A 56,551-nucleotide genomic window follows, 5' to 3' on the forward strand; every position below is an offset into this window, starting at 1 on the left:
CCCGATCTGCCGTCCTGGGCCATGGACGCGGGCGCCGACATCTGCGTGACCAGCATCCACAAGATGGGCAGCGGTCTCGAGCAGGGGTCCGTCTTCCATCTGCAGGGCGATCTCGTGCCGCCGGACCTGCTGAAGATGCGCGCCGACCTGCTGGGCACCACCAGCCCCTCGGTACTGCTGTACGCCGGTCTGGACGGCTGGCGGCGGCAGATGGCCCTGCGGGGCAAGGAGTTGATGGGCGGGGCGCTCGAACTCGCGACCCGGGTCCGTGCCGCGATCGAGGCGATCGACGGGATGCACGTCAACGGTCGCGACGACTTCTGCGGGCCCGGCCTGGCGGACGACCTCGACCCGCTGCCCGGCGTCATCGACCTGGACGGGCTCGGGATCACCGGGTTCCAGGCGGCGGACTGGCTGCGCGAGCACCGGCACATCGATGCCCACCTCACGGACCACCGTCGTATCGGGATGCAGATCACCCACGGCGACGACGAGGGGACGACCGGCGAGTTGCTCGCGGCACTCAGGGATCTCGCCCGGGCCGCACCGGAGTTGGACCCGGCCCCGCGGGTGGAGGTACCGCCGCCCGCCGAGCTGCGGATGGAGCAGGCGAGGCTTCCCCGGGACGCGTTCTTCGGTCCGGCGGAGAACGTGCCGGTCACCGAGGCGGCCGGGCGGATCGCGGCCGAGATGATCACGCCGTACCCGCCGGGGATCCCGGCCGTACTGCCCGGTGAGCTGCTGACCGAGTCCGTACTGGCGTATCTGCGGACCGGACTGGCCGCGGGCATGAACCTGCCCGACCCCGCCGACGCCGAGCTGCAGACGATCAGGGTGGTCAGCGCGTCCGCCGAGTGAAACGGGTCACGCACCCTGGATCCGATTGCGCGAAATCTCCCTGGATGGTTTACGGTTCATTCATACGTGGTGACGGGGTCGACCCACCGTCCTCCGCCACCACCTCTTACTGCCCTGGCTGGTCTCCCCCGTCCAGCCAGGGCTTTTCTCTGCCCGGCGCGGATCCTCGCCTCCGCCGAGGTGCCCCGGACGGCCGCAGCCGCTGAAATGGGCGTAGGCACAACACCGGAATCCATCGCCGGCGAGGAGCCCCGCGTCATGACCAAAGCGATAAAACTGCTGACCGCACTACCGCAGCCGCAGCGCCAGAGCCTGATGACGCTCGCCAAGGAGGTCTCCTTCGCCGAGGACTTCCACATCTTCGAGGCGGGCGGTACGGCCGACCGCTTCTGGGTCATCCGCTCCGGAGCGGTCTCGCTGACCCAGCAGGTGACCAGCCACCACCGGGTCACCGTCGCCACACTCGGCTCGGGCGACCTGCTCGGCTGGTCCTGGCTGTTCCCGCCGTACCGGTGGGACTTCGGCGCGGAGGCCTTCAGTCCCGTGCGGGCCCACGAGTTCGACGCGGCGGCGGTGCTCCGGCTGTGCGAGGAGGACCGGCAGCTCGGCATGATCCTGGTCCGCAGCGTCGCCGAGATCCTCGCCCACCGCCTGGAGACGACCCGGGGCAAGCTGATGGACCAGTACGGCTCCCACCGCAGGAGCGGTCTGTAGGCCTCAACCGCAGTAGCGCTCTCAGACGCGGTAGCGGCGCAGTGCCGGCACGGCGAAGGCAAGCAGCAGCATGACGGCGACGACCAGGACACCGCCGCCGACGACCGCGCCGCGGGCGCCGAAGACCGAGCCGGCACTGCCGTGCAGGACGTCCGCCAGGCGGGGGCCGCCCGCGACGACGACGGTGAAGACGCCCTGCATCCGGCCACGCATCTCGTCGGTGGCTGCGGAGAGCAGGATCGCCCCGCGGAAGACCATCGAGACCATGTCGGCGATTCCAGCCGCGGCCAGGAACACCACGGCGAGCCACAGACTCCCGCTCAGCCCGAACCCGGTGATGGCCACGCCCCAGGCGACGACCGCGCCGATGACCATCCAGCCGTGTCGGCGCACGCGCGAGAACGTGCCGGAGAACAGCCCGCCGACCACCGCGCCGATCGGGATCGCGGCGAACAGCAGACCCAGTGCGAGCCCTTCGCCGTACGGGGCGTAGGTCTCGGAGGCGAGCTGCGGGAACAGGGCCCGGGGCATGCCGAAGACCATGGCGATGATGTCGGCGAGAAAGGACAGCAGCAGCACCTTGTGCGCGGAGATGTAGCGGAAGCCCTCGGCGATCTCGCGTACACCCGCCCGGCGTACCGTCGAGCCGGCGAGCGGCGGTAGAGACGGCAGCCGGTACACCGCCCACACCGTGACGCACAGCGCCAGGGCGTCGAGGAGATACAGCTCCGGCAGGCCGATCACCGGGATCAGGACACCCGCGAGCAGCGGACCCATCACCTGGCCGGTCTGCATGACGGTCGAGCCGAGGGCGTTGGCCGCGGGGAGCTGGTCCTTGGGCACGAGACGGGCGATGGAGGCGTTGCGGGCAGGGGAGTTGAGGCCCCAGAACGCCTGCTGCACCGCGAGCAGGACCATCAGGGCCGCCACCGAGTCGAGCCCGCTGACGGCCTGGAGCCAGAACAGCACCGAGGTGACCGCGATGCCGCTGTTGGTGATCAGGAGGAGCTTGCGGCGGTCCATGGTGTCGGCGACCGCTCCGCCCCACAGCGCGAACACGATCAGGGGCAGCAGTCCGGCCATGCTGGCGGCGCCGACCCAGGCCGAGGAGCCGGTGATGTCGTAGATCTGCTTGGGCACCGCGACGGCGGTGAGCTGGCTGCCGACGGCCGTGACGATGGTCGAACTCCACAGTCGGCGATAGGCCGGGATGCGCAGCGGACGGGTGTCCATCGCCCAGCGACGCCAGCCCCGCCGGGGTGGCGGCGCCTCGTCCGGGGCCGGTGTCCTGGGTTCGGTGCTGCTCTCGCCGGTGTCCACGCGCTTCCTGGTTGCTCGTTACATCTAACGGGTCCGGGGTTCACTATCGCAGCACCCTCCAGGAGTCCGGGACGCGGTATCTCAGCTGGTGGACCCGGCCGTTGAGGACGTCACGCTCCGGCCACCAGCGTGGCGCCGAGGGCGATCATCGTCACGGCGACCAGTCCGTCGAGCATCCGCCAGGCGGTCGGCCTGGCGAGGAAGCGGCTGAGCAGCCGGGCCCCGAAACCGAGGGCGGCGAACCAGCACAGGCTGGCGAGTACGGCCCCGAGCCCGAAGGTCCAGCGCAGCGGGCCGCGGTCGGCGGCCACGGAACCGAGCAGGAACACGGTGTCGAGGTAGACGTGCGGGTTGAGCCAGGTCATTGCCAGACAGGTCAGCACCGCCCGCCGCCGTGAGCCCGTGGCCTCGCCCTCGGCCCGCAGTCCCGACTGGCCGGGCCTGAGGACCCGGCGGGCGGCGAGGGCGCCGTAGCAGAGCAGGAATCCGCCGCCGATCCAGCCGACCAGGCTCAGCGCGCCCGGCCAGGCGACCACGACGGCACCGACACCGCCGACGCCGAGAGCGATGAGGAGGGCGTCGGACAGGGCGCAGATGCCGACGACGGCGAGGACCGCGTCGCGGCGGATCCCCTGGCGCAGCACGAAGGCGTTCTGGGCGCCGATGGCGACGATGAGCGAGAGGCCGGTGCCGAAACCTGCGGCAGCGGCGGACAGAGAAGCGGGCATGACTTCGACGGTACGGAGACGATCACTGCACGTACAGCTAAAGATTCTTACGTATCATTAGTTGTCGTGATGATGCCATGATGATGACCGAGCTTCCTCTGGATCAGGTGCGGACGCTGCTCGCGGTGGTCGACGAGGGCACGTTCGACGCGGCGGCGGCCGCTCTGCATGTGACGCCTTCGGCGGTGAGCCAGCGGGTGAAGGCGCTGGAGCAGCGCACGGGGCGGGTGCTGCTGGTACGCACCAAACCGGTGCGGCCGACCGAGTCGGGCGAGGTCGTGGTGCGGTTCGCCCGCCAGCTGGCCCGCCTCGAGCGGGACGCGCTCGCCGAGCTGGGCCTGCCGGGCGAGGGGGAGGTGACCCGGGTGTCGGTCGCGGTGAACGCGGACTCCCTGGCGACCTGGTTCCTGGGCGCGCTCGCGCGGGTTCCGGAACGGGAGCGGCTGTGTTTCGAGCTCCGGCGCGAGGACGAGACCCGTACGGCGGAGTTGCTGCGCGAGGGGCTGGTGATGGCGGCGGTGACGTCTTCTCCCGAGGCCGTGGCGGGATGTTCCGTGCGGGCCCTGGGACGGATGCGGTACCTGGCGGCGGCGAGTCCTGGATTCGTGTCGCGACATCTCGAGGGGTCCCCGCTGGAGGGGCTCACGGGGGCGCCGGTGGTGACGTTCGACCGCAGTGACGACATCCAGGACGGGTTCCTGCGGGAGCTGGGCCGGGGCGGGGCGAGCCGGGTGCGGCACGCGGTGCCCACCTCGGAGGGGTTCGTGGAGGCCGTCACGCTGGGACTGGGGTGGGGGATGGTGCCCGAGGTACAGGCGGGTCCGCTGCTGCGCGCCGGGCGGTTGGTCTCACTGGCGCCGGACCGGCCGGTCGACGTTCCGCTGTACTGGCAGCAGTGGAAGCTGGACTCGCCGGCCCTGGCCGCGGTGGCCGAGGCCGTGACGGCGGCCGCCTCAGAAACCCTTCGATGAGCCTGCCACCCCTTGACGGGTACTGCCCGCCTGCCTCTCCACACTGTCCAGGAGCATGTCCAGCGCCGTCGGGTACGCGCTGGTGACCATGCGGGTGGCCAGGAGAGGTGCCGCCTCCGCGAGGCGGGGGTAACGGTCGCCGGGCAAGTGGGCGTACGTCGAGCGCCACTTGTCCTCGTCGGCGTCCAGCGCCGCGCTCGGGAGGGCCAGGGACGCCGCGTCCAGGGCCGCGAAGGCCAGCGTCTGGTCGATGAAGGCGTGGTAGATCCGCACGGTGTCCGCGAGAGGGAGGCCCGCTCCGCGCAGGATGTCCAGGACCGCCTCGTCCGCGGCCAGTTCGTTGGGCCGGCCGGTGACCCTGCTGGTCGTCAGCACGGCGGCCTGGGGATGGGCGACGTACGCCCCGTGGATGCGCAGGCCCACCTCGCGCAGATCGTGCCGCCACTCCCCCGTCGGCGCCCAGCCCTCCAGCGCCTGACCGATCAGGGCGTCACCGATCGCCAGCGTCAGGTCGTCCATGCCGCGGAAGTAGCGGTAGAGCGTGCTCGGGTCGGCGTCCAGGGCCAGGCCCAGGCGGCGGGCGGTGAGGCCGGCGCTGCCGTGTTCGCGGAGCATGCGCAGGGCCGTCTCGACGATCAGCCGCTCGGACAGGACGGTCCCGCTCCTGGTGGGCCTGCGCCGACGGCGTCTGTCCTCGGGGACCACGGGCTTCGGCACGGCGACCTCCTGACACTTCACGCCTTATGCCAACGCCATTGACCTTATGCGAGCGCACGGCGTTGTATCTCCGCCAGGGCCCCTGTATCTGCGACCTCGACCCGTCAGGGAGTGTTTGTCATGCGTGTACTGCTCGTGGGCGCCGGGGGCGTCGGCACCGCCATCACCCGGATCGCCGCCCGGCGGCCCTTCTTCGACGCCATGGTCGTCGCCGACTACGACCCGGCCCGTGCCGAGGCCGCGGTGACCGCGCTCGGCGACCGGTCCGGCCGGTTCCGTGCCGAGCGCGTGGACGCGAGCGACGAGTCGGCCGTGGCCGCCCTGCTGGAACAGCACGCCTGCGACGTCCTCCTCAACGCCACCGACCCGCGGTTCGTGATGTCCCTGTTCCGGGCGGCGCGCTCCGCCGGGGCAACCTATGTCGACATGGCGATGTCCCTGTCCCGTCCGCATCCCGAGCGGCCGTACGAGGAGTGCGGGGTCAAGCTCGGCGACGAGCAGTTCGCGCAGGCCGAGGAGTGGGAGAAGGCGGGTGCGCTGGCCCTGGTCGGCATGGGCGTGGAGCCCGGCCTGTCGGACGTCTTCGCCCGGTACGCGGCCGACGAGCTCTTCGACGAGATCGAGGAGATCGGTGTCCGCGACGGTGCGAACCTCACCGTCGACGGCTACGACTTCGCCCCTTCCTTCAGCATCTGGACCACCATCGAGGAGTGCCTCAACCCTCCCGTCGTCTACGAGGCCGAGCGCGGCTGGTTCACGACGGAGCCCTTCAGCGAGCCGGAGGTCTTCGACTTCCCCGAGGGCATCGGTCCGGTCGAGTGCGTGAACGTGGAGCACGAGGAGGTGCTGCTCGTCCCCCGCTGGGTCGGCGCCCGCCGCGTGACCTTCAAGTACGGCCTGGGCCGCGAGTTCATCGAGACGCTGAGGACACTGCACCTGCTGGGCCTGGACCGCACCGAGCCGGTGACCGTGCCCAGTCCGGCGGGCCCGGTCGCGGTCTCGCCACGGGACGTCGTGGCCGCGTGTCTGCCCGACCCGGCGACCCTGGGCGACCGGATGCACGGCAAGACCTGTGCGGGCACCTGGGTGAAGGGCGTCAAGGACGGGGCGCCGCGGGAGGTGTACGTCTACCACGTGGTCGACAACCAGTGGTCCATGGCGGAGTACGGCTGTCAGGCCGTGGTGTGGCAGACCGCCGTGAACCCGGTCGTCGCCCTCGAACTCCTCGCCACCGGCGCCTGGACGGGCGCGGGTGTCCTGGGTCCCGAGGCGTTCGCGGCCCGTCCCTTCCTGGATCTGCTGACCGCGTACGGCTCTCCGTGGGGCGTCCGGGAGCAGTGACCGGACGCGTCCCAGGAGACCTGGTTGTTTCACCGCGCATCGACAGGTCACCCGAAAGCGAGTAAATGCATGCACGAGGGCACGTACGACTTCGATCGCAGGTGACTTTTGATGGACAACTGGCGAACCCATGCCGCGTGCCGCCGCGAGGACCCGGACCTCTTCTTCCCGATCGGCACCACGGGCCCCGCGCTGGTCCAGACGGAACAGGCCAAGTCGGTCTGCCGGCGCTGCCCCGTCCAGGAGCAGTGTCTGCAGTGGGCCCTGGACACGGGGCAGAGCATCGGTGTCTGGGGCGGCACCAGCGAGACGGAACGCCGGTCGCTCGCCCGGCGCGCGGCCGCGCGGAGAAGGGCGAGCTGACCGGGGTCCGTTCAGCGCGGGTCCGCCGACCAGCCCGGGCCGGCACAAGAACGGACGCACCGGGCCCGGTGGACGCCACAGGCCGACCACCGGACCCGGTCAACCCACAGACCCACCACCGAACCCGGCCAACGCACAAGCCACGACCGTGTCTGGCCTGCGCAGGGGCTGGCGACTGGGCCAGGTCAGCACCGAGCCGACCACTGGCCTCGACCGACACAGAGGTCGGCGACGCGGCCCGGTCAACGCCACGGGCCGACCACCGGGGCGGGGTCAACACACGGGCCCACCACCAGGCCCGACCGGCACACATGCCACCACCGCGTCTGGTCGGCACAAGGGCTGGAGACCGAGTCATGGCCGACCATCGGACTCGGCCGGCACAGAGGCCGACGACCGGGCCCGGTCAACGCCTGGGCCCACTACCGGACCCAGCCAACCCACAAGCCCCCCACCCCGTCTGGCCGACCCAAGGGCCAGCGACCGGGCCGGTCAAAACCGGGCCGACCACCGGACTCGGCCGGCACAGAGGCCGACGACCGAGTCCGGTCAAACGCGAAAGGCCGACCACCGGGCCCCGTCAACGCCAGGGCCCAGCACCGGACCCAGCCAACCCACACACCGACCACCCTGTCTGGCCGACCCAAAGGCCGGCGACCGGGGCCAGGACAACACCGGCGCCGACCGCCCGACTCGGCGGACACAGAGGCCGGCAACCAGGTCCGGTTAACAAAAAGGCCGACCACCGGGCCCGGTCAGCGGCCCGTGCGGCGCAGTGGGCCCCAAGGGTTCTCCTGCCCGTCCACCGCGGTCCGTGCCTCGTCGATCACCTGGTCGTCGATCCAGCACATCGCGCGCACGTCCGCGACGAGCGGCTCGTTGTCCGGCCCCCGGCCACGCTCTCGCCCCTGGAGGACCCAGGGGCGTACGCCGGGGCCTTTCTCGTGCGGCAGATGGGAGTAGTCGTACAGCCGCCGAGCCACCCACAGCTGCACGGGCCGGCCCTGCCACCAGTCCTCGACGTCGAGCGGGTTCGCCGACAGTCCCGGCAGGGACAGACCCGTGAGTTCGTCGGTGCTGGACGCACGGGTCATATCCACCTCGGGACCGCGCGACCAGCGGACGTACAGCCGCTCATGCCGTTCGGTCAGGGCCGCGAGTTCAGCGAGTGTCCGCACCACCGGCATCCCGTCCGCCACGGTCATGACCCGACCTCCCTTTCTCTCCGCGGGCATACGGGGTACCCGCACGCCACGTGGGGAATCAGCCGTCCGGCGAGGGCGCCGGACCGCCGGGCATCCGCAGGGTGAAGACGCTGCCGGTGCCGGGCTCGCTCGCCGCCCCGACCGTTCCGCCGTGGGCCGCGACCAGGTGGCGGACGATGGGCAGGCCCAGGCCCGAGCCGCCGGTACGACGGCTGCGGGACTTCTCCGCGCGCCAGAACCGGTCGAAGACGTGCGGCAGGTCCTCGGGCGCGATGCCGGTACCGGTGTCGGCGACCTCCAGGACGATGGCGTCGCCGTCCCGGCGCCCGGTCAGGGTGACCGTCCCGCCGGCCGGGGTGTGGCGCAGCGCGTTGGAGACCAGGTTGCCGAGTGCCTGCCGCATCCGGACCGGATCGGCGTCCAGCCAGGGCTCACCCTCGACGTCGGTGCGCAGTGCGACCCGGGCCGCGTCGGCGGCGACGCGGTGGGCCGCGGCGACCTGCTGGAGGAGTTCGTCGCAGCGCACCGGCTCCCGGTGCAGGCGCAGGGTGCCGGCGTCGGCGTCCGCGAGGTCCTGGAGGTCGTCGATGACGCGCTGGAGGACGAGGGCCTCGTCGTGCAGGGAGGCGAGCAGGACGGGGTCGGGGTCGACGACACCGTCCCGGGTGACCTCCAGCCAGCCCCGGATGTTGGTGAGCGGGCTGCGCAGTTCGTGGGCGATGTCGCTGACCATCGCCTTGCGCTGGGCCTCCAGGCGCTCGCGGCGCTCGGTCAGGTCGTTGAAGGCGACGGCGAGGATGCCGGTCTCGTCCCGGGTGGTGACGGGAACGCGCACATGGAGTTCGGGCGGCTGCTGGGCGGCTGCGGTGAGCGCCCGCAGCGGCCGTACCAGCCGGGTGGCGACCAGGGCGGTCGCGGCGACGGTGACGGCGAGCACGAGACCCGCGGTGCCGACGACCTTGGCCTTGTTGGCCGGGGACATGTCGAACAGCACGGCGGGGGTGTCCCCGGTGCCGAGGAAGAGTTCCGCCGCCGGTGCCACATAGGGGTCGAGCTGGGTACGGCGGGCCTCGTCGAGGCAGGGCTGGACCGCACGCGCCTCCTTCGTGCCGAGCTTGCTGCCCAGGGGGTCGCGCGAGTCCAGCCCGACCGGTGCGCCCCCCATCAGCACGGCCATCGCCGGGTCCAGCCCGGCCTTGGTCAGGCAGGCGCGGGCCAGCGCCGTCACCGCCTTCAGCGCCTTGTCCTCCGTCGGGGTGGGTGTGTTGAGCAGTCCGTCGGCGCAGGCGTCGGGCACATGGTCGGGATCGGAGCCGGAGTCCGCGTCGGTGAGGACCGTCCGCCCGCTCGGCGTACGGCTCAGGCGGGTCTGCACACCGGACCGGGAGAAGCAGAGCTGCCGCTTGCGGGCGAGGGCGTCGACCTTGACGCGTTCCGCCTCGGTGAGCCGGTAGGGGCCCACCGCTCGCGGGTCGATGCCGGGGATCTGGGCACCGCGCTCGCTGTAGGTGTCGGTGTGCAGGGGGTCGACGGCGGCGGCCGCGCTCGGGGGCAGGGAGGTGCCGGGCGGCGCGGAGTCGGCGATGACCCGGCGGTCCGAGGCGGTCAGGGCGATACGACGGCCGGTCCTCGCCGACAGCTCCCGCACGGTGGCGGCCGCTTTCGTCCAGTCGGGGTGGGTCGCCGCGTATCCGCTGAGCTCGGCGAGGACGTCCATGTCGTCGGCGAGCGCCTGCCCCTGTTCCTCGCGCAGGGCCTGGGTGGTGGTGGCCACGGCCAGCCAGGCCGTCGCGGCCACCGAGCACACGGCGATGAGCCCGGACGTGATGAGTAGGCGGACCAGCAGCCGCTTGTGCAGCGGTATGCGAGGGCGCAGAGGTGTCTGCCCCGGTGTCGTCCGGGCACTCATCCGCGGCCGCCGCTGAGCTTGTAGCCCACGCCGAACACCGTCAGCAGTCGCACCGGACGGCGCGGATCGGCCTCGATCTTGCGGCGCAGGTTCATGATGTGCACGTCCACGGCTCGTTCGGTGGAGGCCCGGTCGGTGCCCCGGGTGACCTCCAGCAACTGGCGCCGTGAGAAGACCCGTTCGGGTTCGGCGGCCATGGCCAGCAGGATCTCGAACTCGGCCGGGGTGCACTCCACCGGCGTCCCGTCGCACCGCACTTCGTGCCGTACGGGATCGACGGCGAGGCCCGCGGCGCGGACGGCCGGATCCTCGCGCCGGTCGGACACGGCACCCCGTCCGCTGCGTCTGAGGACGGTCCGGATGCGGGCCATCAGCTCGCGCGGGCTGTACGGCTTGGTGATGTAGTCGTCGGCGCCCAGTTCCAGGCCCAGCAGGACGTCGTCCTCGTCGGACCGTGCGGTGAGCATCACGACGGGGATGTCCGCGTCGCGGCGCAGCACCCGGCACACCCCGAAACCGTCGATCACCGGCAGCATCAGGTCCAGGACGACGAGGTCGGGGGCGACCCGCCGGGCCGCGTCCAGGGCGGCCCGCCCGTCGTGGACCACGGTGGCGGTGTGGCCCTCCGCGAGCAGGGACCGCCGTATGAGTTCGGCCTGCATCTCGTCGTCCTCGGCGACCAGCACATGTGCGCACACCTGGCGGATCCTAAGCGCTCAGCGGTTCAGGGACTCGGCGTCGCCCATGACGACGACAGGGTGGCGATCCGGGTCCAGGGCGAGGAGCAGCTCCTTCATGTGTTCCTCGGCGATGCTGACGCAGCCGTGCGTGGGCCCGCCGTGGTCGACGTGCAGCCATATCCCGCCGCCGCGGCCGGCGCCCAGCGGCCGTGTCCAGTCCAGGGGTGAAGTGCCGGGCTGCCGGTTGTAGTTGATGGCGATCACGTAGTCGAAGGACCCGGCCAGCGGCTCGCCCTCGAAGCCCGTGCCGGGCGAGGTGAAGCCGACGCCGCGGTCGTACGTCAGCTTGGTGCCGGGGTCCTTCAGCAGTCCTCCGGCGTCCGTGAGGGTGTACACGCCGATCGGTGAGCGCAGGTCGCCGGCCAGGTGGTGGTCGGTCCAGCCCTTGAGGGCGTTGTGCGCGGGCCAGTCGGCGCCGGCCTGCCAGCCGGCCGCGGTGCGCTCGTAGAGCACCACGGTGGAGGCCGAGGAGTCTCGGCCCCGCCCGGTGACCACGACGGCCTGCCGGGCGGCGGCCGGTACCTTCGCCCACGTCTTCGGGCCGAGCCCGGGTATCTGCTGGGGAGCGACCTCGACGGAGATCTCCGGCGCGGGAGCGGTCCTCGACGGCTCCCCGAACGGCGTGGGCGTGCCGTCCGTACTGGCCACGGCACCGCCGCCGCATCCGGTGAGAAGCACGGATGCGGCCAGCAGTGCGACATGGGTTCTGCGTGTGATCATGGAATGACTCTGGCCGACACTTGTAAGGAACTGGTCAGGTTCTAGGGCTGGTTCGGCTTGCCCGGCGTGGAGAGCCAGGTGTGGAACAGACCGTCCAGGTCTTTGCCCGACACCCGCTCCACGAGGCGCACGAACTGCGCGGTGGTGCCATGGCCGGCGCGGTGTCCGGTCGCCCAGGCGCGCAGGATCAGGAAGAACTCCCGGTCGCCGACGGCCGTGCGCAGGGCCTGCAGGGTCATGGCACCGCGGGCGTAGACGGGGGTGCCGAAGATGTTGGCGCCGCTGCCGGGGTCGGCGGGCGGGAACTCCCACAGGTCGTCGCTCGCGGGCTTGGCGTAGAGGTCGTCGAAGGTCTTCTGCGCACTGTCGCCGCCGTGCTGCTCGGCGTACAGCCACTCCGCGTAGGTCGCGAAGCCCTCGTTGAGCCAGATGTCCTTCCAGGAGGTGAGCGAGACGGAGTCGCCGAACCACTGGTGGGCGTTCTCATGGACGAGGGTGCTCAGGTCGGGCGCGCGGTCGTAGACGGGACGGGACTGGGTCTCCAGCGCGTAGCCCACGTTCGGGGCGTGGTCGACGATCGAGCCGGCGGCCCGGAACGGGTAGGGCCCGAACAGCTTGCTCTCCCACTCCAGGACGGAGGGCAGCTTCTTGAGCACGGGTGCCGCGGCGGCGGCCTCGCGCGGGTCGACGGCGTTGTAGACGCGGATGCCGTTCCTGGTGGTGAACTGCTCCACCTTGAACTTCCCGACGGTGGCGGTGGCCAGGTAGGCGGCCATGGGCTCGCTCTGGCGCCAGCGGAACGTGGTCTTCCCGTGCGTGGTCCGCCGGGAGACAAGCACGCCGTTGGCGACCGCGGTGCGCCCCTGGGGGACGGTGATCGTGAAGTCGTACGACGACTTGTCGGTGGGGTGGTTGTTCGCCGGGAACCAGGTCATCGCGCCCTGCGGTTCGCCTGCGACGAAAGCTCCGTCGTCGGTCGGTATCCAGCCGTCGAGCGAGCCGTCCGGATCGGTGACGGGGCCGGGCTTCCCCTTGTAGGTCACGGTGATGGTGAAGCGTTCCCCCTTGCGCAGGGCGCGCTGCGGGGTCACGACGAGTTCCTGTCCGGAGCGGCGGAAGTCCGCTTTTGCGCGGCCGACGGTCAGGCCGGTGACGGTCAGTCCCTTGAAGTCGAGGTCGAGCCGGGTCAGACGCTGGGTGGCGCGGGCGGTGAGGACCGCCTTGCCGTCGAGGTGACGGCCGACGGGGTCGTAACGGAGTGTCAGGTCGTAGTGGCCGACGTGGTATCCGCCGTTTCCGGCGAGCGGGAAGTACGGGTCGCCGGCCCCGGACGAGCCCGTCGGCGAAGGCGCGGCGGCCCCCAGCAGAGCGGTGAGGGCGAGGGGGGTGGTGGCGAGGACGAAGGTGCGTCTGACGGCCTTCGGCACGTGCTCTCCTACAGGTCGGGGGGTGGACAAAGCTTCACCCTAAAGGCCCTCTCCCCCGCAACTCTCCCCTGATCAGGTCAAGTCGCGCCGGACTGCGCAGTACGCTCCCGACGCCGCCACCCCTTCGTCGAGAGGCCGCCCGTGAGCGTGCGCATCCGCCGTGTCTACGAACCCCCCGAGCCCGGGGACGGCGTCCGCGTCCTGGTCGACCGGCTGTGGCCGCGCGGTCTGTCCAAGGAGGCGGCCCGCGTCGACGAGTGGCCGAAGGCGCTCACCCCGTCGACCGAACTGCGCCGCTGGTACCACGCGGGCGAGGGCTCGTACGAGGAGTTCGCCGAGCGGTTCGAGGCGGAGCTGGCCGATCCCGAGGCGGCCGGGCTTCTCGACCGGGTCCGGGAGTTGGCGGGCCGGGGCGACGTGACCCTGCTGACCGCGTCGAAGACGCCGGAGCAGAGCCACGCCACCGTGCTGGTACGGCTGTTGGAGTCCTGAGAGCCGGCTGCAGGGGCTCCCTAGCCGACCTGTTCGGCCGCCGCCCGCCCCGCCGCGCGCCCCGAGAAGAGGCAGCCGCCGAGGAAGGTGCCCTCCAGCGCGTTGTAGCCGTGGACGCCGCCGCCGCCGAAGCCGGCGACCTCGCCCGCCGCGTACAGCCCTTCGAGGGGCTTGCCGTCGGTGCCCAGGGCGCGGGAGTCGAGGTCGGTCTGGATGCCGCCGAGGGTCTTGCGGGTCAGGATGTGCAGCTTGACGCCGATCAGGGGTCCGGCGGCCGGGTCAAGAATGCGGTGCGGGGTGGCGACCCGGCCCAGGCGGTCGCCGATGTAGCGGCGGGCGTTGCGGATGCCCTGCACCTGGGCGTCCTTGCTGTAGGAGTTGGCGATCTGGAGGTCGCGGGCCTCGATCTGGCGGCGGAGCGAGGCGGCGTCCAGGAGGGCCTTGTCGGTCAGCGCGTTCATCTTCTCGACGAGCTGTTCCAGGTTCGGGGCGGTCACGAAGTCCGCGCCCTTGCGCAGGAACGCGTCCACCGGTCCGGGCGCGCCCTTGCCGAGGATGCGCTCCTTGAGGAAGCCCGCGCGGTCCTTGGCGGTGATGTCGGGGTTCTGCTCGGAGCCCGAGAGCGCGAACTCCTTCTCGATGATCTTCTGGGTGAGGATGAACCAGGAGTGGTCGTGCTCCGCGATGTCCTCGGTGGTGCGCAGGTGCCGGAGGGTGCCGAGGGTGTCGTAGCCGGGCAGGTACGGCTCGGGCAGCCGGCGGCCGAGGGCGTCGAACCACATCGAGGACGGGCCGGGCAGGATGCGGATGCCGTGGCCGGGCCAGATCGGGTCCCAGTTCTGGATGCCCTCGGTGTAGTGCCACATGCGGTCGCGGTTGACCAGGCGGACACCCGCGCCCGCGCTGATGTCGAGCATCCGGCCGTCGACGTAGGCGGGCACTCCGGTGACCATCTCGGCGGGCGGGGTGCCGAGCCGTTCGGGCCAGTAGCGGCGGACGATGTCGTGGTTGGCGCCGATGCCGCCGGTGGTGACGACGACGGCCCGGGCGGTGAGCTCGAAGTCGCCGATCCGGTCCCGGTTGGAGGCGACACCGCGCGCGGAGTTGTCCTCGGCCAGGACCGTGCCGCGCACCCCGCGGGCGGCCCCCTCCTCGACGACCAGCTCGTCGACCTGGTGGCGGTGGTAGAAGGTCAGCAGTCCGTCCCGTGCGGCCTGCTTGGCGTACCCCACGAAGGGCTCGACCACCCCGGTGCCGGTGCCCCAGGCGACATGGAAGCGGGGCACGGAGTTGCCGTGTCCGTGGGCGGTGAGGTCTCCGCGCTCGGCCCAGCCCACGGTGGGCAGGAACTTGATGCCGTGCCCCTCCAGCCAGGACCGCTTCTCGCCCGCCGCGAACTCGACGTAGGCGCGCGCCCAGCGCACCGCCCAGGAGTCCTCGTCCTCGACGCGGTCGAACTTCGCGCTGCCCTGCCAGTCGCTCCAGGCGAGGTCGAAGGAGTCCTTGATGCCGAGGCGGCGCTGCTCCGGGGAGTCGACCAGGAAGAGTCCGCCGAAGGACCAGAAGGCCTGGCCGCCGAGGTTGGCGGCGTTCTCCTGGTCGACCAGCGCGACCCTCCTGCCGCGGCTGGTGAGCTCGTGCGCGGCGACCAGGCCCGCGAGCCCCGCTCCGACGACGATGACGTCTGCATCCATGGCGACCGTCTCTTCCCTCATGCGGTGGTGTCGCTGCCGTCGGTGAGCAGCGCGGTGAGCAGTTGCTTGAGCCAGACGCGGGCGCGCTCGACGTCCGCGTCCAGCAGCAGTTGGACGGTGACCCCGTCGTAGGCCGCGACCACGGCGTGGGCGGCGCCCTCGACGTCGACCAGCACTGCGGGCAGTTCGGCGTGTCCACGCGCGCGTGCCAGCCGGTCGGCGACGGCGCGCCGGAGCCGGGCCCGATGTTCGAGCAGGGTCCGGGCGACCTCGGGCGTACGGGCGGCGTACACCAGGAAGTCGGTCTTGACGAGCAGCCAGTCCCGGTCCAGGAGCAACACCTCGGTGACGCGGTCGACGGCGGCCGGTACGTCGAGGCCGGGTCCGTCGAGGGCGAGGGCCCCGGCGACCTGCTCCGCGATCAGGTCGGCGCGCTGCCGGTAGAGCGCGAAGAAGAGCTCGTCGAGGCTGTCGAAGTTCGAGTAGAAGGCGCCGCGGCTGTATCCGGCGGCCTCGCAGACCTCCTCGATCGACACCCGTCCGAAGCCCTTGGCGGCGAACACCGCGAAGGCCGCGTCCAGGAGGTTGGCACGCGTGCGGACCCGGCGCCTGGTCACGCGCCTGGTCGTCTCCTCCACCGCCATGTCGGCCCTCCGTTCGATACAGGAATGTATCCGATACAGCGATGTATCGAAAGGTCGAGCCTTTCGACAGATCCCTCTTCATAATGGAACAGAGTTTCGATTAAGGAGTACGCTGGATCCATGACCGCGCACCTCCAGGGCTCCCTCTTCGACCAGACCGACCAGCTCCGGCTCGGCCCGCTCGACGGAATCCGCCGTACCGAGCTGGCCTTCGGCGCCTGGATCGACGTACTGCCCGGATGGCTCGGCGGCTCGGACGCCCTGTTCGAACAGCTGTCCACCGAGGTTCCCTGGCGTGCCGAGCGCCGCAAGATGTACGACCACGTCGTCGACGTCCCGCGCCTGCTCGCCTTCTACGGCCTGGACGACGCGCTGCCGCACCCCGTGCTCACCGAGGCCCGCGAGGCGCTCACCGCGCACTACGCCGACGAGCTCGGCGAACCGTTCACCACGGCTGGGCTCTGCTACTACCGCGACGGCCGGGACAGCGTCGCCTGGCACGGCGACCGGGGCGGGCGAGGGGGCAGCCACGACACCATGGTCGCGATCCTCTCCGTGGGCGCCCCGCGCGACCTCGTACTGCGGCCGGCGCACGGCCACGCGGAGACGGTCCGGCGGCCGCTGGGCCACGGCGACCTGATCGTGATGGGCGGCTCCTGTCAGCGCACCTGGGAGCACGCCGTACCGAAGTCCACGCGCGCGACGGGACCACGCATCAGCATCCAGTTCCGCCCGCACGGCGTGCACTGAGGCAGAGAGGCGGCTGCCCCGGCTGCACGCGGGGGCTGCCTCCGGCGGACGGTGCCGGAGGCAGCCTCGTCCCTCCGGGGGACCCCGACGCGCACCCCGGGCCGGGCACGCCGCCGACCCCTCCGTCCGGCGCCGCACCCCGGGCGCGGCAGCCACGCGGACGGTGCCGGAGGCAGCCTGTCACCACGGAAGTTGACCGCTGGAGGACCGGTACCCGCCGCTCCGGATCGCCTGAGCGTCTGCTTTGCTGTGTGCCGTCGGGCAGGGACTCACCGGGTGGGGCGATCATGAGCGCAGGCGTGCAGCAAGTCGCGGACGGCACCTACCTGGTGCACGGCAGCAACACCAACTGGGTGATCCTGACCGAGGGGAGCTCGGCGACGCTCGTGGACACCGGCTACCCCGGGGACCGGGAACAGGTGCTCGCCTCCCTCGCCGAGGTGGGCAGCGCACCGGAGGCGGTGACCGCCGTGCTCATCACGCACGCCCACAACGACCACCTCGGGTCCGCCGAGTACCTGCGCTCCGCCTACGGCACGCCGGTCTACCTGCACGAGGCCGAAGTGCCGCACGCGCGGCGGGAGTTCCTACACCAGGTCTCCGTCGGCACGGTCCTGAAGAACGGCTGGCGCCCCGGTGTGCTGCCGTGGGCGGTGCACGCGATCCGGGTGGGCGGCACGGCCCATGTGCCGGTCGCCTCCCCGCAGCCGTTCCCGGCCGAGGGCGCCCTCGACCTGCCGGGCCGTCCGGTGCCCGTGTTCACCCCAGGCCACACCGACGGGCACTGCGCCTTTCACCTCCCCGAGCGCGGTGTGGTGATCTCGGGCGACGGCCTGGTGAGCGGTCACCCCACCTCACGGGTGACGGGGCCCCAGCTGCTGCCGGACATGTTCCATCACGACCGCGCGCGTGCCGTGGCGTCGCTGGACGTGTTCGCGGAGCTGGAGGGCGAGGTACTGCTCCCGGGGCACGGGCCGGTGCACCGCGGTCCGGTCCGTGAAGCGGCACTTCAGGCCAGGGACCGCGCGCTCTAAGGTGAGGTGACGATCACCGACCAGGCGAGGACAGAGCACGATGGCACTGCAGATCAGCGCGACGAACCCGGAGCACCCCGCGCTCCTGCTCGAACTGCCGTGGCACCTGCCGCTCGAGCAGTGGCCGGAGGAGGTCCTGGTCCCGCTGCCGCGCGGCATATCCCGCCACGTGGTCCGCTACGCCCGCGCCGGTGACGAGGTCATCGCCGTGAAGGAGCTCGCCGAGCGCCCGGCACTGCGCGAGTACGAACTGCTGCGCGACCTGGACCGGCTCGGCATCCCCGCCGTCGACCCGCTCGCCGTCGTCACCGGGCGCACCGACGCCGAGGAGGCGCCGCTGGAGCCGGTGCTGGTCACCCGGCATCTGGGCGGCTCGATGCCATACCGCTCGATGTTCGAGACCACCATGCGGCCCGCCACCATGCACCGCCTGATGGACGCCCTGGCCGTCCTCCTGGTCCGGCTGCACCTTGCCGGGTTCGCCTGGGGCGACTGCTCCCTGTCCAACACCCTGTTCCGCCGGGACGCGGGCGCCTACGCCGCCTACCTCGTCGACGCCGAGACCGGCGACCTGCATCCGCAGCTCAGCCCCGGGCAGCGGGACTACGACCTCGACCTCGCCCGCGTGAACATCAGCGGCGAACTGCTCGACCTGGATGCCTCCGGGGCGCTGCACCCCTCGGTGGACGCGATCGAGTTCGGCATGGAGATCTGCTCGCGCTACGGCAGCCTGTGGGAGGAACTGACCCGCAGGTCCGTCTACCCGGCGGGCAAGTACCACTACATCGAGCGCCGGATACGCCGACTCAACGACCTCGGTTTCGACGTGGCCGAGATGCAGATCGAGCACGCGCCGAACGGCGACGAGGTCACGTTCGTGCCGAAGGTCGTGGACGCCGGTCACCACCAGCGCCAGCTCCTGCGCCTGACGGGCCTGGACGCCGAGGAGAACCAGGCCCGGCGGCTGCTGAACGACCTCGAGAGCTGGATGGCCACCCAGGAGGACTACGCTCCGGGCGACCCGCTCGGCGCCCGCCCGGAGGTGCTCGCCCACCGCTGGGTGCGGGACGTCTTCCGGCCCACGGTGCGGGCCGTGCCGCTGGAGATGCGCGGGTCGATGGACCCGGCCGAGATCTACCACGAGCTCCTCGAGCACCGCTGGTACCTGTCCGAGCGGGCCCAGCACGACATCGGGCTCGACACGGCGGTGGACGACTACATCACGAACATCCTCCCCAAGGCCCGGGAGACGCTCCAGCCCACTCCGGCCACCGCGGACTGACCTCAGGCGTGCGGCACCACGGCCACCGGGCAGTCCGCGTGGTGCAGCACACCATGGGCGACCGAGCCGATCCGGGCACCCACGGCGGTACGACGGGCCCGACGGCCCACGACCATCAGCTGAGCCCGGGCGGTCATCGACAGCAGCACCTCGCCCGCGCTGCCCATCTCCACGTGCTCGGCGACCGGCACGTCCGGGAAGCGCTCCCGCCACGGCTGGAGCGCCGAGGCCAGGGCCTTCTTCTCGTACGGCTCCAGCCCGCCGGCCTCGTCGAGGAGCTTCAGCGAACCCGGGCTGTACGCGAACACCGGCGGCAGCGTCCAGGCCCGTACGGCACGTACGGCCGCTCCCCGTGCCGCCGCCGTCTCGAAAGCGAACCTCAGGACCTCGGCGCTGTCCTCCGGGTCCCCCTCCTGGCCCACCACGACCTCGCGCCCGGAGACCTCCGCGGTGGCCTGGTCCCCGGCACGCACCAGGATCACCGGACGCGTCGCCTCCGCGATCACCTGCTGGCCCACCGAGCCCAGCAGGAAGCCGACCACCGGACCGTGCCCGCGGGAGCCCAGGACCAGCGACTCGGAGTCGGCGGCCGCCGCGATCAGCACGTCGACGCTGCCCCCCTCCACCAGGTCGGTGTCCACGTCGAGCCCGATGTGCCGCCCGGTGACGGTCCGGACGGCCTCGGCCATGGCCTCTCGCGCCCAGCCCGCCTGGGTGTCCCGGTCCCCCGCGTCGATCCCCTCGTACGGCTGGAACCGCCATGCGTGCACCACCCGGAGGGCCACGCCGCGCCGGACGGCCTCTCGCGCGGCCCAGCCCAGCGCGGCCAGGCTCTCCTCGGTTCCGTCGATCCCTGCGGTGATCGGGCGGGTCATGCGGGGGCCTCCCTCGAATTGCGGTGACGTCGGAGCCCAGTCTTCACTACGCTGCCGAAATGACCTTGGAATGGGAACAAGTCATCGTGGACGCCGCCGACCCCGCCGCCCTCGGGCGCTGGTGGGCCGAGGCGCTGGGCTGGGTGGTGGTCGAGGACTCCCCCGACGAGTTCGAGATCCGCCCCGAGAAGGACCGGTTGCCGGGGCTGCTCTTCGTGCCGGTGCCGGAGCCGAAGACCGTCAAGAACCGGCTGCATCTCGACTTCCGGCCGGACGACCGGGACGCCGAGGTCACCCGCCTCCTCGCCCTGGGCGCACGGCACACGGACATCGGGCAGGGCGAGCAGTCCTGGGTGACGCTCGTGGACCCCGAGGGCAACGAGTTCTGTGTGCTGGGGCAGCGCCGAGCCTGACACCGGCAGGGTCAGGCACGCCTGCGCGTAGCGGGGCGATCGAACATACGATGGGCGGGACCGGGCCGGTGACCACGGGGGGCGCCGTGCCCTGACCGACCGCTCGGGGTGGGAGACGTATGGCACAGGCCGCCGAATCGGCGCGGACCGTCATCCTGACCGTGGACGACGACCCGGGGGTCTCCCGTGCCGTCGCCCGTGATCTGCGGCGGCGCTACGGCGAGTCGTACCGGATCGTGCGCGCGGAGTCCGGTGAGTCCGCGCTGGAGGCGCTGCGGGAGCTGAAGCTGCGCGGCGACCTCGTGGCGGTGATCCTGGCCGACTACCGCATGCCGCAGATGAACGGCATCGAGTTCCTCGAACAGGCCCTGGACGTGTATCCGGGCGCCCGCCGTGTGCTGCTGACGGCGTACGCGGACACCAGCGCGGCGATCGACGCGATCAACGTCGTCGACCTCGACCACTACCTCCTCAAGCCCTGGGACCCGCCCGAGGAGAAGCTCTACCCGGTCCTCGACGACCTTCTGGAGGCGTGGCGCAGCAGCGACTACCGGCCCGTCCCCGCCACCAAGGTGATCGGACACCGCTGGTCGGCGCGCTCCTCGGACGTGCGGGAATTCCTGGCCCGCAACCAGGTGCCGTACCGCTGGTACTCCACGGACGAGCCCGAGGGGCAGCGGCTGCTGGCCGCCGCGGGCCAGGACGGACAGCGGTTGCCGGTGGTGATCACCCCGGACGGCACTCCCCTGGTCAAGCCGGAGGCACCCGACCTGGCCGCCCACGTGGGCCTCGCCACGACCCCGACCGCCGACTTCTACGACCTCGTCGTCATCGGCGGCGGCCCGGCCGGGCTCGGCGCTGCGGTGTACGGGGCCTCGGAGGGGCTGCGGACCGTGCTCGTGGAGCGCTCGGCGACCGGCGGGCAGGCCGGCCAGAGCTCGCGGATCGAGAACTACCTGGGCTTCCCTGACGGTGTGTCGGGCGCCCAGCTCACCGACCGGGCCCGGCGGCAGGCGACGAAGTTCGGCGCGGAGATCCTCACCGCCCGTGAGGTGGCGGGCCTGGAGGTCAACGGCGCGGCCCGCACCGTGCGGTTCTCGGACGGGTCGGCGGTGGCCGCGCACAGCGTGATCCTGGCGACCGGTGTGTCGTACCGGCAGCTGGAGGCGCCGGGCTGCACGGACCTGACCGGGTGCGGGGTGTTCTACGGCTCGGCGCTGACCGAGGCGGCCTCCTGCCAGGGGCAGGACATCTACATCGTCGGCGGCGCCAACTCCGCGGGACAGGCGGCCATGTACCTGTCCCGGGGCGCCAAGTCGGTGACCCTGTTGGTGCGCGGCCCCGACCTCTCCGCCTCGATGTCGCACTATCTGATCCAGCAGATCGAGGAGGCTCCCAACATCTCGGTCCGCGCGCGTACCGTCGTCGAGGCCGCGCACGGCTCCGACCATCTGGAGCAGCTGACCCTGCGCGACACCGAGACCGGTGAGACCGAACTGGTCGACGCACAATGGATGTTCGTGTTCATCGGCGCGGCCCCGCTGACCAGTTGGCTGGACGGCACGGTGCTGCGGGACGAGCACGGTTTCATCCTGGCAGGGCCCGACCTCACCCCGGACGGACGGCCGCCGGCGGACTGGGAGCTGGACCGGCCGCCGTACCACCTGGAGACCAACATTCCGGGCGTGTTCGTCGCGGGCGACGCGCGCGCCGAGTCCGCGAAGCGGGTCGCGTCCGCCGTCGGAGAGGGAGCCATGGCCGTGATGCTCGTCCACCGGTACCTGGAACAGTCATGAGCGGGCAGCTGATGCCGTGCAGCCCCCGGGAGATCGGGTCGCTGTTCCTGTTCGAGAAGCTCTCCCCCGAGCAATTGGGGCAATTGTGCGCCGCGGGGCGGGTCGAGAAGTTCGAGCCGGGCCCGGTGTACACCGAGGGTGAGCCCGCCACCTGCTTCTACGTGATGATCGAGGGCACGGTCGTCCTCTCCCGTCGGGTCGGCGGCGACGACGTGGAGATCAACCGCACCTCCCAGAGCGGGGTGTACGCGGGATCCATGCAGGCGTACCTCGGTGACCGGGTGCAGCAGACCTACAACGGCTCCATGCGGGTCACCGAGCCCTCGCGGTTCTTCGTGCTGCCGGCGGAGACGTTCTCGGCCTTCATGCAGGAGTGGTTCCCGATGGCGGTCCATCTGCTGGAGGGGCTGTTCTTCGGTTCGAAGAACACCCAGCGGGCCATCGGACAGCGGGAACGGCTGCTGGCGCTCGGCTCGTTGTCCGCCGGTCTCACGCACGAGCTCAACAACCCGGCCGCGGCCGCCGTACGGGCCACGGCGACGCTGCGCGAGCGGGTCGGCAAGATGCGGCACAAGCTCGCGATCATCGCCCAGGGGTCCTACAGCCCCGAGGTGATGGCGAACCTCATCGACATCCAGGAGCGCACGGCCGAACGGGTCGCCAAGGCGCCCACGTTGAGCCCGCTGGAGGCCTCCGACCGGGAGGACGCGCTCAGCGACTGGCTCGACGACCACGGCATCCAGGAGGGCTGGCGGATCGCGCCCACCTTCGTACAGGCCGGCCTCGACGCCGACTGGCTGGACCAGATCGCGGCGGCTGTGGACGAGGAGATCCTGCCGAACGCGATCGGCTGGCTCAACTACACCGTCGAGACCGAGCTGTTGATGGACGAGATCAACGACTCCACGAACCGGATCTCCCATCTCGTCGACGCGGCCAAGCAGTACTCCCAGCTGGACCGGGCGCCCTTCCAGGTGGCCGACGTGCACGAACTCCTCGACAGCACGCTGCTGATGCTGTCCGGGAAGATCGGGCAGCAGATCAAGGTCGTCAAGGACTACGACCGGACCCTGCCGCGGATCCCGGCCTACCCGGCCGAGCTCAACCAGGTGTGGACCAACCTGATCGACAACGCGGTGCAGGCCATCAACAGCGCCGGCGGGGAAGGGACGTTGACCGTCCGGACCGCGCTCGAACACGACCGGCTGCTGGTGGAGTTCCGGGACACCGGGCCCGGGGTGCCGGCGGACATCCGCGGGCGGATCTTCGACCCCTTCTTCACCACCAAGCCGGTGGGTGAGGGGACCGGGCTCGGGCTCGACATCTCCTGGCGGATCGTGGTCAACAAGCACCACGGGACGCTGCAGGTGGAGTCGTCGCCGGGCGACACCCGCTTCCAGGTGCTGCTTCCCCTGACCGCCGTGGACGACGACACGACCGAGGAGCCGGAATGACCGACGTCAAGGGCATCGACCCGAGCGTGCCGCCCAGCGGGGACGGGTGCGTGGAGTGCGATGCGGCGGGTGGCTGGTGGTTCCATCTGCGGCGGTGTGCGCAGTGCGGGCACGTGGGGTGCTGTGACTCCTCGCCCGGGCAGCACGCGACGGGGCACTTCCGTGACTCGGGGCATCCTCTGGTGCGGAGTTTCGAGCCGGGTGAGGAGTGGTTCTGGAACTTCGAGACGAACGAGATGTTCGAGGCGGGGCCGGAGTTGGCGGGGCCGGTGAGTCATCCGGAATCGCAGCCGGCGCCGGGCCCTGCGGGGCGGGTGCCGGCGGATTGGGCACGGACATTGCGCAGGTGAGCTCGGGGCGATCTGTCTGATGGCGGCTGCGGGTACGTAGTGGCTGGTCGCGCCCACGCGGCGGAGCCGCATATCGTCACAGCCCCGCGCCCCTGAGGTCGGTCAAGCCCCTGTCAGAGGCAAGTGCCAGGATGTATTCGTGTCGCAGATCTCCATCAGTACGCCTCTCATCGGCCGGGAAGACGAGTTGACCCGGCTTTCCGGCGTGCTGCAGCGTGCCCGCGGCGGAGAAGCTCGGGCGGTGCTCGTCGCCGGGGACGCCGGGGTCGGCAAGACACGACTGCTGGACGAGGTCACGGGGCGGGCCGCGGCGGCCGGGATGACGGTGCTCACCGGGCACTGTGTGGATCTCGGTGATGTCGGCCTGCCGTATCTGCCGTTCACCGAGGTGTTGGGGGCGCTCGCGCAGGACGAGCGGTTCGCCGGTGTTCTTGCCGGTTACCCCGTGGTGGAGCGGCTGTTGGGCGGCGGCTCCACCGGGGACTCCGGTGGGCGGCTCCGGCTGTTCGAGGGGATCGCCGGGCTGCTCGCCGATCTCTCTGACGTCGCTCCCCTGCTGCTGGTACTGGAGGATCTGCACTGGGCCGATCAGTCGTCCCGTGATCTGCTGCGGTTCCTGCTCAGCCGGGGGATCCTCCAGCGGTCGGCAGGTGGGGCGCCCACGCACAGGCTCGCCGTTTTCGCTTCGTACCGGGCGGACGACCTGCACCGGCGTCATCCGCTGCGGCCGCTGCTCGCCGAGCTCGTGCGGCTGCCCGCCGTCGAGCGGCTGGAGCTGCGGCCGATGGCCGACGGCGAGGTGGCCCGGCTGGTACGGGCCCTGCGCGAGGGGCCGCTGCCGGACACCACCGTGCGGCGGATCGTCGAGCGGGCCGAGGGCAACGCCTTCTACGCCGAGGAGCTCCTCGCCGCCACGGGGAGCGGGGAGGGCGGAGTGCCCAGTGGGCTCGCCGATGTGCTGCTGATCCGGTTCGAGCAGCTGTCCGACACCGCTCAGCAGGTGCTGCGCACCGCCGCAGTGGCCGGGCGGCGCGTCGAGCACGACCTGTTGCGGGATGCCGTACGACTGCCCGAGGAGGAGCTGGAAGCGGCCCTGCGCGAGGCCATCGGGCGGCAGCTGCTGGTGCCCGGCGAGCAGGACACGTACGCGTTCCGGCACGCCCTCGCCCGTGAGGCGGTGTACGGCGATCTGCTGCCGGGTGAGCGGGCGCGGCTGCACGGGGCGTTCGCCCGGCTGCTCGACGGGCGCGGGCGCCGGGCCGAGAGCGCGGCGGAGCGGGCCCATCACTACCGCGAGAGCCATGACCTCGCCTCCGCGCTCGCCGCCTCCTTGGATGCAGCGGACCACGCCCAGCGGGTGGGGGCGCCCGCCGAGGAGCTACGGCATCTGGAAGCGGCCCTCGACCTGTGGTCCGCGGTGGAGCCGTCCGCGCGGCCCTCCGGTGAGGGCGTCGACCGGGTACGGCTGATGCTGCGGGCCTCGGCGGCGGCCGCGCACACCGGCGAACTGCACCGGGCGGTCTCCCTCACCCGCGCCGCGCTCGCCGGTGTCGGCCAGGAGGCGGACTCCGAACTCGCCGCCCGGGTGCGCTACACCCTCGCCGGGAACCTGATGAGCGTCGACAACCTCACCGCGGCCTTCGCCTACAGCAGCGAGGCGCTCGCCATGATCCCCGCCGATCCCCCGTCCCGTACCTGGGTGTGGGCCGCGGCTACCCATGTGATGGCGGCCCGGCACGTCGGCGAGAACGAGGTCGCGCTGCGGGTCGCCCGGCAGGCCCTCGGCACCGCCGAGCAGTTGGGCGTGCCGGACGCCCAGGCGGATCTGCTGATCTCCCTGGCCGTCCTCGAGGGCGGCGGCCGCCGCACGGAGACGGGGCGGGAGCGGTTGCGGCAGGCCCGGGAGCTTGCCCGGCGGGCGGGCAGTACACCCGTGGAGATGCGCGCGCTGTTCAATCTCGCCGTCGGCTGCTTCGAGTCCGGGCACCTCGACGAGTGCCTGCCCTGGCTCACCGAAGGGCTGGACCGGGCCCGCCGCACAGGGCTGCTGTCGTCGCCGTATCCGATGGAGATGCGCTACCTGCAGCTCCTGGTGCTCTACACCCTGGGCCGCTGGGACGACTGTGTCCGGGCGGCGCACGCCGATGCCGACGTGCTGCCCGCGGCCGGCGGGTACACGATGGCGCCCGCGCTGTACGTCGGGCTCGCGCGCGGCGACCTCAGGGCCACCGACCGGGCGCGGGCCCTGCTGGAGGGGCCCTTCGACTGGATGGCCACGCTCGTCGCGGGCATCGCGCTGACCGACGCGGCGGCGCTGCGGGGCGATGCGGAGGACGCCGTGGAGCGGATGCGGTCCACTGTCGGGGCGCTGACCGACGACACGGGCGCCCTTCCTCATGTCACCGTCCGGCTGGCCACCCTCGCGTTGTCCGCGGTCGCCGACCGGGCCGACGATCTGCGCCGCAAGGGGGACCGGGCCGGGGCCCTTCGCTGGGCGGAGACCGCGACCGAGCTGGTCGAGCTGGCCAGGACCACCGCCGCGCACGGCGAGCACGGGATACCGCAGGGCCCGGAGGGACAGGCCTGGCTGGCCCGGGCGGAGGCGGAGTGGACACGGGCCCTGTCGGGTCCGGACCCGGAGGCCTGGGAGAAGGCGGTCGCCGCGTTCGACTTCGGTGACGTGTACGAACCGGCGCGCTGCCGGCTGCGGTACGCCGAGGCGCTGCTCGCCGCCGACCGGCGTGAGGAGGCCGCGGCCGAGGCCCGTGCGGCGCGTGAGGTGTTCGCCCGGCTCGGTGCCACGGTCCTGCTGGAGCACGTGGACGAGTTGATGCGGCGCGGCAGGCTGGCCAAGGGCCCGCCCACCGCGTCGCCGCTCACCGCCCGCGAGCAGGACGTGCTGCGGCTGCTCGCCCGGGGGCGCAGCAACCGCCAGATCGGCGAGGAGCTGTTCATCACCGGCAAGACGGCGAGTGTGCACGTGTCCAACATCCTGGGCAAGCTGGGTGCGGCGAGCCGCACCGAGGCCGTGGCCGTCGCCTACCGCGAGGGGCTGATCGTCCCGGAGACGACGGTCCACGACTGACGATCCCTCAATGGCGTGCGCAGTCCAGGCTGTTCAGGTCGACGGAGTCCGCCATGGCCTGCATCCCCTTGTCGTTGGGGTGGATGTGGTCCCCGCCGTCGAAGACGGGGAGCATCCGCTCGTGGTCGTAGGGGCTGCGCAGGATGCGGTCGAAGTCGGTGACCGCGTCGAACTCGTCGCGGTGGCTCCTGATGAAGTCGTTGACGTTTTTCCGTACGGCCTCGGCGGCCGGGTCCCATTCCGGCCAGCCCTTGAAGGGGGCGATGGTGGAGACGACCACGCACACGCCGGCGTCGTGGGCCCGGTCGACGATCTCGCGGTACCCGGCGATCAGATCCGGCGCGGTGACGCCGCTGTGGGCCTTGAGGTCGTTGACACCTTCGAAGAGGAACACGGTCCGCACGCCCGGCTGGGAGAGCACGTCCCGGTCCAGCCGGTTCAGGGCGCTCGGTCCGGCCCCGTCGGACAGCACCTTGTTGCCTGAGATCCCTTCGTCGGCCACCCCCTTGACCGTGCTGTGCGCTTTCTGCAGGCGGCGGGCGAGGTAGTCGGGCCAGCGGCGGTTCAGGTCGGACGTGGACTGCCAGCCGTCGGTGATGGAGTCGCCGAGCGCGACCACGGCTCCGGTGGCCGCGGGCGTGCGCACGGAGACCGCGTCGAGGTAGAACCACGACCCGATGCGCTCGGTCCAGTGGGCGCCGCTCTCCTCGGCGGTGTGGTCGCCCTGGGTGGCGTACGACGTCTGCAGGGCCATCGAGTGGCCGGTGACCGGGCCCGCGGCGTCCGGGGTGTGGAGGCTGACGACGAGGTTCGATCCGGCGGCCAGTGTGCCGGGCAGCGGGTCGCTGTACACCGTGGCGCCGGGCTCCACGGTGACGGAGGAGGAACCCTCGAAGGTGAGCCGCCGGTTGGTGCCGCGCACCAGCGCGGCGTCCTTCAGCTGGAGGCCGGCGTAGACGCTGTCGAAGGTGACCGGCTGGTGGCCGAACGCGTTGGAGAGCCGGATGCGGGGGTCCCGGCCGCCGACGCTGGTGTGGACGACCATGCGGTAGCCGCGGTCGGCGGCCGAGTCACCGATGGCGTAGGCGCTCGCACCCCAGGTGATCACCCCGTCGGGCGGGCCGACAGCGGCCGGTGCGGGCGTGGGCTGGAGGGCCGCGGCGGCGATCGTGACGGCGACGAACCGGGCCCCACGGGCCGTCCGGCGCCTCATCGGTCGAAGCCCTTCAGGGTGACCGTGGCTCCTGGCTTCAGTGTCACCGTCCGGACGCTTCCCGCGTGGGCGACCGTCGTGGTGCGGCCGCCGGTGCTGCGGATCCGTGCTTCGGTCGGTTTCCCATCCCGCCAGCGTAGATCGACGACGAAGCCGCCGCGGGCGTGCGCTCCGCTGAGGGAGCCGGAGGCGGCCCAGGCCTCGGGCAGAGCGGGCAGGAGTTCCAGGTGGCCGGGGCGGGAGTAGAGCAGCATCTCGATCATTGCCGCAGGGGTACCCAGATTCGCGTCGATCTGAAAGATTCCGCGGCCCTGTTCCACCTGATAGATGTCGAAGAGGTTGAAGGCGGTGCCGTTGCTGCCCCCGTCGGAGGGCCGGAGGTTGTTGACGACGAGCTGGTAGGCGTGGTCGGCGTTCTTCAGCCGGGCCCAGCACAGGGCGCGCCAGGCGTTGGCCCAGCCGAAGCTCTCCATGCCGCGTGCGGTGAGCAGGGCGGTGGCGCCCTCGACGATGTCGGCCGGGGTGGAGCCGTCGGGGCGGATGCGGTCGCCGGGGAAGAGCCCGACGAGCGGGGACAGGTGTCGGTGGGTGGTCTCGCCGAGGTTGTCGGGGGACATCCACTCCTCCAGCCAGCCGGTGGTGGGGCTGACCTGCGGAAGGTGGAGACGTTTGCGGAGGCCGACGATCGTGGCGGCGAACTCGGTGTCCTTCTTCAACTGGGCTGCGGCCGTGCAGTAGTTGCCGAACAGCGCCCATACGAGTTCCTGGGCGTAGGTGATGCCCTTGGCGTCGAGGGGGCCGTGCTCGGGCGACCAGTCGCTGTCGGCGACCAGGACCTCCCGTGAGGTGCCCGGGAGGGTCATGGTCAGCAGGCGCGCCTCCCAGAACTCGCAGGCGCCCTTCAGAAGGGGATAGATCTTCTCCAGATGGGGCCGGGAGGCGGTGAACTCGTAGTGCTCCCAGAGCGAGTTGCACAGCCAGGCGTTGCCCGCCGGGTGCCACCACCAGCCGCCCCCGCCGAAGAGGTTGGTGGAGATGGCCACCGTCCAGCCGGCGTTCTTCCCCGTGGAGTTGCGGTAGCGGTTGCGCGGGTCGTTGAACAGTCTGCGCGTGAGGTCGGTCCAGGACGGCAGCTGGGCGACGCAGTAGTCCGTGAACGCGTCGAAGCACTGGGGCAGACCGGCCCGGTCGGCCGCCCAGTAGTTCATCTGGATGTTGATGTCGGTGTGGTAGTCGCCCATCCAGTCGGGGTCGTTGCCGTCGAGCCACAGCCCCTGCAGGTTCAGCGGCAGGCTGCCGCGGGAGGCCGCGATCATCAGGTAGCGGCCGAACTGGAGGTACTGGGCCTCCAGTTCGGGGTCGGGGACCGCGTCCCGGGCGCGGGCGCGCAGGCGCTCCCAGGTGTCGAGGGAGCGCTGCTCGGCGGAGGAGGTGCCGAGCGAGACGTCCAACTGCCCGAACAGGGCGTGGTGGTCGGCGGTGTGGGTGCGGAGCAGGGTGTTCGCCGAGTGGCGGGCGGTCGCGCGGACCTTGGTGCGGGCGAGCTTGTGCGGGTCGAGGGAGGAGTCGCGGAAGTGGGCGGCGGCGTCGGGCGTGTAGTTGGTGCCCCCGCTCAGGACGACGGTGAGTTCCCCGCACCCGGTGAATCCGATGTGCGGGCCCTCCACGGTGACGCGGCCGCCGGAGCCGTACGCCGCGATCGCGGCCCCGTATCTCAGACCGTTGGGGAGGGCGGCCCCGAAGGAGACCGCGGGCTCCTCGCCATGGGTTCCCTCCAGCGTGATCGTGCCGGTGTAGCGGCCTCCTCCGCTCTGGGTGAAGTGCAGCACGATGACGTCGTCGGGGTGGCTGGCGAAGATCTGACGCCGGTAGGTGACGCCGGAGCGGACGTACGAGGTCTCGTTCACGCCCCGTGCGAGGTCGAGGGTGCGGCGGTAGCCGGAGACGGCGGACAGGTCGTGGTCGGGGATGTCCACGGTGAGCCGGGCCAGCAGGGTGAAGGAGCCGAAGTCCTGGCGGCCGTAGGGGAACTGGCCGTCGGCGTCGAGGGTGTCGTTCGGGCCGCCGGTCCACATCGTGGCGTCGGTGACGAGGAGGAGTTCACGGCCGGGGTCGTTGCTCACGAGGGCGCCGAGGCGGCCGTTGCCGACGGGCAGGCCCTGTTCGATCATCGAGTGCTCGTCGGCGGGGGCCTGCCACCAGAGCCGGTGGCGCGGGTCGGCGTCGAGGGCGGGTGAGCCGGCGGGTCGCTGCGGTGCCGCGGTCGCCGTGAACGTGGGCAGGGCGGCGAGCGCGGCGGTGAGCGCGAGGACACCGCGTCTGGAGGGGGGCATGGTGGCGGGGGTCATGGCGGCTCCTGGAGGCTCGGAAAGGACTTCGGTACGTCGCCGGATCAGGGCTTCGGTACGTCGATTCCGCTTGATCAGGACTTGGGTACGTCGATCCGGTCGATGTCCGGCGCGTAACCGGTGCCGCTGTCGAAGGTGATCGTGTTGGCGCCGGCCTTGAGCGTCATGGGCACGTACACGCTCGACACGGTGCCCCAGTCGCCGGTGGCGGGGAGCTTGTGGCGGGTGGCGCCGCCGCCGTTCGCCGAGATGTCCACCGAGCGGGCGTCGCCGCTGATGTAGGAGACCTTGATCTGGTAGGTGCCGGCCTTGGCGACGACGACGTCGTTGAAGGTCAGGGCGCCTCCGAGGTACAAGTTGCCGACCTTCTTCCCGTTCGAGCAGGCGGAGCAGTCGGCCACGGAGGCGTTGCCCTTGAGGGTGTTCGCGGCGGACTCGGCCTCAAGTCCCGTGAGGGCGACCGCGGTGCCGCGCGGGGTGACCGTGAACAGGCGCGAGCCGTGGGCGGGCAGGGCCTGGGTGACCTTGTTCGTGTAGCTGCTGAGGTTCTCGTGGTTCCACAGGTCGTGGACGGACGCCTTGCCGGTGAAGCCGAGGGTGCTCCAGTCGGCGGTGACGGCGGCGGGGGCGTCGGCGAGGTTGAACAGGGCGACGGTGTAGGTGCCGTCGGTGTTCTTGGCGGCCCAGACCTGCTGCGGGTCGGACGGGGTGACCGGCTGTGCGGGCGGGTTGGGGCCCTGGTCGACCGCGATGACCTCGCGGTTGGTCAGCAGGGACAGGCCGTAGGAGTCGAGGCGGGTGAGGTCGTCGCCGGTGTAGAGGGGGGACTTGGCGACGGCCCACAGGGTGGCGTAGCTCTGCCGTTCGGCCTTGGTCAGGCCGTCCATCTGCCCGTTGCCGACGTCGAGGGAGTCGAGGTCGTTCCAGCCGCCGGGTCCGGCGTGCCGGGTCCAGGCGGGGGTGTCGTCCCAGCGGTCGTCGACCGAGTTCTCCCAGCTGACCAGGGTGTTGCAGTAGCACTCCACGTCGGTGTCGATGCGCCAGCCCTGCGAGTACTTCTTCCAGTCGGCGGCGTGTCCGATGTCGAGGGACCAGCTGACTTCGAGGTGGATCGGGCGGCCGGTCGCGGCTATCGCCCGGTGCCAGGCGGCCACGTCGGCAACGTTGTCGTACTGGTCACCGCTCTTCCCTGAGCCGGGGCCGACGCCGTCGAGCTTGAGGAAGTCATAGCCCCAGTCGGCGAGCAACTGGGCCTGGGAGTCGATGTACTTGCTCGTGCACGGCTTGGAGAAGTCGAGTTTGTAGGAGCTGTCCCAGCCGTTGGTGGTGCGCAGGTCGTCGTAGACGATGTCGGCGGTGGTGCAGCCCTCGGCGTTCCAGACCGGTGTCTTGCCGTCGCCGTAGGCCCCCTTCTCCAGGCCGGCCGGGAGATAGATGCCGGCCTTGAGGCCCTTGGCGTGGATGCGGTCGGCGACGGCCTTCATGCCGTGCGGGAAGCGGACCGGGTCGGGCTTCTGGCGGCCGTACTGGTCGAACCCGGACTTCCAGGTCTTGTCCATCCACCAGCCGGCGTCGATGTTGACGTATTCGTAGCCGTACTTCTTCAGCCTGGCGGCCAGGGCGTCGGTCTGCTTCAGGACGTTGGCCTCGGTGAGGTAGCTGTAGTCGCCATCAGGGTTGAGGCCGGGGTATTTGGAGGACTGCATGCTCCAGCTGGACCAGCCCATGTAGGGCTTGGCGGCGGGGGCGGGCGCCGGGGTGTCGGCGGCGTGCGCGGTGGGGGCGGCGACCGCGGTGAGCGCGAGCACCAGCAGGGCTCTGGCGGGCATGGCGAAGTACGAGGATGACCACATGGGTCGTACCTCCAATAGGGTGCGGACGGGGTGCGGGTTGCTATCGGCTCGGGTCCGGGCTGATGAAGGACTGGATGGCGGTGGCGGCGGCTCCGCGCGCCCACTCCTCGAAGGGCAGCGGGTGGGTGCGGACGTCGCAGCGGGCGGCGGAGCCGAAGGCGGCCGCGACGAAGGCGTCGCGGATCTGCTCGGCGAACAGGTCGTAGGCGGCGAGCCCCTCGCCGGAGATGATCACGCGTTCGGGGCCGAGGAGGTTGGCGACGGTGGCGATGCCCCGGCCGATCGCCTCCCCCGCGCGCGCGTACACGTCCCGGGCCCCGGCGACACCCTCGCGGGCCAGGGCGAGGGCCGCTCGGGCGTCGGGGAGTTCGGCGCCGGTGGCCTCCCGGACCTGCCGGAGGATCGCGGCCTCGCCCGCGATCGCCTCGACGCAGCCGCGGTTGCCGCAGTGGCAGAGCGGACCGGACGGATCGACGGTCACATGGCCGATCTCCCCGGCCACCCCGTGCGCCCCGGCGACCACCCGGCCGTGCACCACCAGGCCGCAGCCGATGCCGGCGCCCACAGTGACCACGGCGAAGTCGGACAGGCCCGCCCCGGCGCCGAACCACTGCTCGGCGACCGTGAGGGCGCGTACGTCGTTGTCGACGGTGACCGGCAACCCCGTGGTCATGGCGGCGAGTTCGGCGAGCGAGACCTCGCGCCACTCCAGGAACGGTGAGTAGCGGACGGTGCCCTCGGCCCGGTCGACGTCGCCGGAGACGGCTATGCCGAGGCCCAGGACGGGGGTGGTCGCGCCGTCCGTCTCGGCCAGGAGCTTCTGGGTGAGCTCCGCGATACTCGCGAGCACCGTCCTCGGGTCGCGGTCGGGCAGGGGCAGGTGCCGGGCGACTCGGATACGGCAGCACAGGTCGGTGAGAACCCCGATGATCTCGTCGCCGGTGACCTTGACGCCGATGAACAGGGCCCGTCCGCCGTCGACCCGGACGAGGTTCGCGGGCCGGCCGAGAGCGGGCCGGGCCTCCTCGTCCGCGCCCTCCACCAGGTACCCGGCCTCGATGAGGGGGCGGACCGCCTTGGTGACGGCGGCCGGTGACAGTCCGACACGCCGGGCCACCTCCAGACGGGTGAGGGGACCGTGGGACAGGACGGTCGTGAACACCTGTGAGGCGGCAGGGGTGTTGGCGGGGAAGGTCTCGGCGCGGGTGGCGGGGCGCATGACCGGGAACCTAGGGGGATTCTTTTCCGACGTCAATAAAAGAAGCAGGATTGGCTGTGCCGTTGCTGTGACCAGTGAAGGAGAAGAGCCGTATGACATCAGCACGAGTGGTGGTCGGGACGGTGGCCGGAGCGGTTCTGCTGCCCCTTCTCGCGGTCCCCGCCCACGCCGAGTCACCCGGCGCTCCCGCGGTGGACCTCGCGGGTGTGCGGAGTGTGTTGAGTGCGGCTCAGGCGCAGGGCGCGCCGGGGTCCATGGCCCGGATCGACGACGGGGGCACGGTGTTCCGGGCCGCGGTCGGCGTCGCGGACCGCTCGAGCGCGCGGGCGATGAGCGACGCCGACCGGTTCCGCATCGGCAGCGTCACCAAGACCTTCACCGCCGTCGTCCTGCTCCAACTGGTGGAGGAGAACAAGCTGAAGCTCGACGCGCCGGTCAACCGGTACCTGCCCGGGCTGCTGCCGGACGACCGGATCACGGTGCGGCACCTCCTGGGCCACCGCAGCGGCCTGTACGACTACACGAACGACATGTTCGCCAAGACGGTCCCGGGCTTCGAGGCGGTCCGCAAGAAGGTCTTCACCCCCGGGGAACTGGTGAACCTCTCACTGCAGCACCCGCGCAGCAACGCGCCGGGTGCAGTGTACGCGTACTCGAACACCAACTTCGTCGTCGCCGGGATGCTCATCGAGAAGCTGACCGGGAACCCGGTGCGAACCGAGTACGAGCACCGGATCATCGAGCCGCTGAAGCTGAGCGACACGTTCTACGTCCACCCCGGCATGAAGATCCCCGGCCCTCACGCGCGCGGCTATCTGACCCCGGACCAGGCGGGCGCCCCGCTCGTCGACGCGACCGAACAGACGGTGTCGTGGGCGCAGAGCGCGGGCGCGCTCATCTCCAGCACCCGGGACCTGAACACCTTCCTGTCCGCCCTGCTCGGCGGCCGGCTCACCTCGGCCGCGCAACTGGCCCAGATGGAACGGTGGATGCCGTCGGGAAGCAGCCAGGCGTACGGTCTCGGGCTGCGCCGCCGTGATCTGTCGTGCGGGGTCTCGGTGTACGGGCACACCGGTGCCGTGCAGGGCTTCTACACGTACGCGTTCGCCTCGAAGGACGGCAAGCGCACGCTCGCGGCGGTCGCCAACACGTCCAACAACGGCACGGTCCTCAACACGATGCTGCGCACCCTGGACTCCGCGTTCTGCGGCAAGGCGGTCAAGACGGTCAAGGCTCCGCGCGGCAAGGCTCCGGTGGAGCGGCACGAGGACATGGCGCCGGCGCTCACGCTGGACTGACGCGCTCCGGGAACCCCTGTGCCCCGGTGTGCGTTCTCCCGGCGAACGACGACATCAGGGCGGCACGATGAGCGAGTTGGCCCCCGGGGGCAATCTGCCCCTCCCCGAGGGGGCCGTCACCGTGCGGGTGTCCGGCCCCTTCGATGTCTCCGCCCTCGTCACGGACGAGGGCGGCAAGGTTCGGGGCGACGCGGATTTCGTGTTCTACAACCAGCCCGCCGCGCCCGGCGCCCGGCTCTCCGGTGACGCGATGACCGTCGATCCCCGGCGACTGCGCGCGGGCGCCGCCAAGGTCACGGTGGTCGTCAGCCCGGCCGACCCCGGCACTCCCCTGGGTCGGCTGCCCGCCCCGGTCCTCCAGGTCACGGGCCCCGGCGGACGCCCGCTGGCCCGGTTCGCGCCACCGCGGCCCCGGCAGGAGACCGTGCTGCTGCTCGCGGAGATCTACCGGCGGGGCGACGGCTGGAAGCTGCGGGCGCTCGGACAGGGGTACGCGGACGGGCTCACGGGGCTGGCGCGGGACTTCGGGGTGGACGTCGTGGACGACACACCGACGCCCGCGACGCCTTCCGCGTCGCTGACGGCACCGGGGACAGCGCGGGCCACCGCACCCCCGGCCGCTGCGGGAGCGCACCCTGCGGGGTCACCCTCGCCATCGAGGACTGGCCCTGTCGCTCCTACCCCGGCGCGGGCGACGCCCACGGCACCGGGAGCACCGCCCGCTGCCGCGCCCGCCCCCGATCTGGCCACCTTCCTCTCACTCGTCAACTCTGCTCGCTCCACGGCCGGTTCACCCCCGGTCACGCTCGATCCCCGGCTCACCGAAGCCGCCCGCCGCCACGCCTCGGCCATGGCCTCCGCGGGCCGGCTCGGTGTCGAGGGCCCCGACGGTGTCTCCGTCTTCCAGCGGCTCACCGCCGCCGGATACGCGTACGTCACCGTCGGCGAGCACCTCGTCTCCGGCCCCCGCAACCCGTCCGAGCTCGTCGAGTACTGTCTGCGCAGCGTGCAGCCCCGGCGGACCCTGCACGATCCGGCCTTCCGCCACGTCGGACTGGCGCATGCCACCAAGGGGCGCTCCGGCGACACGTACTGGACAGCCCTGTGGGCCAGGCCGCTCACCCCCGCCGACCTGGCGCGAACCTGCGAGGAGGTCGTCGGCCTCACCAACCGCGAGCGCGCCCGCACCGGGCTGCCGCCGCTCGCCGTCGATCCCCTGCTGGCCCGTGCCGCACAGGCGTACAGCACCGACATGGCGGTCCGCGCCTTCTACTCCCACACCTCGCCGGAGGGCACCCAGCCCTGGGACCGGGCCGCCGCCGCGGGCTCCGGCCGCCGCTCGATCGGGGAGAACATCGCGTGCGGCCAGCGCTCCGCCGGCGAGGTCGTCGAGGGCTGGATGAACAGCCCCGGTCACCGCGCCAACATCCTCAAGCCCGGCTTCACCCACATCGGGATCGGGTTCGCGGGCGGCGGCCCGGCGGGCACGTACTGGACCCAACTGTTCGGCGCCTGACTCCCGTACCGGACGGGATCTTGGCGGAGGGGATCCCTCCGGGCCAGGATGCCCCCATGAAGGGTGACCTCTTTTCCAGTGAGCACATGGTGCAGCCGGCCACCGCGCCGGGCATGACGGTCGAGAACGCCAAGTGCATCCGGTACACGGTGCACGGCGAGATGCTCGCCCGTCAGGGGGCGATGGTCGCCTACCGCGGCAATCTCCAGTTCGAGCGCAAGGGCCAGGGCGTGGGCGGCATGCTCAAGCGGGCCATGACCGGCGAGGGACTGCCGCTGATGGCGGTGCGCGGACAAGGCGAGGCATGGTTCGCGCACGAGGCACAGAACTGTTTCGTCGTCGATGTGGAACAGGGCGACGAGTTCACGGTCAACGGCCGCAACGTCCTGTGTTTCGACGCCTCGCTTGCGTACCGGATCTCGACCGTCAAGGGCGCCGGCATCGCCGGCGGCGGTCTGTTCAACAGCGTCTTCACGGGCCACGGCAGGCTCGGTCTCGTCTGCGAGGGCAACCCGCTGGTGATCCCGGTCTCGCCGGAGTTCCCCGTGTACGTCGACACCGACGCGGTGGTCGGCTGGACGGCGGGCCTCAACACCTCGCTGCACCGCTCGCAGTCCATCGGCTCGATGCTGCGCGGCGGTTCGGGCGAGGCGGTGCAGCTGATGCTGCAGGGTTCGGGCTATGTCGTCGTACGGCCGAGCGAGGTGACCCCGCAGAAGGCGCAGCAGCACTGAGGCCCGGGCAGTGATCTGCGCCTCACAGGCAACCCGTCCGGCTCCGTCCACGTCTTGACCGGCAACGAACGACGCCCCGGCCTCCGGGTCGGGGCTCATTTTCACGGCGCTATACGCACCATGTATACATCGCATGTAGAGATGGGGTGTATACGGACGGAAAGGCATACATGTACGGCAAGGCATTCGCCCCGGAGTACCAGGGCGCGCTCACCGTTCTCTCCGTGAACTCCTCGCTGGACGACGTCCTGGCCGCCGGCACCGAGCAGTTGAGAGCGGCCGAGCGGGCCGGACGGCACGGGGAGGCGGCCCGGTCCGGACTCGCGGTCGCCGAGGCGCAGCGCAGGCTCGGCCGGGTCGCCGACGCCGACCGGGCCTGGAAGGCGAGTTACCGGGCCGCCCGCCGGGCCGGGGACACCGCGGGCATGGCCTGGGCGATGTGGAGCGGCGGCACACTCGCCCGGCAACGGGGCCAGTTCTCCCTGGCCCGGCGGCTGTTGGGGCTCGCGGCCGAGCTCGGCGAGCGGGGCGGGGATGTCGTGGTGCGCGGTTACTCGCTGGCGGGTCTTGCCGAGACCGGCCGTATCCAGGGCGACTACGAGGCCGTCGGCCGGCTGCACGAGCAGTTGCTGGCCGAGGCCAGGCGGCGCGGCGAGGCACGGCACACGGTGTGGGCGCTGTCCGGCATCGCGCAGATGCACCGCAACACCGGCTCGTACGACACCGCGTTCGCCATGTTCGAGGAGGCGGCGCAGATCGCCGCGGGCGCCGACGACCGGCGCGGTCACGCCTGGGCGCTGCGCGGGCTGGCCGACCTCGCCTCGGTGCGCGACGGCGACACCGACCGGGCCCTCGCGCTGCTGTCCGAGGCGGAGGCGACGTGCCGGGAGATGAACCTGTCCAGCGCGCTCGCCTACAACCACAAGATGCGCGGCAACGTCTTCTACCGGGCGGGGCGTTACCCGGAGGCCCGCGACCTGTACGAGCAGGCGCTCGCCGAGTTCCGTGCCATGAGCGAACCTCGCGGGGAGGCTTTGGCCCGGCTGGGGCTCGCCAAGGCACTGGCCCGCCTGGGCCGCGACCGCGCCGAGACCGCCGCCGAACTGGACGACCTGGCCCGCGTGCTGGAGCGGACCGGGCTGCGACACGCGCGGGAGATGGTGACGCGGGCCCAGGAGGAGTTCGGCGTGCGGACGGAGGCGGTTCTGTGACGACCGTCGCCGTTCCCGAAGTCCTCACCCGCTGCCGCGAGTTGGTGCAGCCGGCGCTCCAGGAGGCGGTCGGTCGGCTGCACCCCTGGGTGAGCGAGATGGCCGCCTACTCCTTCGGCTGGTGCGAGGTCGGCGGCGCCCCGGCCGAGGCCTCCGGGGGCAAGGGGGTACGGCAGGCGCTCGCCGTGCTGGGTGCCGAGGCGGCCGGCGCGCCCGGGCGGGCCGGGGTGCCCGCGGCGGTCGCGGTGGAGCTGGTGCACGTCTTCTCGCTGCTCCACGACGACATCATGGACGGCGACCCGGCCCGGCGCGGCCGCCCCACGGTGTGGAAGGCCTACGGCACCGGCCCCGCCGTCCTCGCGGGAGACGCCCTGTTCGCGCTCGCCGTCGAGACCCTCGCCGACGCCGGCTCCGACGCCGTACGCCTGCTGTCCGCTGCCCTGTCCGACCTGGTACGGGGGCAGACGGACGACCTCCTGTTCGCCACGCGCCCCTGGACGGGACCGGAGCGGGTGCGGCCGACGGAGTACCGGGCCATGGCCGAGCACAAGACCGGGGCACTGCTGGGCTGCGCGGCGGCGCTGGGCGCCCTGCTCGGCGGGGCGCCCCCGGCCGAGGTGGCCGCCCTGGACCGGGCGGGACGGCATCTGGGGGTCGCCTTCCAGATCGTCGACGACGTCCTGGGCATCTGGGGCGATCCCCTGGTCACGGGCAAGCCCGTGCACGGCGATCTGCGGGAACGGAAGAAGACGTTCCCGGTGCTGGCCGCGCTCGACTCGCCTACTCCCGCGGCGGCGCGGCTGGGGCGGCTCCTGGAGTCGGACGGGCCCCTGCCCGAGATCGCGGCCCTGATCGAGCAGGGCGGCGGCAGATCGGCCGCGCTCGCCGAATCACGCCGTCACCTCGCGGTCGCGGAGACGGCGTACCAGCTGCGTCCTTTGCTGGACTACCTGCTGCGGCGCGATCTCTGAGGGCCGGTTGACCTGCGCCGCCCGCGGGGACAGGGTTCGAGAAGAGCACTCCCCGCCGGAAGGAACCGCCTTGATCGGGATCGCTGACATCGAGCGGCAGGCCGGGCTGATCGCCGGACATGTCGTACGTACTCCCACCCTGCCCAGCCCCGGTCTGTCCGCGCTGTTCGGCGCTCCGGTCACCGTCAAGCTCGAACTGCTCCAGCGCACCGGCTCGTTCAAGGCGCGCGGTGCGACGGCCAAGCTGCTGTCGCTGAGCGAGGCGGAGCGGGCGGTCGGGGTCGTGGCGGTCAGCGGCGGCAACCACGGGATCGCCCTGGCCCACATGGCGGCGGCGCTCGACGTCAAGGCGACGGTGGTCATGCCGCGTTCGGCGCCCGCCCGGTCCGTGGAGATCGTCGAGGCGACCGGGGCCTCGCTGCGGCTGACCGACGACATGGACGGCGCCTTCTCGCTCGTGAACCGGCTGCGGGACGAGGGACTGACGCTGGTCCACCCCTTCGACGACCCGCTGGTGATCGCGGGGCAGGGGACGGTGGGACTGGAGTTCGCCGAGGACGCGGACGAGCTCACCGACGTCCTCGTCAGCGTCGGGGGCGGTGGTCTGATCGCCGGGGTCGCGGCGGCGCTGCGGGCGCGTCGTCCCGGTGTCAGGGTCTGGGGGGTGGAGACCGAGGGCGCCGAGGCCATGTCCCGGGCGCTCGCCGCGGGCGGGCCGGTGCCGGTGGCGCTGTCCTCCGTCGTGTCCACGCTGAGCGCGCCGTCCGTCTCGCAGCTGACGTACGACCATGTGGCGGCTCTGGTCACCGAGGTCCTCGTCGTGCCGGACCGGGAGGCCGTGCGGGGCTGCCTCGACCTCGCCGACCACGCCAAGGTGTGGGGCGAACCCGCGGCGGGGTGCCTCCTGCCCGCCGCCCGCAAGGTGCTGGAGCGGGTCGGGGAGGACTGCCGGCTGGGTCTCGTCGTGTGCGGCGGCAACGCGACGACCGCCGACGTGATGGCCTGGGCCGGGCGGTTCGGGCTGCGGTGAGGGAGGTGCGGTGAGAGAGGTGTTCGACTGCGTTCGTTCTACTGACTTGTGAGTCAGAAATCGAGCATACGGAAAGCGGATTCCCTCGGTTGCCGATTTGATTGAACACACCCCGCCGCACCCGCCGTACCTCTGTGAAAGGTGAGAGCCAGGGGTTCAGCGAGGGATGACATGGTCAAGGCGCACGTCTCCACACACGAGTTGGTCGCAGGACGGTACCGGCCCCTGGACGTCCTGCACCGCGAGACCAACCGGACCTGCTGGTACGGCGAGGACGTCTCCACCGAACGCCCCTGCCTGCTCACCGAGATCGGGCTGCCGGCCGGCACGGACGAGGAGACCTCGCTGCGCACCGCCGCGGGAGTCGTCCGGATGTCCAAGACCATGCGGATCCTGTCCCCCGGCCGGATCGCCGCGGTCGTGGACGCCTTCGCTCAGGAGGGCAGCCTGTGGACCGTCACCGAGCCGGTCGACGGCATCCCGCTGGGGGAACTCCTCGGGCGGCAGGGGACGTTCGACCATGTGCGGGCGGCCCGCATCGGCCTGGAGCTGCTGGAGGTGCTGGATGCGGCACACAGCGAGGGCATCACCCACGGTGAGCTCAGTCCGGGCCAGGTGTTCGTGCACCATCAGGGTTCCGTCGTCGTCACGGGCTTCGGTCTGGCCGGCGCGACCCTCGCCCCGCGACTCGCGGCACCGTCGTACGCCTCCCCGGAACAGGCCCGTGACGAGCGCATCGGGCCGGCCGCCGACCTGTGGGCGCTCGGCGCGATCCTCTACACGCTGGTCGAGGGACGTCCGCCGTTCCGTGACCGCGACCGTCCCGCAGCCACCCTGAAGGGGGTCGACCGGCTGCCTCTCAGGGCCCCGGTGCGGGCCGGGCCGCTCACGCCGACCGTGCAGGGGCTGCTGCGCAAGAACTCCCAGGAACGGCTGAGCCGCACGGCCGTACGGGGCGCCCTCCTGAGGGTCCTCGACGAGGATCCCGACGCGGCCCCTGTGGAGGAGCCCAGGTCCCGGCTGCGCGTCCTGCCCGGCGTGGCCCCGGGCCGCGGCAGTCGGCTCCTCATCGCGGGGACCGCTCTGGCCGTCGTCACGGTGGCCGCCGCCGTCCTCACGGTCACCAAGGCACTGCCCGACGGCGACAGCGGGACGACCGGCGAGGCGCCCGCCCCGTCCGCGTCGGCCTCCGCCTCCGCGCCCGCCCCGGCGCCCGAGCTCCCCTCCCCGTCGTTCACCGCCCCCGGAAACCGCACCGACGAGAACTCCGGCCCGCCCGCGTCGCCGACGCCCACCCCGAGCCCCAGCAGGACGGCCACCGCCACCGCGGGTACGGGGCTGCCGCCCGGGTACAGCGAGTACCGCTCCCCCGAGGGCTTCTCCCTCGCCCTGCCCAAGGGCTGGAAGCCGCTGGAGACCTCGCGCCAGGAGAACCTGGCGTACCGCGTCACCTTCGGCGCCCCCGGTGACCCGCGCACGCTCGCCGTCACCTACAGCAAGGCCGTCGGCACCGATGCCGTGGCGGTGTGGCGCGAGGACGTGGAGCCGGGGCTGAAGGACCACCCCGGCTACGAGCGCCTCGGTGACATCCGCGCGACGACGTACCAGGACCGCAAGGCCGCCGACATGCAGTGGGTCGAGGACGTCGACGGCACCCGGGTGCGCACCTTCGGCCGCGGTTTCCTCATCGGCGGGGGCCGCGGCTACTCACTGCGCTGGACGACCCCGGCGGCCGACTGGAACGACGACGCGAACCAGGAGGCGCTGGACACCTTCCTGAGCACCCTCCGCGTGCCCTCAGACTGAGCGCGGCGCCCGCATCCGCCGCAGCAGCGGACCGCCGTGCAGGGGCTGGGTGCGCCAGCGCGCGGTGAACGTCCCGTCGCGGAGCGCGCACGTCACCAGCAGGTGGTGCGGGGTCTCCAGGAACGCCAGGTCGAGGGCGAGGGTCCCCGCGTCGGTCCAGCCGCCGCTCACCGCGACGGGTACGGGCTCGTCGACGACCGTCCAGCCGCTCTCCCCGGCACCGAGCCCCAGTTCCAGCCGCTCGCCGTCTTCGACGAGGGTCACCCGGCCGCCCGGGTCCACCTCGATCGCGGTCAGAGTCGGCTGGTCGGCGCACGTACCGCCGGAGGGCGTGAACACGCCGGTGCTCCCCGTGGGAGCGGTCTTGCCCTCCGCCGGGGGTAGGGCGAGTCCTGCCAGCCGGTCGGCCAGGGCCGCGTCCGCCGCCCCACCGCCGGGCAACGGGCCGGTACCGAAGGCGGGGAGCAGGTGCTCCCACACCAGGTCCAGGACCTTCTGCATGTCCAGGGTCTCGGAGGTGATCGCGAGCACCGCGTCCTGCTCGGGCAGCACCACACAGAACTGCCCGTACGCCCCGTCCCCGCGGTAGCCGTGCCGGGCCATCCAGAACTGGAAGCCGTAGCCCTGCTGCCAGTCCGCCCAGTCGCCCAGCGGCGGTGCCTCGTGCGCGATCTGGACCCGGGTCGCCTCGGCCACCCACGACTCAGGCAGCAGCCGCTCGCCCTCCCATACCCCGCCCCGCAGATACAGCTGGCCCAGCCGGGCGATGGCGTCGGTCGTGGCGTGCAGTCCGCTGAAGCCGAGCTCGCGGCCGCCGCGGTCGGCGATCCAGGCCACCTCGCCGATGCCGAGCGGCTCGAACAGCCGGGGCCGCAGGTAGTCGGTGAGCTTCTGGCCCGTGACCCGCTGGACGATCGCGGCGAGGGTGTAGGTGGCGGGCTGGTTGTAGGCGAAGACGGTGCCCGGGTCCTTGTCCGGCGGGACCAGCAGGAAGCCCCGGACGAGCTCGTCGCGGTCCTGTGCGCGCGCCCGGTCCAGCGTCTCCTCCACATGGCCGCTGGCCATCGACGCCACGTGCCGGACGAGCATCGCGCGGCTGCGCGGGTCGGTGACGTCGGCCTCGAACTCCGGGAAGTACGAGATCACCGGGTCGTCCAGCCGAATCAGGCCTTCGGCGACGGCGAACCCGGCGGCCGTGGCCGTGAAGCTCTTGCTGAGCGAGTAGAGGAGCTGGGGCCGGTCCGGGACGTACGGCGCCCACCAGCCGGAGGCGACGACCTGCCCGTGACGCAGCAGCATCAGGCTGTGCGGCTCGAGGTGCGGTTCGGCTTCGAGGGCGTCGAGAAATGCCTGGATGCCGGCCGCGTCGACGCCCTGGGCGGCGGGGGTGCTCGTGGGCAGGGAACTCATGGGCACATCCTCTCCCCGTTCACCGGTCTTGATCGAGAGGGCCTCGGAAGCCCGTTTTCCCCTCCGGTCACCGGGGACTCGGATCCCATGGTGCAAATCGGATACACGATGATGACCGAGCAGGCCGGCCCCCGTGAGCTGGTGGGCCATGTGGTGCGGGCCGAGGAGGTGGGTTACGACTTCTCCGTGACCTCGGACCACTACTTCCCGTGGCTGCGGACGCAGGGACACTCGCCGTACGCGTGGAGTGTGCTCGGGGCGGCCGCCCAGGCGACCTCGCGCATTCCGCTGATGACGTACGTGACCTGTCCCTCCTTCCGCTATCACCCGGCGGTGGTGGCGCAGAAGGCGGCGACCATGCAGCTGCTGTCGGAGGGCCGGTTCCGGCTGGGACTGGGCTCGGGCGAGAACCTCAACGAGCATGTGGTGGGCGGTGGCTGGCCGTCGGCCGACGTGCGGCACGAGATGCTGGAAGAGGCGGTGGAGATCATCCGCGCGCTGTTCGAGGGCGGTCATGTCAACCACCGGGGAAAGCACTTCGACGTGGAGTCGGCCCGGCTGTGGGACCTGCCGGACGAGCCGCCGCAGATCGGGCTTGCCGTCTCCGGCGAGCAGTCGTGCGCCCTGGCCGGCCGTCTCGCCGACCTCGTCATCGCCACGGAGCCCAAGGCGGGCCTGCTCGACGCGTTCGACCGCAACGGCGGCGAGGGCAAGCCGCGGGTGGGGCAGCTGCCCGTCTGCTACGACCCCGACCGGGACACGGCGATCAAGCGGGCTCACTCCCAGTTCCGCTGGTTCGGCAACGGCTGGAAGGTCAACTCGGAGCTGCCGCACCCGGACGCGTTCGAGTCGGCCACCCAGTTCGTCACGCCCGACGACGTCGCGGCGTCGATCCCGTGCGGTGACGACCCCGACGCCTTCGTCGAGGCCGTACGGCCGTACGCGGAGGCGGGTTTCACCGAGGTCGCGCTGGTGCAGATCGGCGGCGACTCGCAGCCGGAGTTCCTCGACTGGTCGGAGAAGACGCTGCTGCCCGCGCTGCGCGACGCGTTCGCCTGAGCGGGCCGACCGCCGGGGCGGTGCCTGGGGAGTGCAATAGGCTTCCGACCCGCACTTCGTGCGGTCCGAACGAGCCTGCCCAGGAGAAACACCCGTGACCCTAGCGATCGACCCGTCCGAGACGTCCTCCGAGACCCCGGCCGAGACGTCCGGCGCGCCCCTGTCCGACCTCGTCGCGCGCGACGCCCGCGAGTTCGGGGTCTACGCGCGGACCGGCGGATGGGCCTTCGCCCTGATGGTGGCTCGCAGCGTGCGGCCCGGCGGCCAGAGCGCGGCCGAGACACCGAAGGTGTCCGCGAAGGAGTTCGCCGAGCTCGCCGGCTGCTCGCCCGAGCGCGTCATGCGTTACTACAAGGCCTGGGACCGGGCCGCCGACGACGGCATGGTCCCGCACTTCGAGGCGCTGGCGCCGGGCCAGGAGGTGGAGCTGCCGGACGCGGACGTGTGGCTCGACTACTACGTCTCCCGCAACAGCGCGACCTCCGAGCGCGGCACCGCCATCGCCGAGGCCGCTCAGGCCGAGGGCATCCGGCCGACGAAGGCCCTGGAGGTCGCCGAGAACCCGACCGCACTGCGCGCCGCGATCCTCGCGGACCCCTCCACCGCCCGGGCCGCGCGCAGCGCGCTCCTCGACCGGATCAAGGAGGACCCTGAGCTCCAGGCCTCGCTGGCCCGTGACGTGGTGCGCACGGACGACCTGAAGAAGGCCGTGGCCACCGAGAGCAGGGCGGCCGACCGGATCGGATACGTCCGCCAGATCGCCGAGTCCGGGCAGGTCAGGACGCCGGCCGGGCAGACCATCGACGCGCCCGTGGACCTGCGCCAGGAGGCCGAGCGGCACCTGTCGCTCCTTGAGGAGCTGGAGGAGGACGAGGACACCGGCGAGTGGGCGGCCGAGGCCTTCGACACCATGAAGTCCCTCGTCGCCGAGGCCGTGGAGGCCGATCCCGAACTCCGGGTCCAGGAGCGGCGGACGAAGTTCTACAACAGCCTCCAGAAGGCCACCAAGGTGTTCGAGGAGCTGACCTTCGACGACGCCCAGGACTTCTACGAGGACGACATGGTCCAGCAACTGGAGGAACTCCAGCAGGCCATCGCCTCGTGCATCACGGCCCTGCGCGGTGCGAAGGCAAATCACCCGGACGGCTGAGCATCTTGGGCGCAGGAGGGGTACTAGAGGGCTCTACGTCGTTCTTTCCGGAGGCCTCCAGGTGAACTCCTTCGCCCACAGAACCGCGCACAAGACTCTCGTCGTGCAACTGCAGGCGGGCGGCACGGGCCGGTGCCCCGTGCTCGCCCACCTGGGGTACGACGCGGCGGACCCGTTCGCCGTCACCGCGGTGTTCAGCCATGACGGCCGGGTGCTGGCGCGGTGGCGGCTGGACCGGGAGATGCTCGCCGAGGGCCTGCGCGGTCCGGTCGGGGTCGGGGACGTGCGGCTCAGCCCCGTCTCGACCGGTGTCTGGGAGGAGCTGCGCATGGAGTTCTTCGGCGACGCCCGCCCCGACGGCGGCCGCCAGCACGCCGTCGTCTTCGCGTGGGCCCCTGCCCTGGCGGCCTTCCTGCGCGAGACCCGCGAGATCGTGCCGCCGGGACGGGAAGAGGTCAGAGTGGACGACTTCCTGGCCTCGGTCATCGCGGGCGGCTGAACCGGAGGGGGGCCGCCACGGCGGCCCCCCTCCGGTTCAGCCCGAGCCTGACGGGCCGCGCGTCACTTCGTCGTGTAGCGGCGCCGGGTCCACAGGGGCACGCCGAACCAGCACACCAAGTACCAGGCCACTACCGCCGTGACGAGCCAGGGCACCCAGGCGTCGTGGGTCGCCACCCGCAGGATCAGCAGCAGGGCGCACGTCATGGTCGTCAGCAGGAGGATCAGCCCCACGAAGGTCAGCCGGGAGGCGATCCGCACGGCCTGGGGTTTGATGCGCCGCCCCGAGACGAGGCGGTGCAGGGATACCGGCCCTATGAGGGCTCCGGTGGCGCACGAGCCGAGGACGACGGTCACGATGTAGATCACCTGGTCGGTGTGAGCCAGGTCGTCGTATTTCGGAGTGAACACCACGGTCAGCAGAAAGCCGAACAGGATCTGCACGCCTGTCTGCGCTACGCGGATCTCCTGGATGAGTTCGCCCCACATGCGGTCCGCACGCTCTTCCTCGGTTTCGTCGCGGCCCGTCCGTCTCACCGTCTCCACCATGCGGAACGGGTATCCGGTGACTGATCTTTCAAACAGCGCGGCTCCGGGAGCGGCGAGCCGCCGGGTCCCGGAGCCGGGCGGGTTCACCAGCGGTGCTCGACCTGGTCCTTGATACGGCGGTCGTAGAGGTCGCGGACGGCCGCGAGGGTGTCCTCGGACAGCGGCGGCAGCTTGGCGGCGGCCGCGTTGGCGCGGGCCTGCTCGGGGTTGCGGGCGCCGGGGATGACGGTGGTGACGCCGGGCTGCTCGATGATCCACCGCAGGGCGAGCTGGGCCGGGGTGTAGCCCTCGGGTGCCAGTGCGGAGAACTCGGCGGCGGCCTCGACACCGGTCGTGTAGTCGACGCCGGAGAAGGTCTCGCCGACGTCGAAGGCCTCGCCGTGCCGGTTGTAGGCGCGGTGGTCGTTCTCCGGGAAGACCGTGTCCTTGGTGTACTTGCCGGACAGCAGGCCCGAGGCCAGCGGGACCCGGGCGATGATGCCGACGCCCGCCTCCCGCGCGGCGGGCAGCACCTCGCGCAGCGGCTTCATGCGGAAGGCGTTGAGGATGATCTGCACGCTCGCCACACCGGGCCGGGCGATCGCGGTCAGCGCCTCCTGGCAGGTCTCCACACTGACGCCGTAGTGGGCGATGCGCTCCTCCTCGACCAGGGTGTCGAGGGCGTCGAACACCTCGTCCGTGGAGTAGACGGGCGTCGGCGGGCAGTGCAACTGGACCAGGTCGATGCGGTCGACGCCGAGGTTGCGGCGGGAACGGTCGTTCCAGGCGCGGAAGTTGTCGAGGACGTAGTTCTCGGGAATCTGGTCGACGCGGCGGCCCATCTTGGTCGCGACCAGCACATGCAGGTCGGGCCTGCCACTCAGGAACGCGGCGATGGTCTGCTCGCTGCGTCCGTCGCCGTACACGTCCGCGGTGTCGAAGAAGGTGACTCCCGACTCGGCTGCCGCCTCCAGCACCGAGAGGGCTTCCTTGTCGTCGACGTCTCCCCAGTCGGCCCCCAGCTGCCAGGTGCCGAGTCCGATCACGGATGCGTGCTGCTGCGACCTGCCGAATGTGCGCTCGTCCATGGGGTCAGTCTGTCATCCGTCGCCGACCTGCGCGGAACGAGTTGCTCCGGGTCGAGACCCGTGAATTATTCACTCACATGGGTGACACGTTTCGACGCAGGGCATGCACGTGTCAACATCCGCCTAGCGTGACCCCGTGACTGATCGTTCTTTGAGCAACCACCGCAACCACCCGCAGGAGAGCCCCTCCTGGACCCGCCGCGGCTTCCTCGTGAGCGCCGCCGCCCTCGCCGCCGTACCGATTCTGCTGCCGGCCGACCCGGCGGCCGCGGCGGAGGAACTGCCCGGCTTCCCGGCGGGCGTGGCCCTGCACCGCTCGGCGTACCGGAACTGGGTCGGCGAGATCACCGCCGACGGGCTGTGGGCCTGCGCCCCGACCAGCCCGGACCAGGTGGTCCAGGTCGTCAACTGGGCCTGGCGGCACGGCTGGCGGGTCCGCGCGCGGGGCTCCTCGCACGGCTGGTCGCCCCTGACCATTACCGAGGGCACCGGGTCCGACGCGCCCGTCCTCCTCGTCGACACCGCCTCCCACCTCACCGGCCTGTCCCTGGACTCCGCTTCCGCGGTGCGGGCCGGCACCGGCGTCACGCTGGAGGCGCTGCTCACCTATCTGGAGGGGCACGGGCTCGGGGTCACCGCCGCGCCCGCGCCCGGCGACCTCACCCTGGGCGGCGCGCTGGCGATCGACGCGCACGGCACCGCCGTCCCGGCCGACGGGGAGGAACGGCTGCCGGGGCAGACGTACGGCTCGCTCAGCAATCGCATCCTGTCGCTGACGGCGGTGGTGTGGGACGAGGACAGCGGGGCGTACGGGCTGCGTACCTTCAGCCGCGCCGAGGCCGACAGCGCGGCCCTGCTCACCCATCTCGGGCGGACGTTCGTCACCGAGGTCGTGCTGCGGGTGGGCGCGAACAGCAACCTGCGGTGCGTCAGCCGGGTCGACATTCCGGCGGCCGAGCTCTTCGCGGCGCCCGGCGGTGACGGGCGGACCTTCGCGAGCTTCCTGGAGGAGGCCGGGCGGGTCGAGGCGATCTGGTTCGCCTACACGGAGTTCCCGTGGCTGAAGGTGTGGAGCGTGGCGCCGCACAAGCCGCTGACCTCGCGGCGGGTGACCTCGCCGTACAACTACCCCTTCTCCGACAACGTTCCGACCCTGGTGGCGGATCTGGCCGGGCGGATGGTGTCCGACGCGGCCTGGTATCTGGCGCCGGTGCTCGGCAACGCCCAGCTCGACGTGGCGACCGTGGGGCTCACGGCGACGCTGTCGGCGGACATCTGGGGGCCGTCCAAGAACACGCTGCTCTACATCAAGCCGACGACGCTCAGGGTGACCGCGAACGGGTACGCCGTCCTGACGAGCCGGGACCAGGTGCAGCGGGTCGTCTCGGAGTTCACGGACTTCTACCGGGAGCGGCTCGCCGCGTACACGGCGCAGGGGCGGTTCCCGGTCAACGGGACGGTGGAGATCAGGGTGACCGGGCTCGACGATCCGGCCGAGGCCGAAGTGGTGGGGGCGCGGGCTCCGCTGCTGTCGGCGCTGCGCGCGGACCAGGCGCATCCCGAGTGGGACACGGCGGTGTGGCTGGACATCCTGACGCTGCCGGGGACGCCGTACGCGGAGGCGTTTCTGCGGGAGATCGAACAGTTCCTGTTCGACGGCTACCAGGGGACGCGTGTCGAGTGGTCCAAGGGCTGGGCCTATACGGACGACGCCGTGTGGGCGGACGAGGAGGTGCTGGGGACGACGATCCCAGGGTCGTTCGGCGAGGCGGTGTGGGGGCAGGCGGCGGGGGTGCTGGACCGGCTCGATCCGCACGGCGTGTTCGGCAACGCGTTCCTGGACCGGCTGTTCCGTTAGGGCCCTTCTGGCGTCAAGTGGGCCTGCACGGTGGGGGCGTAGCGGTCCACGACGTCGTCCACGGCGCTCGCCCTCAGCTCGGTGCCCCGGGCGATGCCGTACATCACGCCCAGGCCCAGGAGGGTGCCGACCGCCAGTTCGGCGCGCAGGCCGGCGTCGGGGCCCCGCAGGCGCTCCGCGAGGCGTTCGACCACCTGGGCGCGGAAGTTGACGCGCAGGATGTCGCCGTGTTCGCCCTGGACGGGGGCGAAGGCGATGCGGAGCAGGGGGTCGGCGCCGCGTTCGATCTGGCCGGTGAGGACATGGCGGACCATGTGGCGGCCCAGGTCGTCGACGGGGGCGTCGAGCAGGGCCGTCGCGTCGGACTCGAAGGACATGACGCGGGCGAGGAGGGCGTCCTTGTTGCCGAAGTACTTCACGATCAACGGCGGGCTGACACCGGCGCGTTCGGCGACCGCCTTGAGGGTGATGTCGGCGTAAGGGGTGCGGGCCAGGAGATAGCGGGCCGCCCTGAGGATGGCGGCCTTGGTCGACTCGGCGTCGCGGCGGGCGGTCGTGGTGGTGGGGGGCGGTGTGCTCACGGCACTCATGCTCCCTCCATCGCCCCGTCCCGCGCGCCCCGGGTGCGGCCCTTCGTCCGGCGGGTCCCCTCGGGCGCGGAGTCGCCGGGGATGGTCAGCGCCGCCGCACAGGCCGCGAGGGCTGTCGCGCCCGCCATGGCGAAGGCCATCAGGTAGCCGTGCAGGGTGGGCACGAGGGCGCCGCCGACCGGGCTGGTGTGGTGGACCAGTACCGCCGCGACCGCCGCGCTGGAGGCGGCCTGGCCGATGGTACGCATCAGGACGTTGACGCCGTTGGCGGAGGCGGTCTGCTCGGCCGGGACGGCACGCAGGATCAGCGTGGGCAGGGCCGAGTAGGCGAGGGTGGTGCCGGTGGCCACCACGGTCGCGCCCAGGATGATCATCCGCAGGTCGCGGCTGTCCGCGATGCGTACGGCGTAGCCGCACGCGATGACCGCGGCGCCGAGGGCGAGCGTGATGCGCGGGCCGCGGGTGGCGGAGATCCGGGCCGACAGCGGTGAGAACAGCAGCATGGTCACTCCGCCCGGCAGCAGGCACAGGCCGGTGGCCACGATGGACAGGCCGAGTCCGTAGCCGGTGGCCTTCGGTGCCTGGACCAACTGGGCCGTCACCAGGGAGTTGGCGTAGAACGCGAAGCCGGTGAGCAGGGCGGCCACGTGGGACAGGCCCACGCGCGGCCGGGTGACGAGCCGCAGGTCGACCAGGGGCTGCTCGGTGCGCAGTTGGCGCCACCACCACAGGGTGAGGACGGCGACGGAGACCAGGAACAGGCCGAGGACGCGGGGGCTGCCCCAGCCCCACTGCCCGCCCTGGGACACCCCGAGCAGCAGGCTGACCAGGCCGACGGCCAGTCCCAGGGCGCCCGGCACGTCGAAGCGGCCCGGCTGTCGTACCGGCGACTCGCGGACGGCCCACGACACGGCCGTGACGCCGAGGGCGCCGAGGGCGCTGGTCATCCAGAACATGGTGTGCCAGTCGGCGTACTGGACGACCATGGCGGCCAGCGGCAGGCCGAGCGCGGCGCCGATGCCGACCGTGGAACTCATCATCGCGACCGCGGAACCCCGGCGCTCGGGCGGCAGTTCGTCGCGCAGGATGCTGATCGACAGCGGCACCACGGAGGCGGCGGCGCCCTGGAGGGCGCGGGCCGCGATGAGCACGGTGATGTCGGACGACAGGGCGCACATCACCGAGCCGAGCGTCATCAGACCGAGGGCGCCGGTCAGCACCCGGCGCTTGCCGTACATGTCGCCGGCGCGGCCGAGCACGGGGGTGAGGACGGCACCGGCCAGCAGGGTCGCCGTGACCATCCAGGAGACGGCGCCGGGCGAGGAGTGCGTCAGCCGGGGCAGGTCCGGCAGCAGCGGGACGACCACGGTCTGCATGACGGCCATGAGCGTGCCGCACATCGCCAGCACCGGGACGGTGAGCCGGGCCCGCAGGCCGGTTCCGCCGGCTGCTCCGCGGGGCGGGGATATCGGGCCCTGCTGGTCCATCGGCGCTCCGGAATCGACAGGGAAAACAGTGGGTGAATGACAATTCACTCTAGCGGTGAATCGTCATTCACCCAACCTTTACAGGGCCCCCCGGTTACTTGCGCGAGGCCAGCTCCCGGGCGTGCACGCCGCGTGCGACCTTCGGTCCGAGCCAGCGCTTGAACCTGCGCAGGGCCTCCAGTTGCCCGGCAGCCTTGTCGATCCGGTAGTACAACTGGGGCGGGACATGGGGCAGCAGCGGCGAGTGACGCTGGCCGAGCAGGGCGAACATCTGCTCCGGCGGCAGGTCGATGTAGCGGGACAGGTTCTCGTACCACTGGGCGCTGTAGCGGGCGGCGCTCTGGATGGAGAGCAGCTCCGACTTGCGCTGCCGCTCGTAGCGCGCGAGTGCCTGCGGAAGCTCGGTGTGCGCGCGCAGGGCGTCGGCGAGGGCGATGGCGTCCTCCAGGGCGAGGGTGGTGCCGGCGCCGATGGAGTAGTGGGTGGTGTGGGCGGCGTCGCCGAGCAGGACGAGGTTGCCGTGGTGCCAGGTCCGGTTGGTGAGGGTGCGGAAGTTCAGCCACTGGGCGCTGCCCGAGCCGGTGGAGCGGCCGATCAGCGGATGGCCGTCGAGGACGTCGGCGAACAGCTTCTCCAGCAGGGCGAGTCCGTCGGCGTCGCCGGCGCTGTCCAGTCCGAGGCCGGTCCAGGTCCGCGGTGCGCACTCGACGACGACGGTGCTGCGCTCGGGGCTGAAGGCGTAGCCGTAGCACCAGATCCAGCTGTGGTCGGTCTCGACGAAGGCGAAGGTGAAGGAGTCGAAGACCTTGCTGGTGCCGAGCCAGATGTAGTGGTTGCGGCCCTCCGTGGTCTCGGCGCCGAAGCGGTCGGCGTGCCCGGTGCGCAGGGCGCTGCGCACGCCGTCGCCGGCCACGACGAGGTCGGCCGCGGGGAGGTTGTCGTGGGTGATCTCGTGCTCGAACTCCAGCCGTACGCCCAGGGAGCGGGCGCGGGCGGCGAGGATCTCCAGCAGGCGGTGGCGGCCGATGCCGAAGCCCTCGTCGCTCGGGCGCCGGGTGACCAGGTCGCGCACTCGGGCCTCGCCCTGGTTCCAGGTGACCGACGCCTCCTCGATCGCGCGGGCGGACTCGGGGTCGTGGACGTGGAGCTTGTCGAGCAGTCCGCGCCAGTAGGTGACGCCCCAGCCGTAGGTCGAGCCCTCCGGGTCGCGCTCGTGGACAGTGATGTCGTGGGACGGGTCCTGCCGTTTCAGCAGGATCGAGAGATACAGGCCGGCGGGCCCGCCGCCGACGCAGGCGACCTTCACACACACCCCTAGAAATTACCCAAAGCGGTCAATTGGCAACGCAGAGTAGCAGCCAGAAGGTGCGTGACTCTCGCTCCGGTTCACGCCACTTTCAGCGCGTGAGGAGGGCCACTGCCAGCGGGTTCGCCCGCAAAGGATCATCGGATTCACGGCCCGCGAGAGGAGGAATTCCTCCGTCCGGGTTCCGGAAAGCCCTCTCTGCAGCAAGATCATCTTCGTTCAATGCTGTACGACATGTAGGTAATTGTCTGGATCGGAGCCAACCGGTCACGAGCGATTTCTCCCGCTCTCGACCGGGCGGATAGGCATGCGGAGTCCGTCAACCCAGGAGGCACACCGCATGCCGGAACTCACCCGCCGTACCGCGCTCACCGCGACGGCCGCCCTCGCCGCAGGAGCGGTCGCCGCCCCGCGCGCATCCGCCGAAGACCACCATCACGAGTCACCGGAAGTCTTCGACGAGGTCTACAAGGGCCGCCGGATACGGGGCCGGTCCACCGGCGGCCACCACGGCGGCCACCGCGTGACGGTCGACGGCGTGGAGCTGCACATGATGCGCAACGCCGACGGCACCTGGATCAGTGTCGTCAGCCACTACGACCCGGTGCCCTCACCGCGCGCCGCCGCGCGGGCCGCCGTCGACGAGCTCAAGGGCGCGCGGCTGCTGCCGCTCCCCGCCAACTGACCGCCGCCGCCCCGCCCCCGCACGCCCTTTTGGAGCACCCGCACATGACCGTCCGCAAGAACCAGGCCACCCTGTCCGCCGACGAGAAGCGGCGGTTCGTCGCCGCCGTCCTGGAGCTGAAGCGCAGCGGCCGCTACGACGCGTTCGTCACCACGCACAACGGATTCATCATGGCCGACACCGACAACGGCGAGCGCACCGGCCACCGGTCGCCCTCCTTCCTGCCGTGGCACCGCAGATTCCTGCTCGACTTCGAGCGCGCCCTGCAGTCGGTGGACGCCTCGGTGGCACTCCCCTACTGGGACTGGAGCACCGACCGCTCGCCGCGCGCCTCGCTGTGGGGTCCCGACTTCCTCGGCGGCACCGGGCGCAGCCGGGACGGGCGGGTGATGGACGGCCCGTTCGCCGCGGACACCGGCGACTGGCCGATCAACGTACGGGTCGACGGCCGTACGTATCTCAGACGCGCCCTCGGCGTCGGCGTAAGGGAGTTGCCGACCCGGGGCGAGGTGGAGTCGGTGCTGTCCATGGCGACGTACGACATGGCTCCCTGGAACAGCGCGTCGGACGGTTTCCGCAACCATCTGGAGGGCTGGCGCGGGGTCAATCTGCACAACCGGGTCCATGTCTGGGTGGGCGGGCAGATGGCGACCGGGGTCTCCCCCAACGATCCGGTGTTCTGGCTCCACCACGCCTACGTGGACAGGCTGTGGGCCCAGTGGCAGCGGCGGCATCCGGACTCCCGCTACGTCCCGGCCGCCGGAACGCCCGAGGTCGTCGACCTCGACGAGACCATGAGGCCGTGGAACGACGTGCGCCCCTCGGACCTGCTGGACCACACCCGCCACTACACCTTCGACACGGCATGACATTCGCCTTGCGGCGGTTTGCCCTCCGGATCACGCGGTACCCGCGCCACACACACCGAGAAGACGAAGGAGGGATTCACCCGTGTCGCAGGTCGAGGAATCCATCGAGGTCGGCGTGCCGGTGCACACCGCCTACAACCAGTGGACGCAGTTCGAGACCTTCCCCGAGTTCATGAGCGGGGTCGAGCGCATCGAACAGCGCACCGACACGCTCACGCACTGGGTGACCAACGTCAACGGGGTGCACAGGGAGTTCGACGCGGAGATCACCGAGCAGATCCCGGACGAGCGGGTCGCGTGGACCACCATCGCCGGCGAGGCCAAGCAGGCCGGTGCGGTGACCTTCCACCGGCTCGACGAGGGCCACACCAAGGTGATGCTCCAGATGGACTTCCATCCGGACAGCATCACCGAGAAGGTGGGCGACAAGCTCGGCTTCGTGAAGCGGCAGACCAAGGGCGACCTGGAGCGCTTCAAGACGTTCATCGAGGAGCGCGGTCGGGAGACCGGCGAGTGGCGCGGCGCGGTCATCTGACCCTCGCGCTCCGGCCGGCCCCTAACCGGCCGCTTCCGTACGGCACTCCGGGTGCCCCCAGCCCTGGACGTTCTTCGCGATGGGCTCGCCCGCCGCGTAGGAACGTCCGCACAGACACCGGCCGGGGAACTTGGCCTTGATCGTACGAGAAGACGAACCGCCGCTCCGCTTGGGCGACTTGGCCCGGGCGGGGCGGTCGGCTTTTTGCGGGGTGTCCGGCGACGGCGGCGGCTGCGGGGAGCCCAGTTCGCTGCTCGCCGGCTCCTGGACGATGGCCGCCTGGCTGGCCGCGCGGTCGGCGAAGTCGTTGAGCGGGTCGCCGTCGACCTGGTGGGCGGGGACGTAACGGAACTCGACCGAACGCCCGTCGAGCAGTTCGTCGATCCGGACCACCAGCTCCTGGTTGGCGACCGGCTTGCCCGCAGAGGTCTTCCAGCCGTTGCGCTTCCAGCCCGGCAGCCAGGTGGTGACGGCCTTCATGGCGTACTGGGAGTCCATCCGGATCTCCAGCGGCACGTCCGGGTCGGTCGCGGCGAGCAGGCGCTCCAGGGCGGTGAGTTCGGCGACGTTGTTGGTGGCCTTGCCGAGCGGGCCCGCCTCCCAGCGGGACGGTGTCTCCGACTCGTCGGCGATGACCCAGGCCCAGGCCGCGGGCCCCGGATTTCCCTTCGAAGCCCCGTCGCACGCGGCCACCAGTCGTTCACGCATGCGCTCGATCATGCCATGAGCGGACGGGCGCCCGTTCACCCCGCCGGGACGACCGCGGCCACCACCCTGCGGACCTCCTCGGCCTCGGGTACCGCTCCCTCCGCGTCGGCGAAGAGCGGATGCGCGGCCCCGATCAGTGTGGGGGGGGGAGCAGGCCCATGTGGGCGTCGCCCGGGACCCGCCCCCCGTTCACCCCGCCGGGACGACAGCGGTCACGGCCCTACGGACCTCCTCGCACCCTCGGGCGCCGCCCCGTCCTCGTCGTGCAACGCAGGTGCGCGCCCCAGATCAACATGAGGGCGAGCAGATCCACGTCCGCGCCGGCCGCGACCTGCCCCCGTTCACCCCGCCGGGACGACCGCGGCCACCACCCTCGCAGCGCGACGCGATGAGCGGGAGCTGCTCGATGTACTGCACCGGCACCGGCTAGGGAACGTCGGAGATCTGGGGGATGTCGCCCTGGGTCGTCGTCACGTCGATGACCGAGAAGCTCGCGCCCTGCGGGTCACTGAGGGCCGCGAACCGGCCGAAGGGCGAGTCCATCGGCCCGAACCGCAGGACACCGCCGAGCTTGGTGGCGCGGGCCACGGCGTCGTCGCAGTCGGGGACCGAGAAGTAGACGTTGATGTACGCCGGTACCTCGGGCGGGAAGTCGTCGGTCATCTTCATACGGCCGAGGACCGTCTTGTCGTCGAGGTT

At 71.6% G+C, this 56,551-nt stretch carries 51 protein-coding genes (2 of these 51 cut by a window edge); 28 read left to right on the plus strand and 23 right to left on the minus strand.

The window, feature by feature from the left end; translation table 11 throughout:
* Together ACZ39I_RS33505 and ACZ39I_RS33510 are read left to right on the plus strand one after the other, a co-directional pair.
* Positions 1-858: the 3' portion of an aminotransferase class I/II-fold pyridoxal phosphate-dependent enzyme gene (locus ACZ39I_RS33505; protein ID WP_467248675.1), read on the plus strand. 621 nt of this gene lie to the left of the window's left edge; the window shows 858 of its 1,479 coding nt (coding positions 622-1,479); its start codon lies beyond the left edge, outside the window; the stop codon is at positions 856-858.
* Between the two features lie 258 nt (positions 859-1,116).
* Complete coding sequence (locus ACZ39I_RS33510) at positions 1,117-1,572, plus strand: cyclic nucleotide-binding domain-containing protein (protein WP_467248676.1); 456 nt, start codon at positions 1,117-1,119, stop codon at positions 1,570-1,572.
* A 21-nt stretch (positions 1,573-1,593) separates the two neighbouring features.
* Here ACZ39I_RS33510 and ACZ39I_RS33515 read toward each other — a convergent pair whose 3' ends face one another.
* Both ACZ39I_RS33515 and ACZ39I_RS33520 read right to left on the minus strand, forming a co-directional pair.
* Positions 1,594-2,892: an MFS transporter gene (locus tag ACZ39I_RS33515; RefSeq protein WP_467248677.1), complete on the minus strand. Its 1,299-nt coding sequence runs from the start codon at positions 2,890-2,892 to the stop codon at positions 1,594-1,596.
* Between the two features lie 110 nt (positions 2,893-3,002).
* Positions 3,003-3,620: a LysE/ArgO family amino acid transporter gene (locus ACZ39I_RS33520; RefSeq protein ID WP_467248678.1), complete on the minus strand. Its 618-nt coding sequence runs from the start codon at positions 3,618-3,620 to the stop codon at positions 3,003-3,005.
* 80 nt (positions 3,621-3,700) lie between these two features.
* Here ACZ39I_RS33520 and ACZ39I_RS33525 point away from each other — a divergent pair, with 80 nt between their 5' ends.
* On the plus strand, positions 3,701-4,591 hold the full coding sequence (locus tag ACZ39I_RS33525; RefSeq protein WP_467248679.1) for a LysR family transcriptional regulator ArgP: 891 nt from the start codon (positions 3,701-3,703) through the stop codon (positions 4,589-4,591).
* On the opposite strand, the gene ACZ39I_RS33530 is transcribed toward ACZ39I_RS33525, so the two are convergent.
* Positions 4,574-5,308, minus strand: coding sequence for a TetR/AcrR family transcriptional regulator (locus ACZ39I_RS33530; protein ID WP_467248680.1), 735 nt, complete (start codon positions 5,306-5,308; stop codon positions 4,574-4,576). The two genes, ACZ39I_RS33525 and ACZ39I_RS33530, sit on opposite strands and share 18 nt — an antisense overlap.
* A 120-nt stretch (positions 5,309-5,428) precedes the next feature.
* Between ACZ39I_RS33530 and ACZ39I_RS33535 the strand changes: the two genes are divergently transcribed.
* Together ACZ39I_RS33535 and ACZ39I_RS33540 are read left to right on the plus strand one after the other, a co-directional pair.
* Positions 5,429-6,649 (plus strand): saccharopine dehydrogenase family protein, encoded by a 1,221-nt coding sequence (locus tag ACZ39I_RS33535; RefSeq protein WP_467248681.1) that lies wholly within the window; start codon positions 5,429-5,431, stop codon positions 6,647-6,649.
* Positions 6,650-6,760: 111 nt separating this feature from the next.
* Positions 6,761-7,012 carry a WhiB family transcriptional regulator gene (locus tag ACZ39I_RS33540; protein WP_467248682.1) on the plus strand — a complete coding sequence of 84 codons (252 nt, stop codon included), beginning with the start codon at positions 6,761-6,763 and terminating at the stop codon, positions 7,010-7,012.
* A 755-nt stretch (positions 7,013-7,767) separates the two neighbouring features.
* Here ACZ39I_RS33540 and ACZ39I_RS33545 read toward each other — a convergent pair.
* The 5 genes from ACZ39I_RS33545 to ACZ39I_RS33565 are packed head-to-tail and all read right to left on the minus strand — an operon-like array spanning position 7,768 to position 13,013.
* Positions 7,768-8,217, minus strand: coding sequence for a DUF6098 family protein (locus ACZ39I_RS33545; RefSeq protein WP_467248683.1), 450 nt, complete (start codon positions 8,215-8,217; stop codon positions 7,768-7,770).
* A 58-nt stretch (positions 8,218-8,275) separates the two neighbouring features.
* Positions 8,276-10,093 (minus strand): sensor histidine kinase, encoded by a 1,818-nt coding sequence (locus tag ACZ39I_RS33550; RefSeq protein WP_467248760.1) that lies wholly within the window; start codon positions 10,091-10,093, stop codon positions 8,276-8,278.
* A 29-nt stretch (positions 10,094-10,122) separates the two neighbouring features.
* Positions 10,123-10,824, minus strand: coding sequence for a response regulator (locus tag ACZ39I_RS33555; protein ID WP_467248684.1), 702 nt, complete (start codon positions 10,822-10,824; stop codon positions 10,123-10,125).
* A gap of 18 nt (positions 10,825-10,842) precedes the next feature.
* Positions 10,843-11,586, minus strand: a complete 744-nt coding sequence (locus ACZ39I_RS33560; protein ID WP_467248685.1) for a L,D-transpeptidase family protein — start codon at positions 11,584-11,586, stop codon at positions 10,843-10,845.
* Positions 11,587-11,627: 41 nt separating this feature from the next.
* Positions 11,628-13,013, minus strand: a complete 1,386-nt coding sequence (locus ACZ39I_RS33565) for a M1 family metallopeptidase (RefSeq protein ID WP_467248686.1) — start codon at positions 13,011-13,013, stop codon at positions 11,628-11,630.
* A gap of 141 nt (positions 13,014-13,154) precedes the next feature.
* Between ACZ39I_RS33565 and ACZ39I_RS33570 the strand changes: the two genes are divergently transcribed.
* The gene (locus ACZ39I_RS33570) at positions 13,155-13,505 is read left to right on the plus strand and encodes a DUF488 domain-containing protein (protein WP_467248687.1); all 351 of its coding nucleotides are present in this window, start codon (positions 13,155-13,157) and stop codon (positions 13,503-13,505) included.
* Positions 13,506-13,525: 20 nt separating this feature from the next.
* Here ACZ39I_RS33570 and ACZ39I_RS33575 read toward each other — a convergent pair whose 3' ends face one another.
* Both ACZ39I_RS33575 and ACZ39I_RS33580 read right to left on the minus strand, forming a co-directional pair.
* Positions 13,526-15,199, minus strand: coding sequence for an FAD-binding dehydrogenase (locus tag ACZ39I_RS33575; protein ID WP_467248688.1), 1,674 nt, complete (start codon positions 15,197-15,199; stop codon positions 13,526-13,528).
* A 17-nt stretch (positions 15,200-15,216) separates the two neighbouring features.
* Complete coding sequence (locus ACZ39I_RS33580) at positions 15,217-15,843, minus strand: TetR/AcrR family transcriptional regulator (protein ID WP_467248689.1); 627 nt, start codon at positions 15,841-15,843, stop codon at positions 15,217-15,219.
* Between the two features lie 120 nt (positions 15,844-15,963).
* Here ACZ39I_RS33580 and ACZ39I_RS33585 point away from each other — a divergent pair, with 120 nt between their 5' ends.
* From ACZ39I_RS33585 to ACZ39I_RS33595, 3 genes are all read left to right on the plus strand, one after another.
* Positions 15,964-16,593 carry an alpha-ketoglutarate-dependent dioxygenase AlkB gene (locus tag ACZ39I_RS33585; protein ID WP_467248690.1) on the plus strand — a complete coding sequence of 210 codons (630 nt, stop codon included), beginning with the start codon at positions 15,964-15,966 and terminating at the stop codon, positions 16,591-16,593.
* A gap of 287 nt (positions 16,594-16,880) precedes the next feature.
* On the plus strand, positions 16,881-17,627 hold the full coding sequence (locus ACZ39I_RS33590) for an MBL fold metallo-hydrolase (RefSeq protein ID WP_467248691.1): 747 nt from the start codon (positions 16,881-16,883) through the stop codon (positions 17,625-17,627).
* Positions 17,628-17,667: 40 nt separating this feature from the next.
* The gene (locus ACZ39I_RS33595) at positions 17,668-18,909 is read left to right on the plus strand and encodes a DUF4032 domain-containing protein (RefSeq protein ID WP_467248692.1); all 1,242 of its coding nucleotides are present in this window, start codon (positions 17,668-17,670) and stop codon (positions 18,907-18,909) included.
* A 2-nt stretch (positions 18,910-18,911) separates the two neighbouring features.
* Here ACZ39I_RS33595 and ACZ39I_RS33600 read toward each other — a convergent pair whose 3' ends face one another.
* A complete protein-coding gene (locus ACZ39I_RS33600; RefSeq protein WP_467248693.1) occupies positions 18,912-19,784 on the minus strand; it encodes a universal stress protein in 873 nt (290 codons plus the stop codon).
* A 59-nt stretch (positions 19,785-19,843) separates the two neighbouring features.
* On the opposite strand from ACZ39I_RS33600, the gene ACZ39I_RS33605 reads away from it, so the two are divergent.
* From ACZ39I_RS33605 to ACZ39I_RS33625, 5 genes are all read left to right on the plus strand, one after another.
* The gene (locus tag ACZ39I_RS33605; protein WP_352385896.1) at positions 19,844-20,197 is read left to right on the plus strand and encodes a VOC family protein; all 354 of its coding nucleotides are present in this window, start codon (positions 19,844-19,846) and stop codon (positions 20,195-20,197) included.
* A 119-nt stretch (positions 20,198-20,316) separates the two neighbouring features.
* Positions 20,317-21,993, plus strand: a complete 1,677-nt coding sequence (locus tag ACZ39I_RS33610) for an NAD(P)/FAD-dependent oxidoreductase (RefSeq protein WP_467248694.1) — start codon at positions 20,317-20,319, stop codon at positions 21,991-21,993.
* The gene (locus ACZ39I_RS33615) at positions 21,990-23,447 is read left to right on the plus strand and encodes an ATP-binding protein (protein WP_467248695.1); all 1,458 of its coding nucleotides are present in this window, start codon (positions 21,990-21,992) and stop codon (positions 23,445-23,447) included. The genes ACZ39I_RS33610 and ACZ39I_RS33615 overlap by 4 nt, the downstream gene beginning before the upstream one ends.
* Positions 23,444-23,797, plus strand: a complete 354-nt coding sequence (locus tag ACZ39I_RS33620) for a UBP-type zinc finger domain-containing protein (RefSeq protein ID WP_467248696.1) — start codon at positions 23,444-23,446, stop codon at positions 23,795-23,797. Before ACZ39I_RS33615 ends, ACZ39I_RS33620 begins: the two co-directional genes overlap by 4 nt.
* Before the next feature lie 139 nt (positions 23,798-23,936).
* Complete coding sequence (locus ACZ39I_RS33625) at positions 23,937-26,882, plus strand: helix-turn-helix transcriptional regulator (RefSeq protein ID WP_467248697.1); 2,946 nt, start codon at positions 23,937-23,939, stop codon at positions 26,880-26,882.
* 7 nt (positions 26,883-26,889) lie between these two features.
* Here the strand turns inward: ACZ39I_RS33625 and ACZ39I_RS33630 are convergent, their stop codons facing one another.
* The 4 genes from ACZ39I_RS33630 to ACZ39I_RS33645 form a co-directional block, all read right to left on the minus strand.
* Positions 26,890-28,095, minus strand: coding sequence for an SGNH/GDSL hydrolase family protein (locus tag ACZ39I_RS33630; RefSeq protein WP_467248698.1), 1,206 nt, complete (start codon positions 28,093-28,095; stop codon positions 26,890-26,892).
* Positions 28,092-30,443, minus strand: coding sequence for a glycosyl hydrolase family 95 catalytic domain-containing protein (locus tag ACZ39I_RS33635; protein WP_467248699.1), 2,352 nt, complete (start codon positions 30,441-30,443; stop codon positions 28,092-28,094). Before ACZ39I_RS33635 ends, ACZ39I_RS33630 begins: the two co-directional genes overlap by 4 nt.
* Positions 30,444-30,517: 74 nt before the next feature.
* Entirely contained in the window at positions 30,518-32,296 is a 1,779-nt protein-coding gene (locus ACZ39I_RS33640) for an alpha-galactosidase D (RefSeq protein WP_467248700.1), read from the minus strand.
* A 40-nt stretch (positions 32,297-32,336) separates the two neighbouring features.
* Positions 32,337-33,515, minus strand: a complete 1,179-nt coding sequence (locus tag ACZ39I_RS33645) for an ROK family protein (protein WP_467248701.1) — start codon at positions 33,513-33,515, stop codon at positions 32,337-32,339.
* Between the two features lie 92 nt (positions 33,516-33,607).
* Between ACZ39I_RS33645 and ACZ39I_RS33650 the strand changes: the two genes are divergently transcribed.
* The 7 genes from ACZ39I_RS33650 (at position 33,608) to ACZ39I_RS33680 (ending at position 42,081) form a co-directional block, all read left to right on the plus strand.
* Positions 33,608-34,813, plus strand: coding sequence for a serine hydrolase domain-containing protein (locus ACZ39I_RS33650; protein WP_467248702.1), 1,206 nt, complete (start codon positions 33,608-33,610; stop codon positions 34,811-34,813).
* A gap of 67 nt (positions 34,814-34,880) precedes the next feature.
* The gene (locus tag ACZ39I_RS33655) at positions 34,881-36,329 is read left to right on the plus strand and encodes a CAP domain-containing protein (RefSeq protein ID WP_467248703.1); all 1,449 of its coding nucleotides are present in this window, start codon (positions 34,881-34,883) and stop codon (positions 36,327-36,329) included.
* 56 nt (positions 36,330-36,385) lie between these two features.
* Complete coding sequence (locus tag ACZ39I_RS33660; RefSeq protein WP_467248704.1) at positions 36,386-37,063, plus strand: AIM24 family protein; 678 nt, start codon at positions 36,386-36,388, stop codon at positions 37,061-37,063.
* Between the two features lie 170 nt (positions 37,064-37,233).
* Positions 37,234-38,274 carry a tetratricopeptide repeat protein gene (locus ACZ39I_RS33665; protein ID WP_467248705.1) on the plus strand — a complete coding sequence of 347 codons (1,041 nt, stop codon included), beginning with the start codon at positions 37,234-37,236 and terminating at the stop codon, positions 38,272-38,274.
* Positions 38,271-39,245: a polyprenyl synthetase family protein gene (locus tag ACZ39I_RS33670; RefSeq protein WP_467248706.1), complete on the plus strand. Its 975-nt coding sequence runs from the start codon at positions 38,271-38,273 to the stop codon at positions 39,243-39,245. The genes ACZ39I_RS33665 and ACZ39I_RS33670 overlap by 4 nt, the downstream gene beginning before the upstream one ends.
* Positions 39,246-39,315: 70 nt before the next feature.
* Positions 39,316-40,275 carry a threonine/serine dehydratase gene (locus ACZ39I_RS33675; RefSeq protein WP_467248707.1) on the plus strand — a complete coding sequence of 320 codons (960 nt, stop codon included), beginning with the start codon at positions 39,316-39,318 and terminating at the stop codon, positions 40,273-40,275.
* A gap of 171 nt (positions 40,276-40,446) precedes the next feature.
* Entirely contained in the window at positions 40,447-42,081 is a 1,635-nt protein-coding gene (locus ACZ39I_RS33680; RefSeq protein ID WP_467248708.1) for a serine/threonine protein kinase, read from the plus strand.
* Here ACZ39I_RS33680 and ACZ39I_RS33685 read toward each other — a convergent pair.
* Positions 42,073-43,491 carry a serine hydrolase domain-containing protein gene (locus tag ACZ39I_RS33685; RefSeq protein ID WP_467248709.1) on the minus strand — a complete coding sequence of 473 codons (1,419 nt, stop codon included), beginning with the start codon at positions 43,489-43,491 and terminating at the stop codon, positions 42,073-42,075. The genes ACZ39I_RS33680 and ACZ39I_RS33685 overlap by 9 nt on opposite strands.
* A gap of 87 nt (positions 43,492-43,578) precedes the next feature.
* On the opposite strand from ACZ39I_RS33685, the gene ACZ39I_RS33690 reads away from it, so the two are divergent.
* The 3 genes from ACZ39I_RS33690 to ACZ39I_RS33700 all read left to right on the plus strand — a co-directional run bounded on the left by ACZ39I_RS33690 (position 43,579) and on the right by ACZ39I_RS33700 (position 46,199).
* Positions 43,579-44,550, plus strand: a complete 972-nt coding sequence (locus tag ACZ39I_RS33690; protein WP_403665621.1) for an LLM class F420-dependent oxidoreductase — start codon at positions 43,579-43,581, stop codon at positions 44,548-44,550.
* Positions 44,551-44,644: 94 nt separating this feature from the next.
* A complete protein-coding gene (locus ACZ39I_RS33695) occupies positions 44,645-45,700 on the plus strand; it encodes a hypothetical protein (protein WP_467248710.1) in 1,056 nt (351 codons plus the stop codon).
* A gap of 61 nt (positions 45,701-45,761) precedes the next feature.
* A complete protein-coding gene (locus ACZ39I_RS33700) occupies positions 45,762-46,199 on the plus strand; it encodes an SsgA family sporulation/cell division regulator (RefSeq protein WP_467248711.1) in 438 nt (145 codons plus the stop codon).
* 62 nt (positions 46,200-46,261) lie between these two features.
* Here ACZ39I_RS33700 and ACZ39I_RS33705 read toward each other — a convergent pair whose 3' ends face one another.
* Both ACZ39I_RS33705 and ACZ39I_RS33710 read right to left on the minus strand, forming a co-directional pair.
* Entirely contained in the window at positions 46,262-46,747 is a 486-nt protein-coding gene (locus ACZ39I_RS33705; RefSeq protein ID WP_467248712.1) for a DUF6328 family protein, read from the minus strand.
* 83 nt (positions 46,748-46,830) lie between these two features.
* Positions 46,831-47,814: an aldo/keto reductase gene (locus ACZ39I_RS33710; RefSeq protein ID WP_467248713.1), complete on the minus strand. Its 984-nt coding sequence runs from the start codon at positions 47,812-47,814 to the stop codon at positions 46,831-46,833.
* A gap of 136 nt (positions 47,815-47,950) precedes the next feature.
* On the opposite strand from ACZ39I_RS33710, the gene ACZ39I_RS33715 reads away from it, so the two are divergent.
* On the plus strand, positions 47,951-49,672 hold the full coding sequence (locus tag ACZ39I_RS33715; protein WP_467248714.1) for a cholesterol oxidase substrate-binding domain-containing protein: 1,722 nt from the start codon (positions 47,951-47,953) through the stop codon (positions 49,670-49,672).
* On the opposite strand, the gene ACZ39I_RS33720 is transcribed toward ACZ39I_RS33715, so the two are convergent.
* The 3 genes from ACZ39I_RS33720 to ACZ39I_RS33730 form a co-directional block, all read right to left on the minus strand.
* Positions 49,669-50,262, minus strand: coding sequence for a TetR/AcrR family transcriptional regulator (locus ACZ39I_RS33720; protein ID WP_467248715.1), 594 nt, complete (start codon positions 50,260-50,262; stop codon positions 49,669-49,671). The genes ACZ39I_RS33715 and ACZ39I_RS33720 overlap by 4 nt on opposite strands.
* Positions 50,259-51,749 (minus strand): MFS transporter, encoded by a 1,491-nt coding sequence (locus ACZ39I_RS33725; protein WP_467248716.1) that lies wholly within the window; start codon positions 51,747-51,749, stop codon positions 50,259-50,261. The genes ACZ39I_RS33720 and ACZ39I_RS33725 overlap by 4 nt, the downstream gene beginning before the upstream one ends.
* A gap of 94 nt (positions 51,750-51,843) precedes the next feature.
* Positions 51,844-53,061, minus strand: coding sequence for an FAD-dependent monooxygenase (locus ACZ39I_RS33730; protein WP_467248717.1), 1,218 nt, complete (start codon positions 53,059-53,061; stop codon positions 51,844-51,846).
* A 334-nt stretch (positions 53,062-53,395) separates the two neighbouring features.
* On the opposite strand from ACZ39I_RS33730, the gene melC1 reads away from it, so the two are divergent.
* The 3 genes from melC1 to ACZ39I_RS33745 all read left to right on the plus strand — a co-directional run bounded on the left by melC1 (position 53,396) and on the right by ACZ39I_RS33745 (position 55,144).
* The gene (gene melC1 / locus ACZ39I_RS33735) at positions 53,396-53,740 is read left to right on the plus strand and encodes an apotyrosinase chaperone MelC1 (protein WP_467248718.1); all 345 of its coding nucleotides are present in this window, start codon (positions 53,396-53,398) and stop codon (positions 53,738-53,740) included.
* A 44-nt stretch (positions 53,741-53,784) separates the two neighbouring features.
* Positions 53,785-54,609 (plus strand): tyrosinase MelC2, encoded by an 825-nt coding sequence (gene melC2, locus ACZ39I_RS33740; RefSeq protein WP_467248719.1) that lies wholly within the window; start codon positions 53,785-53,787, stop codon positions 54,607-54,609.
* A gap of 82 nt (positions 54,610-54,691) precedes the next feature.
* Complete coding sequence (locus ACZ39I_RS33745; RefSeq protein WP_062032140.1) at positions 54,692-55,144, plus strand: SRPBCC family protein; 453 nt, start codon at positions 54,692-54,694, stop codon at positions 55,142-55,144.
* A gap of 21 nt (positions 55,145-55,165) precedes the next feature.
* Here ACZ39I_RS33745 and ACZ39I_RS33750 read toward each other — a convergent pair whose 3' ends face one another.
* Positions 55,166-55,864, minus strand: coding sequence for a ribonuclease H family protein (locus ACZ39I_RS33750; RefSeq protein ID WP_467248720.1), 699 nt, complete (start codon positions 55,862-55,864; stop codon positions 55,166-55,168).
* 414 nt (positions 55,865-56,278) lie between these two features.
* Positions 56,279-56,551: the end of a VOC family protein gene (locus ACZ39I_RS33755; protein ID WP_352385953.1), read on the minus strand. 528 nt of this gene lie beyond the right edge of the window; the window shows 273 of its 801 coding nt (coding positions 529-801); the start codon falls outside the window, past its right edge; its stop codon occupies positions 56,279-56,281.

Source organism: Streptomyces sp. NPDC024687, from assembly GCF_055559055.1.

Bases quoted from the DNA above. Each gene is read 5' to 3' on its own strand.
- ACZ39I_RS33650 (WP_467248702.1), top strand. From the start codon at position 33,608: ATGACATCAGCACGAGTGGTGGTCGGGACGGTGGCCGGAGCGGTTCTG.
- ACZ39I_RS33620 (WP_467248696.1), top strand. From the start codon at position 23,444: ATGACCGACGTCAAGGGCATCGACCCGAGCGTGCCGCCCAGCGGGGAC.
- ACZ39I_RS33610 (WP_467248694.1), top strand. From the start codon at position 20,317: ATGGCACAGGCCGCCGAATCGGCGCGGACCGTCATCCTGACCGTGGAC.
- ACZ39I_RS33545 (WP_467248683.1), bottom strand. From the start codon at position 8,217: ATGACCGTGGCGGACGGGATGCCGGTGGTGCGGACACTCGCTGAACTC.
- ACZ39I_RS33525 (WP_467248679.1), top strand. From the start codon at position 3,701: ATGATGACCGAGCTTCCTCTGGATCAGGTGCGGACGCTGCTCGCGGTG.
- ACZ39I_RS33680 (WP_467248708.1), top strand. From the start codon at position 40,447: ATGGTCAAGGCGCACGTCTCCACACACGAGTTGGTCGCAGGACGGTAC.
- melC2 (WP_467248719.1), top strand. From the start codon at position 53,785: ATGACCGTCCGCAAGAACCAGGCCACCCTGTCCGCCGACGAGAAGCGG.
- ACZ39I_RS33690 (WP_403665621.1), top strand. From the start codon at position 43,579: ATGGTGCAAATCGGATACACGATGATGACCGAGCAGGCCGGCCCCCGT.
- ACZ39I_RS33685 (WP_467248709.1), bottom strand. From the start codon at position 43,491: ATGAGTTCCCTGCCCACGAGCACCCCCGCCGCCCAGGGCGTCGACGCG.
- ACZ39I_RS33630 (WP_467248698.1), bottom strand. From the start codon at position 28,095: ATGAGGCGCCGGACGGCCCGTGGGGCCCGGTTCGTCGCCGTCACGATC.
- ACZ39I_RS33540 (WP_467248682.1), top strand. From the start codon at position 6,761: ATGGACAACTGGCGAACCCATGCCGCGTGCCGCCGCGAGGACCCGGAC.
- ACZ39I_RS33655 (WP_467248703.1), top strand. From the start codon at position 34,881: ATGAGCGAGTTGGCCCCCGGGGGCAATCTGCCCCTCCCCGAGGGGGCC.
- ACZ39I_RS33705 (WP_467248712.1), bottom strand. From the start codon at position 46,747: ATGGTGGAGACGGTGAGACGGACGGGCCGCGACGAAACCGAGGAAGAG.
- ACZ39I_RS33595 (WP_467248692.1), top strand. From the start codon at position 17,668: ATGGCACTGCAGATCAGCGCGACGAACCCGGAGCACCCCGCGCTCCTG.
- ACZ39I_RS33605 (WP_352385896.1), top strand. From the start codon at position 19,844: ATGACCTTGGAATGGGAACAAGTCATCGTGGACGCCGCCGACCCCGCC.
- ACZ39I_RS33535 (WP_467248681.1), top strand. From the start codon at position 5,429: ATGCGTGTACTGCTCGTGGGCGCCGGGGGCGTCGGCACCGCCATCACC.
- ACZ39I_RS33660 (WP_467248704.1), top strand. From the start codon at position 36,386: ATGAAGGGTGACCTCTTTTCCAGTGAGCACATGGTGCAGCCGGCCACC.
- ACZ39I_RS33560 (WP_467248685.1), bottom strand. From the start codon at position 11,586: ATGATCACACGCAGAACCCATGTCGCACTGCTGGCCGCATCCGTGCTT.
- ACZ39I_RS33510 (WP_467248676.1), top strand. From the start codon at position 1,117: ATGACCAAAGCGATAAAACTGCTGACCGCACTACCGCAGCCGCAGCGC.
- ACZ39I_RS33645 (WP_467248701.1), bottom strand. From the start codon at position 33,515: ATGCGCCCCGCCACCCGCGCCGAGACCTTCCCCGCCAACACCCCTGCC.
- ACZ39I_RS33590 (WP_467248691.1), top strand. From the start codon at position 16,881: ATGAGCGCAGGCGTGCAGCAAGTCGCGGACGGCACCTACCTGGTGCAC.
- ACZ39I_RS33720 (WP_467248715.1), bottom strand. From the start codon at position 50,262: ATGAGTGCCGTGAGCACACCGCCCCCCACCACCACGACCGCCCGCCGC.
- ACZ39I_RS33750 (WP_467248720.1), bottom strand. From the start codon at position 55,864: ATGATCGAGCGCATGCGTGAACGACTGGTGGCCGCGTGCGACGGGGCT.
- ACZ39I_RS33600 (WP_467248693.1), bottom strand. From the start codon at position 19,784: ATGACCCGCCCGATCACCGCAGGGATCGACGGAACCGAGGAGAGCCTG.
- ACZ39I_RS33615 (WP_467248695.1), top strand. From the start codon at position 21,990: ATGAGCGGGCAGCTGATGCCGTGCAGCCCCCGGGAGATCGGGTCGCTG.
- ACZ39I_RS33580 (WP_467248689.1), bottom strand. From the start codon at position 15,843: ATGGCGGTGGAGGAGACGACCAGGCGCGTGACCAGGCGCCGGGTCCGC.
- ACZ39I_RS33635 (WP_467248699.1), bottom strand. From the start codon at position 30,443: ATGACCCCCGCCACCATGCCCCCCTCCAGACGCGGTGTCCTCGCGCTC.
- ACZ39I_RS33585 (WP_467248690.1), top strand. From the start codon at position 15,964: ATGACCGCGCACCTCCAGGGCTCCCTCTTCGACCAGACCGACCAGCTC.
- ACZ39I_RS33575 (WP_467248688.1), bottom strand. From the start codon at position 15,199: ATGGATGCAGACGTCATCGTCGTCGGAGCGGGGCTCGCGGGCCTGGTC.
- ACZ39I_RS33640 (WP_467248700.1), bottom strand. From the start codon at position 32,296: ATGTGGTCATCCTCGTACTTCGCCATGCCCGCCAGAGCCCTGCTGGTG.
- ACZ39I_RS33520 (WP_467248678.1), bottom strand. From the start codon at position 3,620: ATGCCCGCTTCTCTGTCCGCCGCTGCCGCAGGTTTCGGCACCGGCCTC.
- ACZ39I_RS33665 (WP_467248705.1), top strand. From the start codon at position 37,234: ATGTACGGCAAGGCATTCGCCCCGGAGTACCAGGGCGCGCTCACCGTT.
- melC1 (WP_467248718.1), top strand. From the start codon at position 53,396: ATGCCGGAACTCACCCGCCGTACCGCGCTCACCGCGACGGCCGCCCTC.
- ACZ39I_RS33725 (WP_467248716.1), bottom strand. From the start codon at position 51,749: ATGGACCAGCAGGGCCCGATATCCCCGCCCCGCGGAGCAGCCGGCGGA.
- ACZ39I_RS33710 (WP_467248713.1), bottom strand. From the start codon at position 47,814: ATGGACGAGCGCACATTCGGCAGGTCGCAGCAGCACGCATCCGTGATC.